The following is a 57671-nucleotide window of genomic DNA, read 5'->3' as shown; positions in this document are numbered from 1 at the left end:
TCGCAGCGATTCGGCGCGGCGCGTATGACTTCATCGAAAAGCCGTTCAAGACTGATCGCCTGTTGCACATGGTTGAGCGCGCAATCGAGTCCGCTGCATTGAAGTATGAAAATGCATCCCTGAGAAACCGGGCAGGGGACAATGAGCAATGGATCGGCGAGAGCCAGGCCGCGGCGACGTTGCGGGCATCCATCGACAAGGTCGCCCCAACGAATTCCCGCGTCATGATCTCCGGGCCTGCCGGGTCCGGCAAGGAACTCGCGGCGCGTCTGATCCACCGGAATTCCCAGCGCGAGAGTGGGCCCTTCGTGGTCGTCAATGCGGCCACCATTGCGCCGGACCAGATGGAAATTGCCCTGTTCGGAGAAGAGGATTCCGAAGGCCGCACCACGCGGATTGGCCTGTTTGAAAAGGCCCACAACGGAACCTTGCTGCTGGATGAAGTGGCTGACATGCCTCTTGGCACCCAGAACAAGATCTTGCGGGTCCTGACCGAGCAGCGCTTTCAGAGGGTCGGGGGGAAATCCGATGTCAGCGTGGATGTGCGAGTCATGTCTGCGACCACCAAGGACATTCGCCATGAAATTTCTGAAGGGCGTTTCCGGGAAGATTTGTACTATCGGCTGAGTGTCGTACCCTTGCGGGTGCCGTCGCTGGCAGAGAGGCGAGACGATATTGGCGACCTCGTGACCTATTTCACCAACCGGATTGCTGATTCCTCCGGTCTGACGCCGCGGACGTTTTCCACCGAGGCCATGGCCGTGCTCCAGTCGATGGACTGGCCGGGCAATATTCGCCAGCTCCGCAACGTGGTCGAGCGGATCCTGATCCTGTCACCATCGGATTCGAGTCGGCCCGTCAGCGTGGACGAATTGCCGCGTGAACCCTCCGGGGTGCCGGGCGGGGCCGGGAAGAGCGGATCAGCCGAACTTGTCGGGCTGTCGCTCCGGGATGCTCGGGAGCAGTTCGAGCGGGAATACCTCGCTCTGCAGATCACGCGGTTCAATGGCAATATCTCCCGAACGGCAGAATTCATCGGCATGGAGCGTTCGGCCTTGCACAGAAAATTAAAGGCTTTAGGCGTAAATTCGAATCTTACTCGTCAGGACGGCTGAGGCCGTTGAGAGGCTGTAGACCATGCATGTTCTGATTTGCGGTGCGGGCCGTGTCGGGCACGGAATTGCCCGGCGTCTGGCACGCGAGAAGCATGACATCACCATCATCGACGAAAATCCGGACCTGGTCGACCAGGTTTCGACGGACCTCGATGTGCGCGGCTTCACCGGCCATGCGGCGCATCCTGACGTCCTGAAGAAGGCGGGTGCGGCCGATTGCGAGATGATCATCGCGGTGACGCATTTCGACGAAATCAATATGGTGATCTGCCAAATTGCCCACACGCTTTTTTCTGTTCCGTACAAGATCGCGCGGGTGCGGGAGCAATCTTACATCGACCCCGCCTGGAAGAACATCTTCTCCCGAGAGGGCCTGCCCATCGACATGGTGATCTCACCGGAAGTGGAGGTCGGCGAGGCCATCCTCCAACGCTTCCGGACACCCGGCGCCGTCATGAGCGCGACCTTTGGCAAGGGCAAGGTCCGGCTGCTCGGCCTTGAGATTGACGATAGCAATCCGTTGCTGGACACGCCTGTGGACCAGTTGCGGGGCTTGTTCCCGGATCTGTCGGCCCGGATCGTGGGCATTGGCCGGGGTGACTCCGTGCGCGCGCCGCGTTCCACGGACGTGCTCAAGCCGGGGGACAGGGCCTATGTCGCGGTGCTGGATGAACACGCTGACCGGCTGACCTCGATCTTCAATCGGGATTCTGAACAATCCGGCCATGTTGTGATCGTTGGCGGGGGCAATGTCGGCCTCTATGTCGCCACCACGCTTGAGCGGGAAGGCAAGAACCGGATCCGCCTGATCGAGCACAATACCGAGCGCGCCAATGAGGTCGTGTCCGAGGTCAAGCGGACCATCGTCATTCAGGGCGACGGGCTCAATCCCGATATTCTGGCTGAGGCCGGTGCGCCGAAAGCCGATTTCGTCGTCGCCATTACAAATGACGACAAGGCGAATCTTCTGATCTCCAATCTGGCCAAACGGGCCGGCGCCAAGCGGACGCTCGCCCTGGTCAACGCGACCGAACTTGCCGGGCTTGCGCGCGACCTGCGCGTTGATGCCGTGCTGGACCCGCGCGCGCTGACCGTATCGCAGATTCTGCTCCGCATGCGCCGGGGCCGCATCCTTGGTCTGCAATCCATCGAGGACGGCAAGGCCGAGGTCGCCGAAGGGATCACGCTGGAATCTTCTTCCCTGATCGGAAAGCCGCTCGGCTATGATGATTTGCCCGAAGGCATGACGGCTGCAGCCGTGATCCGGGGCAAGGAGGTGTTCATCGCCGGCCCGGATGTCGTGGTCCAGGCTGAAGATCATCTGATCATCTTCTATCAGGAAGAAATGGTCCGGAAGGTCGAGAAATACTTCCGGGTCAGTCCGGACTTCTTCTAGAGCCATGAATTACGCGTCTGTCGTCCGGGTTCTCGCTTTCCTGCTGCTCATTGTCGTGGTTGCGACCATTCCTTCGGTCTTCATGGCGATCGCGGCAGGCGAGACCAGCCAGACATTTGCATTTGGCGCGATGATCCTGTGCATCATCGTCGTCTCCAGCAGCGTGTTGCTGCTCACCCCAAAACCAACGCGCAAGGCCCGGCCGTCTGACGCGCTTGGAACGGTTATCCTGTGGTGGTTCATCACGCCGGTGGCGACCAGCCTGCCTTTCATCCTTGGGGTCGAAAATCAAAGCGTGCTCAGCGCCATTCATGAGGCCACTGCATGCCTGACGACGACCGGGCAATCCGTCATTGCCGTCCAGAATAATGAATGGCCCATCAGTCTCGTGGTGTGGCGCGGCATGCTGCACCTGTTGGGGGGGCTCGCCACAATCACTGCGGCGGCCAGTGTCCTTGCGGCGCTGAACCTCGGGGGGCCCGGTATTCACCGGACGGTGCTGTTCACCGTGCCGGAAACCAGCTTTTTCGACGCCGTTCCGCGCGTGGCCCGCGTGGTCAGCATGTTGATGGCAATTTCCATTCTCGTCCTGTTTGCTGCTTTGGTCTTCATGGGCGTCCCGGCAGAACGCGCGCTGGGGGATTCCGTGAGTGCTTTGACGACGGGACTGGTGCATCCACAGGGCATCATGCGGGCACCCCTCGATACGCTGCCGTCCATCGTGCTCGGGATCGGCCTGTTGGTGGGCGCCATGGGACTGGCCATCTGGCTGCCCCTCAAGGACCGCAAGCCTTTGAAAGCCATCACGGATCCGGAAGTGACCTTGTTCGTCGCCTTGCTCGGCGTGTTCGTCGCATTTGCCGTGGCCTCAGACCTGAACATGACCGAGGGATTGTCGTGGGCCCTGTCCGCCTTGTCGACGTCCGGCCTCTCTCTGTCCGATCCTGCCGACTATAATCGCATCCCGTTGCCCGTACTGGTCTTGCCAGCCCTGATCGGGGGATCGGCGCTGTCAGCCGCAGGCGGCGTCAAGATCGCGCGCTTCATCGTGCTCGCCCGGCGGGCGGGTCAGGAGTTTCGTCAACTCGGATATCGGCGCTCCATCCTCGGATTTCGCTTCCGGGACCGCGAATTGAACGAACGCAGTGTGATCGGGGTCTGGGTCTATCTGATTGGCTACGTGCTCTCCATTTTCCTGATCATGGCGGGGTTTGCCTTTCTGGGAGAGGATTTCGTGTCGGCCATACGCCTTGCGATTGGGAGCCTCACAAATTCGGCAGCGGTTCTGGGCAGTTATCCGATGGATTTGTCGGGCCCTGCGCAAGCATTGACCATTTTCTCAATGATTCTCGGGCGATTGGAGGTTCTGGCGCTGATTCCAGCCCTTTCCCTCAGCTTTTGGAGGGGTTAACCGCTGTTCCCACTTGCACTAGCGCTGTAATCCCGTTAGCGCGACACATAACAAGAACAGGCCAGATTGGATTTCCGTCATGTCCGCCGACAAAAAACAGAATTTGCAAGATACCTTCCTGAACGCCGTCCGGAAATCCCGGACTCCGTTGACCGTCTTCCTGGTTAACGGCGTTAAACTGCAGGGTGTGGTGACTTGGTTCGACAATTTCTGTGTTCTGCTTCGCGGCGACGGACGCCCGCCACAGCTTGTCTACAAGCACGCGATCTCTACAATTGCTCCAAGCGCCCCGGTGCAATTGTTTGATGAGGAAATGGATGCGGACTAGGCCCCTTTGACTGACAGGATGATTGATCGCACGCCGGTGCCCGAGGTGGCTGGCGTGATTATTCCTTGGTTCACACCCGCCAACAGACCAACTGAAGACCGGCTGCAGGAAACGGCAGGCCTCGTGGAAGCGCTTGGCTGCGATCTCGCTTTCCTGCGCGCCGAGCACGTTCGCAAAGTGAACTCATCTGTTCTGCTGTCGGGCGGTATCCTTGACCGGCTTGCGGAGGACCTTCGGGAAAACGACTGTACCATCGCCGTCATTGATGGCGACCTTACGCCCGTACAACAGCGCAACCTTGAGCGAAAGCTTGAGGTGAAGGTCATCGACCGGACAGGCCTGATCCTCGAAATCTTCGGCCTGCGTGCACGGACCAAGGAAGGCCGTCTTCAGGTCGAGCTGGCCCGGCTCCTCTATGAGCGCTCACGATTGGTGCGGACCTGGACCCATCTTGAGCGCCAGAGGGGCGGTGGCGGCTTCCTGTCCGGCCCCGGCGAAAGCCAACTCGAAGCAGACCGGCGGATGCTGGATGACAAGATTCTGCGCCTGCGCCGTGATCTGGACGATGTGAAGCGCACGCGCGCCGTGCAAAGGGCAGGGCGCAAGCGGAGTGGAAAGCCCGTGATTGCACTGGTGGGCTACACCAATGCCGGCAAATCGACCCTGTTCAACCAGATGTCTGGCGCTGACGTATTCGCGCGGGACATGCCGTTCGCGACGCTCGACCCAACGATCCGCAGGTTTGACCTGCCCACTCTCGGCGAAGCGGCCCTGATCGATACGGTTGGGTTCATCACAGATTTGCCGACCCATCTGATCGACAGCTTTCAGGCGACATTGGAAGAGGCGATGCAGGCAGACCTCCTGGTCCATGTGCGCGACCGGTCGAGCCGGGCAGACCTGGAACAGGCCGAAGATGTGATGATCGTGCTGGAGCAATTGGAGGCCGAGACCGGCCTGCCATTACCGCCCATGATCGAGGTCTGGAATAAAGCCGACCTTTTGCCAGAGGATCGTGCCGAGGCGCTTGCGTTCTCTGCACGTGGACCACTCGATACACCAGCCGTGCTCGTCTCTGCGTTGACAGGGACGGGGATCGACGAGCTGCTGGATCTCATCGAGGCCGTCCTGCTAAAGGGCGCGACCGAGATTGAATTGGAACTGGGCGCACAAGACGGGCGGGCGCGGGCCTGGTTGCACCGAAATGGGGAAGTCCTCTCGGAAACGACACTGGACAGCGGGAACGTCGTGATGACAACGCGCCTGCCCAATGACAGGCTGGGTCAATTCTATTCCGAATTTCCAGACCTTAATCCTGCCTGACGCGCTCCTGGTGTTTCACACGCTGCCATAGAGCCTCCTGCGCGTCGATATCGAGTGTCGCGAAGTCCTGACCAGCCTCATCAGCAAGCGCTTCCATTGCGCGGAAGCGGCGTTCGAACTTTGCATTGGCACGTCGCAAGGCCTGTTCGGGGTCCACATTGAGGCGGCGGCTGAGATTGGCCGCAACGAACAGCAAATCACCCAGCTCATCTTCTATCTTGTCCGGGTCGCCAGTTTCGATTGCCTCCCGGACCTCGTCGGTTTCCTCGGTGAGCTTGTCGAAGATGGGATCGGCTTCGGTCCAGTCGAAACCGACTCGCGCCGCCCGCTTCTGGAGCTTCTCTGCGCGAAGCAGTGACGGCAAGGCCAGGGCGACGCCGTCCAGCGCGCTGGAGGGGCCGTTGCTCTTGTCCTTGCCAGCACGCTCCTGAGCCTTGATCACTTCCCACGCGGCGACCTGTTGGTCGGCCGTTCGCGTGTCCTCATTTCCGAACACATGCGGATGACGGCGGATCATCTTGGCATTGATTGCATCGACGACGTCGGCGATTTCAAACGCACCCACCTCCTTCGCCATCTGGCTATGGAACACGACCTGAAAGAGCAGGTCGCCAAGCTCTTCCTTCAACTCGTTCATCTCTTCGCGCTGGATGGCGTCGGCGACTTCATACGCCTCCTCGATCGTGTAGGGCGCGATGGTGGAAAAGTCCTGCGCGACATCCCAGGCACATCCTGTTTCCGGGTCCCTTAGCTTCGCCATGATTTCGATCAGGCGGGACATGGCATGAGCGGCGGACGGGTGGGAATGGGCATCATCAGTCATTCCGTCTGACTAGCCCGACTCCCCACAGAAAGCGACCGGCTTGATTGACAAGACTTCCAACTCACGCGACGGGATTGGATGCGCAAATCGCACCCCTTCCTACAGGATAGATGACGAGATGACGCTCACACCTTCCCTCATTGGCGTATCGATCACCGGGAACCGCTTTCGGGCTTGGGCCTATGATGCTGACGGGGACGTGCTGCACACATGCCAGTCAGCCAATCTGCGGTCAGGCCCGGTGGGACCAGGGGCCGATCAGATCCGGGCTGTCCTTGACAGCTGGCGGCGCGATTTCACCGGCGCCTGCCCAATCCTGGTAAGTGGAGCCAGGGATTCTCAACAGGGCGGAATGGAGAACCATCATCCCCGCGTGCCGTTCCGGCTGGAGGATATTGGCGCAAGTCTCCACAGGGATCAGGACGTCTTGTTCATTCCCAGCCTGGTTCAGACTGCGCCCCCGGATATCACCTATGGCGCCGAGACCAGCCTGTTCGGGATCGAGCAGCCGAACGGCCTTGTCTGCATGCCAGACGATTTGACAGTACATTTCAGCCTCGAGACCGGCCGGGTGACCGGGTTCACAACCGAACTCACCCGGGAAATTCACGGGGCCATACTGGCGCGGGAGCGCGCGGTTTCAGCCGGGCTCCCTGAACAGGTATTTTCCGAGAGCGTTTTCGTGGAATGGGTGGAGCGGTCGCTCGACACGGAAAACGCTGTATCCGCCTATGCCGTTCACGCGGCGGTATGGACTCGGCAGCTGGCTCCGCAGCACTATGAGTGCGCCTTGTCAGGCTTGTTGATTGGCGCCGATGTCGCTGCTCATTATGATCCCGGTGACGATGTGATTCTCATTGCCGACGATATTAACCTGACCCGGTACGGTTTGGCGCTGGATGCCCTCGACGCGGACGTCTTGGAGTATTCGGCGGAAGACTGCCTGACGGACGGCTTGTGGGAGATTGCAGAGCTTGCTGGTCTGTTGGCAGACTAGCCGATACGATTGACCTATCGGCGCCAACAGCCGGGATGAGGATATTCGATGTTCATGACGCCGGAATGTGTCGCACCGACAGGGTGCACGCTTGGCGAGGGTCCGCTCTGGAGCCCGTCGGAAGGTTTCCTTTGGTGGGTGGATATCAAGCGGGCAAAGCTCCATCGGTTCAATCCGCGAACAGGCAATACACGCCGTTACGACCTTCCGATCCGGGCCAGCACGATTGCCCTGCATGACGGTAGCATCCTGATGGCGGGCGATCAGGAAATCGGCGTCTATGACCCTTCAACCGAAGCCTATGAACGACTGGCGGTCCTGCAGGGCGAGCCGGAAACCAATCGCACCAATGATGGCGGCATCGCACCGGACGGCTCGCTCTGGTTCGGCACAATGGACGACGCGGGAAAAGCCGCGCAGGGCAATTACTACAAATTCAGTCCTGGCGGGACGGTCGAAGCGCTACGCCTTCCCTCCGTTCTGATGACCAACACGTTCCAGTTTTCGCCCGATGGAACGAAATTCTACACTTGCGATTCCGCCGAACAGGAAATCCTGTCGTTTGATCATGAACAGGAGACAGGCAAGCTGACAGGACGAAAGGTCCTGGCCGACACGTTTGAACTCGCTGGGTACCCGGATGGGTCGGCGATCGATTCGGAAGGGTGCCTCTGGACTTGCCTGTGGGACGCATCCCGGGTGATCCGATTGACGCCTGAGGGAGAGATTGACCGGATCATTGTTCTGGCGGCAACACGTCCGACCAGCGTGGCATTTGGTGACGAAGACCTGAAGACTCTGTTCATTACGACAGCGCGGGCAGGACTGTCCTTTCCCCAGCTGGATGCGCGGCCCCTGTCGGGAAGTTTGTTTGCGATTCGCGTCGAGGTTCCGGGGTTGCCGCCGCGTGAATTTGGAAAATCACTTTGATGGGAGCGTTTCCCTTGCAGGCCGTACACAAGACCCCACCTAGTCTTGATAATGCTGCCGGTGTACTTAACCGTGGACGTGGCGGCTCAAAACCGCTAACTCCCCGCTTTTCAAGAGAGAGTCGGAATGGCCGATAAGGTGAAAAAGAAGCGCGTAGGTCCAATTACCTTCTTTCGGCAGGTTCGTGCCGAAGGGAACAAGGTGACGTGGACGTCCCGTCAGGAAACGATCCAGGCAACGATTTTCGTCGTTATCATGTCGATCCTGATCGCCCTTTTTCTGTTCTTGGCCGATTTCATCATCAATTTGGCCGTTAAGGCGATAACGGGCCTCTGAGACCAGAACGGCCCGTCAACATTTCACTAGGGAGCGCGTAGGCCTCATGGCTGAAGCCAAATGGTACATTGTCCATGCTTATTCCAACTTCGAGAAAAAGGTCGCTTCGACCATTCTCGAACAGGCGGAACGCAAAGGACTGGCAGACCTGATCGAAGACATGCAGGTGCCGACTGAGGAAGTCGTCGAAGTCGCACGCGGCAAGAAAAAGACCGTCGAGCGCCGCTACTTCCCGGGGTATGTCCTGATGAAGGCCGTCATGACCGACGACGTGTATCACCTGGTCAAGGACACACCAAAAGTATCCGGCTTCCTCGGAGCTGAAGGGGGCAAGAAGCCTCTGCCGGTTCGCCAGCGTGAAGTCGATCGCATCCTTGGCACGTCGACTGATTCGGCCGCGGAGCGTCCACGTCCGCAGATTTCGTTCGAAATCGGTGAGCAGGTCCAGGTCAATGATGGTCCGTTCCAGGGTTTCGAAGGATCTGTGGAGGAAATCGACGAGGAGAACGGCCGTCTGAAAGTGACCGTCTCCATCTTTGGCCGCGGAACTCCGGTCGATCTCGAATTCGAACAAGTCGCAAAAGTCTGATCAGCCATGTGAATCGGCTGGAGTGCAGTTGCGCCTCAGAGTTTTGCTTGAATCCAAACGAATTGAGCGGTATTTGCCGCTCATCGTGCCGCCTTAGCTCAGTTGGTTAGAGCACTAGATTGTGGATCTAGGGGTCCCCCGTTCGAGCCGGGGAGGCGGTACCATTTTCCTAATTTCAGGCCGTCCTGCCGTTGAAATCATTGACGATTCGAAGCTTTCCAATATTTGACGAGTTGGCAACAATCTGTTGCAATTGGGTCGCGGTATTCAAAAATGCCGTCATTCAACTGATACGCGAGTCTAATAAGGGTCGCAGTATCTGGTAAATGCGTTTATTCAGGAACCATTCGGGATTCTACCCGTATGAACCTGCGGCCGAGGACAATCCCGTCATTCGGCACACAAAAGGGGATTGAGTATGAAGAAAACTCTTATGTGCGCGACAGCCGCGGCCGCATTCGCGTCTGCCGGCTTTGTCGCACATGCAGAGGACGGGTGGTATGCCCGTGCCGATGCGACCTACGGATTTGATGGCAAGCTCGACCACGATCCTGCTGAGCAGGACGTCAACGCCACGATGGGCGGCATGTCCGACGCTGACGAATCTCTCGGCTTTGGTCTTGGTCTTGGCTACGGTTTCGATAACGGTTTCCGCCTTGAAGGCGCTGCTGGTTACAGCGATGACGATCTGACCGTTCCTGCCACGTTCAATGGCACCGCCCCAGTCGGCGCGGTTTCCCAGACTGCAGGCAACCTGCAAGTCATGGAACTGATGCTGAATGGTATCTACGACTTCAATCCTGAAGGCGTGATCCAGCCATATGTTGGTCTCGGTATCGGCGTTCTGCGCGCGAATGCGAAAGCGAACAATCTGGTTTACACCGACGGCACGGACACTTCCGGAGCCAACGGTTTCTCTGACAGCGACACCGGCTTCGGTTACCAGGGTCTTCTGGGCCTCGGCTACAAGGTTTCTGACCAGCTGACGCTGGACCTCGGCTATCGTTACAAGGTTGCCGAAGATCTTGAATTCGCTGGCTACAATGGCGGCGCTAACTATGACGCCGACTACACGTCGCATGTGGCGACGGTCGGCCTGCGTTATGCATTCGGTGCGACGCCTCCGCCACCACCGCCTCCTCCGCCACCACCCCCGCCTCCGCCACCACCACCTCCGCCACCACCGCCTCCGCCACCGCCGCCACCTCCGACGACGACAACGGATGCCCCTGAAGTTGTGTGCTCCAGCCTCAACCAGGAATTCGTGGTGTACTTCGAGTGGGATCGTGCGGATCTGACGAGCCAGGCGGCTGCTGTTATCGACCAGGCCGTCGCTAACATTAATGGCGAAGCCGGTTGTACGCCGAACTCGGTGTCGATCGCCGGTCACACGGATACCTCCGGTGCCAGCGCTTATAACCAGCGTCTGTCCCAGCGTCGCGCTGATGTCGTGGCAAACGCTCTCGCTGCTCGCGGTATCGACTCGTCGATCATCGAAGAAGAAGCGAAGGGTGAGACGGATCTGGCTAAAGCGACCCGCGATGGTGTTCGCGAGCCTCTGAACCGCCGTTCGGAAGTCGTGATCACTGTTCAGTAATCGCTGACTCTCAAATATGAAGACGGCCCGGCAGGAGACTGCCGGGCCGTTTTTGTTTGGGCCCGTGTTGATCGCACTTGCCCACCCTAGTTTCCTGTGAAACCAAGAGACCATGGATACATTGCAATCACTCAGCCCGGACGATGAGGCCGCGCGTGAGCGTCTCTTCAGCGCCAGCCACGACATGGTGCAACGCACCTGTAGCTGGTCTGATATCAACACCGGCAGCTGGAACACGGCGGGCCTGGAGGCCTTTGCTCCAATGCTCGCGGATGCATTTTCTGAATTGCAGGCAGATGTCGATGTGATCGAGACCGAAGGCTTCGAAGCCGTCGGTGCATCCGGCAAAGCCGAGATGCAAATGACGGGACCGGTTATCGAGGTGACAGGCCGTCCGGATGCCGACGTTCAGATCATCATGTCCGGGCATTATGACACGGTATTTCCGGCGGGCACGTTCCAGGGTGTCACTGATCTCGGAGACGGGCGCCTGAACGGACCTGGTATGGCAGACATGAAGGGTGGGCTATGCGTCATGCTTGAGGCCCTGAAGGCCTTCGAAGCCGGACCGCTCAAAGATCGCTTGGGTTACCGGATTGTCCTGACCCCAGATGAAGAAATCGGGAATTTTGCAAGTGCCCAATACCTGACCCGTGCGGCAAAGTCCGGCGCCATGATCGGCATGACCTATGAGCCAGCCATGGAAACAGGGGCCATGTCAGGCGGGCGCAAAGGCTCCGCAGTGTTTGATATCGTCCTGCACGGGAAGGCCGCACATGCTGGCCGGGCCAAGGAAGAAGGACGTAGCGCCATTGAGGCCGCTGCAGAGCTCGTCCTCGGTCTGGAAGCGCTGAATGGGCAACGTGAGGGCGTCACCTTCAATGTGGGATCGATCGATGGTGGATCTGCCGTCAATATCGTGCCGGATCTTGCCATCGTCCGTTTTGGCGCGCGCGCGCCGGATGCAGACAGCGCAGAATGGGCCACAACGGAAACCCGAAAGCTGTTTGAGCGGGCGATTGCGCGCAACGGTATCAGCGGACATTTGCATGGCGGCTTCTACCGTCCGCCCAAACCCAGAAATGCCGCTCAGCAGGCGCTGTTTGATGCGGTTCATGCGACCGGGCAGGCCATTGGGCTGGATCTGGAATTTGTCGACACAGGCGGCGTGTGCGAAGGCAACAATATCTTTGCGGCGGGCGTGCCCAATGTGGATACGCTCGGTGTGCGCGGGGGCCGGATCCATTCGAATGAAGAATATGTCGTGACTGACAGCTTTGCTGAGCGGGCGACACTCTCTGCTCTATTGCTGAACCGCCTTGCGGATGGCCGACTCGATGCGCGGCGGATCAAGTCACTCATGGGGCAATAGATGACACCCTATGTAATGCGCCCGTCGAGACTGGATGACCTGTCTGCCCTTATGGAACTAGCGGAATTGTCCGGACCGGGGTTCACGAGCCTGCCCGTGGACGAAGCCATCTTGAAGGACCGACTTGAGAAGTCTGACAAGGCATTTCACGGCCGTCTCGAAAAGATCGAGTACGGAAAATATCTTCTGATGATGGAAGATGCCGGCACCGGCGAAGTAGTCGGCTGTTCCGCCGTGAAGGCGGGTACAGGTATTGACCAGCCCTTCTTCAACTACCGGATCATCACCCTGTCGCAGGCGAGCCAAGCCGCTGGCAATATGCGCTTCGACATGGATGCGCTCGTCCTGACAAATGAATATGTCGGGTTCACCGAAGTCGGCACATTGTTCCTCAAAGCCAACCATCGTGGTGGCGGCGCCGGGCGGCTCGCGGCTCAGTCGCGTTATCTCCTGATGGCAACCGACCCTGCTCGCTTCGGGGACAAGGTCCTCGCTGAACTGCGCGGGGTCATCGATGCGAATGGGGTGTCCTCCTTTTGGGAATGCCTCGGCCGGCATTTTTTCCGCATGGATTTTGACGAAGCCGACAGGCTGTCCGCGACGACGGACAATCAGTTCATTTGCGACCTGATGCCGAAATATCCGATCTATGTCGATCTGTTGCCGCCTGAAGCTCGGGAAGTGATCGGACGGTGTCATTCCGAGGGCGTAGGGGCTTACAAGCTGTTGCAGTGGGAAGGCTTCGAATTCGACAGGACCGTAGACATCTTCGATGGTGGACCGCTGGTTGCGACGCAAAAGCGGCACCTGCGAACCATCCAGGAAAGCCGGGAGGTAAATCTTGAGCTTGCCGCGAATGTGGACGACGAAACCTTTCGTCAGGGCCTTGTCTCGACGGACCAACTTCCAGATTTTCGCGTGAGCCAGGCCATGCTCGCGCTGCAAGGCGACGACACTGCGGTCACGACTGCGGACGTGTTTGAAAAGCTCCGGATCAAACCTGGAGCGAAGACCCGTATCTGGGTGAGGAGCTGAAGATGAGCGATGCCGTCTGGATCGACGGGGAATGGCGCAGCGGCAATGGACCGAAGTTCCAGAACTACTGTCCGGCCACGGGCGACATGGTATGGGAAAGCGCATCCGCGAATGCGGGCGATGTAACTGCCGCCGTCGAGAGCGCGCGACGCGCCTTTCATGAATGGTCGCGCACGCCGCAAAGTGAACGCACCGCCATTCTCGAGGCGTATGCGGATGAAATCGGCAAGCGCACGGACGCAATAGCTGAAGTGATTAGCCGGGATATGGGTAAGGCGCTTTGGGAGTCTCGGGGCGAAGCCGCCACAATGAAAGCCAAGGTCGCCGTCTCGATTGCGGCGCAGGTGGAACGTGCCGGCGGAAAGGTGCAGGAGGCTGCATTCGGCTCCATGCATCTGACGCATCGCGCACACGGCGTCATGGCGGTCTATGGTCCGTTCAATTTTCCCGGCCACTTGCCGAACGGGCATATCGTGCCGGCGCTACTGGCCGGGAACACGTGCGTATTCAAACCCTCCGAACTGGCGCCGGGTGTAGCGGCCATTATGGCGGAAGCATTTGCCGCAGCGGGCCTGCCCGCGGGCGTGCTGAACATCGTGCATGGGGGCAGGGAGACAGGTGGCGCCCTGCTCAATGCAGACATCAATGGCCTGTTGTTCACAGGATCGGCGGATACAGGCGTATTCTTCCACAAGCACTTCGCTGGGCGTCCGGAAGTCATCTTGGCCTTGGAGATGGGTGGCAATAACCCGCTGATTATCTGGGACCCCGCTGATGTGGAGGCCGCTGCTGACATCGCGGCGCAATCGGCCTTTCTCACGACAGGACAGCGTTGTTCCTGCGCGCGCCGGGTGATCCTGCCAGAAGGCGCTTTTGGCGACTCGGTGATTGAGGCCATCGTCGCGCGGGCGAAAGGGCTCAAGATCGGCGCCTGGAATGAAGACGATATCTTCATGGGGCCGCTCGTATCCGAGCAGGCCGCCACCAATGCGATCGAGTTCCAGACCATGATCTCCAAGAAGGGCGGCAAGAGCCTGCGCCGGCTGAAGCGCATGGACCGGGGAGGCGGGTTCGTGACGGCTGGCGTGATCGATGTGACCAACGCCTCGGATATTCCGGATGAGGAATTGTTTGGCCCTCTGATGCAGATCATTCGTGTTCCGGATTTCGACACCGCCCTGCAACGCGCAAATGCCACTCGCTATGGCCTTTCCGGGGGACTCATCAGTGATGACGACGCGCTATGGGTCAAGGCACACACGGAAATGCGGGCGGGCATTCTGAACCGAAATCGCCCGACAGCTGGCGCAAGCGGCGCGATGCCCTTCGGCGGGCCGGGCCTGTCCGGGAATTTCCGTCCGGGCGCATACTATGCTGCAGACTATTGCGCATGGCCCCAGGCCAGCCAGGTATCTCACACGGCGACACGCCTGAGCGCACAGGGCTTTCCCAAATAACTTTGACGAGAGGATTATGAGCGTGGCGCACGAGGTGAACTTTGATGGCCTGATCGGGCCCAGCCATAATTATGGCGGCCTCTCCGACGGCAATCTTGCAAGCGCCGCAAACTCCGGAGATATCGCCAATCCCCGCGAGGCGGCGCTGCAAGGCCTCGAAAAGATGCGGATGCTGATGGGCCATGGGCTCGTTCAGGGTGTGTTGCCGCCATTGCCGCGTCCGAACTTTGATCTCCTCGTGTCTGCCGGCTTTCGCGGCAGTGACGCCCAGATCATTGAAGCCGCAGCGAAGACTGCGCCACGCCTTCTTAAGGCAGCGTATTCAGCTTCCAGCATGTGGACCGCCAATGCGGCCACCGTATCCCCCTCAGCGGACACTGAGGATGGCAGGCTTCACCTGACAACTGCAAATCTGTCGACCATGCTACACCGCGCGCAGGAACATCCGGACACGACGGCAAGCCTTGTATCGATCTTTGCGGACGATGAGAAATTTGCAATTCATGGCGCACTCCCCATGCATCCGGATTTCTCGGATGAGGGTGCTGCCAACCATGTCAGGCTCTGCGGCTCTCATGGAGAAGAGGGGGTCGAACTGTTTGTGTTCGGCCGTGAGGCTGGCGAAAGCACAACAGGTTTTCCGGCGCGGCAGACGCGGCTGGCAAGCGAATCCGTGGCACGCGCGCATGGGCTGGAATCCGACCGAAGCGTCTTTATCCGTCAGTCCCGCGCGGCGATTGATGCCGGGGCCTTTCACAATGATGTTGTCTCGGTAGGCGCGCTTGATACGCTCTTCTTCCATGAACTCGCGTTCGAGGACACGAACGCCGCCATGGAATCAATCCGCAGGGCTTCCGCCGGGCTGTTTGAGTTCCAGCCGGTGATGGTGCCGCTCGCAGAAGTACCGATCGAAGATGCCATCCGCGCCTATCTGTTCAATTCCCAGCTCCTGAAGATACCCGGCGAGGACCGCCTCGTCCTCGTTGCGCCAACGGAGACCGAGGAAACCGAGTCCACGCGCGCCTATTGCGAGCGACTGGTCGACAGCAATGGCCCTATTGGAAAAGTCATCTACGCGGACGTGCGCCAGTCCATGCGGAACGGGGGAGGGCCTGCCTGCCTGAGACTGCGGGTGGTGATGACCGAAGACGAGATCGACGCCTGTCATCAAGGCGTGTTGATGGATGATGAAACCATCGACGAATTGCAGGACGTGATCCGGAAGACGTATCGCGACCGGGTGGCGCCGTCAGACCTCGGCGATCCAGCGTTTGCCGACGAATGCCGTGAAGCGCGGGAAGCCTTGTTGAACGTGCTCGATCTCGAAGGGCTTTGCTGATGATCCGCATCTACGATTACTGGCGATCCTCGGCGTCGTACCGCGTACGCATTGCGCTCCATCTGAAAGGCGCAGAATTCGAGACGGTCCAGGTAAACATCGCGCCCGGCGCGGATGAGCAGTTTGGAGAGCCATACCGCACGGCAAATCCACAAATGCGGGTGCCGTCGGTGGAGATCGATGGTGAGGCGGTCGGCCAATCCATGGCAATCCTGGAGTGGATCGAGGAGACTTTGCCTGGCCCTTCCATCCTGCCGTCAGATCCGGTGAAGCGTCTGCAGGCGCGTGCCTTTGCCGATACCATCGCCTGTGACATTCACCCCTTGAACAATCTGTCCGTGCTCAAGGAATTGCGGACCAGCTTTGGCGCCGACGAGGCTGCGATCAAGCGCTGGTATCATGAATGGATCCGGCGTGGGTTTGACGCGCTGGAGCAACAGGTTGCGACTTGGAGCGCCGAGCGTTTCCTGTTTGATGACGTGCCCAGCATCGCAGAGATCGCGCTTGTCCCACAGGTTTATAATGCCCAGCGGTACGACATGGATTTGTCTGCCTACCCCACTTTGATGGCCGTGACAGAGAAATGCCTGACACTACCAGCTTTCAGGAAAGCAGCGCCGACAAAGCCTGAGGCTTAGTTTCCGTCGCCCTCGAGTTTTTCGTCTGTCTCTCCAGGACGGCGGATATCAACAATCTCGACCTCCTCGAAATCCCCGAGCGGTTCGGCCATCTTGCCGACATTGGCCTCTAGCCATTCCGGGAAGCTGGCGACCATTTCGCCGCCGGGCGTGCTCTCGCTTGTCAGGGTCCAGAGACCTTTTTCGCGATGTGCCGGGACGACCATCTGGCAGCTTGCCGCCTCGTTGAGGCGGTCATTGCAGTAGGGAAGTGGCTCTTCCACTGGTGCCTGCTGCTCGTTCGAATCGAGCGGGGGGATGCCATCTTTCGTATCCGAAATGGACAGGAAGCCCCCGAAACGCTCCCGCAGGGAAGCGTCCTGTTCAAGACGAGCCAGAATGGAAACGGGAATGGGCCGGTCATGCGCGATGATCAGGGCGCGGCCCTTATTGTCTCGGCGCAGGTAGCTCTCGAAAGCGCGGGTCAAATCGTCATTGGTCGCGTTGTCGCGATAGAGCGGCGAATACACTTCGCCAATCGATTCGAGCGAGGCTTTCAGGGATTGGGCCTGCCGGCGGCCGCGGAGTTCGCGCTTCTGCAAGCCGGATTGCGTGGTTCCGCGCAGCGCGGAATCTTCGCTGATCAGGAAAACGTCTACACCCCATCCATCGACCCAGACCGGGTTGGGTTCTTCCACAGGAAGCGCAGACCAGCTTGAATCTTCAGCATATTTCAGCGGATCGAGTTCCAGTTGCGGCCGGGGGGAGATGAATGTGTTCCAGACCCATGGACCCGCGCCAATCGCGAGCACTGCCGCAATCGCGATCAATACAGTGAAACGTTTCATCTGGGGTTCCTGATTTCAGTGTCGGTCTGCGCGAGACAGATCAGTCGGACGGCAGGCCAGAATAGGCCGGTTGGTCGACAGACAACTGGTCAATTGTGGTGGTTTTGAGGTGTGCAAGCAATCCGGGTGTGTTCAGATCCATGTCACCCTGTTTCAGCCTATTGCAGAGCTGTTCATTCACCGTCGCGACGGGCGCAGAGGCGTCCGCGCCGAGGAGTGCTACCAGTCTTTGCTGTTCGGCCGATTCGGCGACAGGGCGGATTTCGAGCTCCCGCAGAACTGTCGCGAGCACATTGGACGCGACGCGCGCATGGAAGGCGGCATGGCCCTTCAGGGCCGGCATGGCGGTGTCGTCGATGAAGGCTTTTACGGCGGTGAGCATCTCTTTCTGGGATGGCGCGTCATGCATGGGTCAGGCCCTCTGTTCGAGCAAATTGAGCAGGTCGATTTCGGTTTCAGAGACACGCCGCCCGATCGCGGCCCGCTCCACGCTAGGATCCGCGCCAGACCGGAAGGATTCGTACATGATCATGCACATGATGCCCCATTTCAGGCTGCCGAGAATTTCCCACCAGTCAATTTCGTCCGACGAAAACTTACGGCCGCCTGAGGCCTCGTAAGTCGTCAGCAGGTTATCGAGGTGTCCAAAGCCGCCGACGCGGTTTTGCGAGTGTCCAAACCGCCAGGAATTCACGCAGAGCCAGGCGATATCCTCTCGCGGATCACCCAAGTGGGCGAGTTCCCAGTCCAGAACGGCGGCAAGTCCGTCGGAATCCACGATCAGATTTCCGAGACGAAAATCCCCATGAACGAGGACTGGCGGTACCGCACTGGGGACGTTGGATTTGAGCCATGCAATGGCAAGTTCGAACACCGGCCGGGGCAGGTTGAACGCACGATAGATGGTTTCGTACTTTTCGAGTTGGTCCAGCCCCCCGCTTGTCGGAAGGTCCGGCAGGTCTGCGGTCGGAATGGCGTGAATGGCGGCCAATGCCGCTCCGCACTGGTGTGTCAGCTTTTCGCGGGCGATCCTGTAATCGTCATCGCGGAGGATTTTCCGCGCGATTGTCTGGCCCGGTATACGGTTCATCAGGAAGGCTTCGCCGATGTCACTGCCGGGCTCGAAAACCTGGATGACTTTCGGAGCCGGGACCGTCCCGTCCGCGCAGGACAACAGCTTCGCTTCGGTGCCCAGTCCGATGGCTTCGGAATTTCTCGCGACGCTGACGCCGCCTGGCACACGCCTCAGGATCAGTTCCTCTACGCACCCCGGACGCTCCACATCGAGGCTCCACGTCTCTTGACTGGCACCTCCTGACAGGCGAACCAGCCGTTCAACGGTCGCGTCAGCGCCGTAAAATTGCCCGGCCCATGCCTGTAAACCCTTTAGAATCTCGTCATGTCTACCCATCTTGTCACAATTGCGCGGAACCCTCATCAGGCCAAGGCGTAACGCCAAGTCACCCGGCGCACCCGCCGAAGGAAATTGTTGATGTCGAAATCAAATAAGAAAGACTACGGCCTGCTTCCCACGGAGAAGCCGCACCGGCTTAGTCTGTTCGGCTGGTTGAGAGGGCGTTTCTTCGCAGGCATGTTCATTGCCCTGCCGGTCGTGGTGACATTCCTCATCCTGCAAGTCCTGATCAGCGAGATCGACAAACGCGTCGTTCCGCTGCTCCCGGCTGCGTTGAAGCCGGAAACCTACCTCAATTATGCGGTGCCTGGTTTCGGCCTGATCGTGCTCGTCCTGTTTCTCACCATTCTGGGGGGGATCGCCACGAACCTCATTGGCCGCTCGGTCATCAGTCTCGCAGACCGCATTCTGAGCCGGGTGCCCTTTGTCCGCTCCGTCTATTCCGCGTTCAAGCAGCTCGTTGAGGTCTTCGCGAGCAACAATACCGACCAGTTCAGTGAATGCGTCCTGATCGAATATCCCAAGAAGGGGACCTGGTGCCTGGGTTTCGTGTCGAGCCCGGCAAAGGGGGAGCTGAAGACAGTTCTCGGACCAGCCTTCATCGGCGTGTTTGTGCCCACCACGCCAAACCCGACCTCCGGCTTTCTGATGTATGTCGAGGCCGCTGAAGTCGTCCGGCTCGATATGACCGTTGAAGAGGGGGCCAAGATGATCCTGTCGGCAGGTCTCGTTGTGCCGGAGCATTTGCCAATCAAGGAAGTCGATGGAGCTGCCGCCGTTGACACAGATAATACGTCTGAGGTGCCTACTCCGACGCCGGTGCCTGAATCCGAGGCGTAAGCAATTCGCGGACAAGGCGCAGCGCCTGACCGCGTTCGCCGCCGAGTTCCGGATCCCGGGTGACGATTGCCTCCGCATCTTTTTTTGCGATTTCCAGCAAGGGCGCGTGGCGGGCGAGGTCTAGAATTCGGTAATCTGTTGCACCAGCCTGTTTCAGGCCGAGCATGTCGCCAGGCCCGCGCAGTTTGAAATCGGCTTCGGCAATCTCAAAGCCGTCCTCCGTGCGACGGAGCGTATCAAGACGCTCATGCGCGGTTTCACCGAGCGGCGGGCGGTACAGCAATATGCAGAAAGAGGGGCGATCGCCACGCCCGACCCGGCCGCGCAATTGGTGCAGCTGGGCAAGTCCAAATCCTTCGGCCCGTTCAATCACCATGATCGTCGCTTCGGGGACGTCCACCCCGACTTCGATGACGGTGGTCGCAACCAGCAGTTTTGTCCGCCCGGCGCGGAAGTCCTCCAGTGCGGCATCCTTTTCCGCCGGTTTCAGGCGGCCATGCACAAGGCCAACCGGCACCTTAAGCTGTTCACTCAGGGCCGCATGGCGGCCCACCGCCGTTGAGTCGTCATCATCCACATCCACTTTCGGGCAGACCCAGAAGGCGCGTTCGCCCCGGCGGATTGCGCGGCCGACCGCGCCAACCACTTCCTCGACCCGGGTGTCCGGCACGGCGCGTGTCTCAACCGGGACCCGCCCGGCAGGCTTTTCATCCAGAATGGAGACGTCGAGGTCGCCATGAACGGCTTGCGCCAATGTGCGCGGGATGGGCGTGGCGCTCATGACCAGCATGTGCGGGCTGAGCGCCTTGCCCGCGAGGCGCATTCGGTCGGCTACGCCAAAGCGGTGCTGTTCATCGACAATGACCAGGCCGAGATTGCGGAAGGCGACCGATTGCTGGAAGAGGGCTTGCGTGCCCGACACGACGTCAATTGTCCCGTCCGCCAATCCCATCAGGATGCTTTCGCGGGTGGTGGCCTTGTCCCGGCCCGTCAGTGCCGCCACCGTATAACCCAGCGGCGACAGGAGCCGGTCCATCGTCTCGTATTGCTGCCGGGCGAGCACTTCGGTGGGCGACATGAAGGCTGTCTGGAATCCCGCACTGGCAGCTTGCACGGCAGCCATCGCGCTGACCAGCGTCTTGCCGGCGCCAACATCGCCCTGGAGCATACGTCGCATCGGGGAAGTGGACGACATGTCTGCCGCGATCTGATCGAAGGCGCGGGTCTGGGCCCCGGTGGGCTTGTAGGGCAGGGCGCGCAGCAGGGCCTGATGGGCCTCGGCATTGATTGGTACAGACGGAGCGGCGCGCTTCGCCCGGCTCGCCCGTGCAAGCGCAAAGGCCGATTCGCGCGCCAACGCCTCATCATAGGCAAGGCGCTCGCGAGACCGCTCGAACAATTCCGGATCATATTCGACGGGAGCATGTAGACTGCTCAGCGCGGCCTTGAAGCCAAGCCAGCCTTTCGCCTCGATCAGGGCCGGATCGGCCCATTCGGGGAGGTCATCATCAATATGGTCCAGAGCCTGGACCGCAAATCCATGCACACGCTTGTTGGTCAGCCCGGCGGTAAGACCATAGATCGGTTCGACGGCGGGCGGCATGGGCCCCTTGGCGGGATCAACGATATGGTCCGGATGCGTCATCTGGCGCTCGCCATTGAATTCCTCGACCATGCCGGAGACAACCCGCTCCTTGCCAATCGGGAATTGGCCTTGGAGCCACCGTCCATCCGCCCGGAAGAAAGCGAGCGTCAGGAATCCTGTTCCGTCATAGAGAACGATCTTGTGCGGAGATCTTTCGGAATAGGGAGCGTGATAGGCATGCACCTCACCGCGCAAGGTCGCGACTTCGCCGATCACCGCGTCATCAATGTATTCCTTGACCCGCCGATCTACCCAGCGTTCCGGCAAGTGGAGCAACAGATCCCATATGCTGTCCCCCCCCGTCAGGCGTTCCAGCACCGGCTTCAGCTTCGGGCCGACACCGGACAAGCTGTCCAGGCCCTCAAATAATGGAAAGAGTCGCTCGTCCCGCATCGGTGACAGACTATGCGGCTGCGGTGCGCTGCACAATCGCCGCTGTTTATTCCAGCTGTGCGTTCTATATGGTTTGGCAGACACAGGAGGCCCGCATGGAAACACGTCGCCGAAAACTCAAATTCAGAGCATGGCGGCGCGGATTCCGGGAAATGGACCTGTTGATGGGGTCTTTCGCGGATGCGCATATAGGTTCGTTCGGCGAAGCGCAGCTGGACGAGTTCGAAGGTCTGCTCGGTGTTCCCGATTGGGAAGTCTATGCGTGGCTGATCGGCCAGAAACCTGTGCCTGAGCCTCATCGCGGCCCGGTGCTGGACCAACTCATCGCATTCCGATACGCCGCGCAGGGCGGTTAAGTCCGCCACCCTTTCCACATCATGCCGATTATCCAGTGCCCATGACCCCTGTCGAGCTTTTGAAATCCCTCAGCGGTCCTGCCGCACTGTCCGGCGCGCCGTTCGGCGCCGACCTGATCGCCATGTGCACGGCATTGGAAGCGCGGGGCGGGGCGGGCGTGTATGTGGCGCGGGACGACAAGACCGCCGCCACAGCACGGCGCGTTGCCCAATTCGCGGCGCCGCGTCTGGAGCAGGTCGACCTGCCGAGCTGGGACACGCTGCCTTATGACCGGGTGAGCCCGACGGCGGGTGTGGCGGCTCGACGGTGTGCTGCACTGGCGAGACTCTCGCGATATGAGCCGGAACAGGGTCCGATCCTCATCGTCACCACAGCGTCGTCTCTGGTCCAACGGGTTCCGCCTGTCAGCGTGTTGCGACGGTCTTCCTTCGCGGTGACGCTTGGCCAGTCCGTGAACCAGAAGGAACTCACAGAGTACCTCGCTGTGAACGGCTATATGCGGTCCAGCACGGTGCGGGAGCAGGGGGAATTTGCGATCCGGGGCGGGATCATCGACATCTTCCCGCCCACCTCGCCCGAGCCGTATCGTCTCGACTTCTTCGGAGACACGCTGGAAACCCTGCGCACCTTCGACACTGAAACCCAGCGCTCGACGGGGGACGCCAAGAGCGTGGCCTTTGCCCCGGTCAGCGAAATCCTGTTCGATGATGATGTGCTGGCCCGTTTCCGGGAGAAATACCTTTCTGAATTCGGCCCGCCCTCTGGTGATCCGGCCTATGAAGCGGCGCGGGCCTCCATTCGCCGTCAGGGCGTGGAGGGCTGGCTGCCGCTGTTCCATGATCATCTGGAGACGCTGTTTGACTATGTCGGCCCTGATGCGCTGATCGGCATGGGCCATCTCGCCGGCGAAGCGGCGGCAGAGCGTCTGTCACAGGCGGAAGACTATCACGCTGCCCGGCTTGAGGCCGGGGAAGGCGATGTGCGCCAGGCCAAGGTGTTGCCGCCGGACGCGCTTTACCTGACACCGAGGGAACTGGAAGCGGGGCTTGCATCGCGCGCGACCGCGCGGTTCTACCCGGCTGAGCCCAGTGCCGAAGCGTTTGACCTGAAAGGACGTGCAGGGCGGGATTTTGCGCCGGAACGCCTGCACGCCGACATCAACATATTTGAAGCCGCCATCGCACACGCCAAACGGCTCCAGTCCGATGGCCGCCCGGTTGTCTTCGCGGCCTGGTCCGTGGGCTCGGCCGATCGCCTCATCAATGTCATGGCCGATCACGGCCTGACCGATCTGGCGCTGGTGCATTCGATGGAAGCGGCGAAGAAGACCGATTTCACTGTGGTCGAAATTCCGCTGGAGTCGGGATTCGAGACGCCCGAAATCGCGGTGATCTCCGAAGCCGATATTCTTGGGGACCGTCTGGCCGGGCCGCGGCGCAAGCGGAAGACCGCGAACTTCATCTCCGACGCGGCTGCGCTCAATCCCGGCGATTTGATCGTGCATATCGATCATGGGGTCGGGCGTTATGTTGGCCTGAAGACGCTGGACCTGACCGGCGCGCCGCATGACTGCCTGCATCTGGAATATGCTGGCGGGGATACGATCTTTCTCCCCGTCGAGAACATCGACCTGATCAGCCGCTATGGCGCTGAAGATTCCGAGAACCAGCTGGATCGCCTCGGGGGCGCCGGATGGCAAACCCGCAAAGCGAAAGCCAAGAAGCGCATTCTCGAAATGGCGGCAGAGCTGATGCACATTGCGGCAGCACGCGAGCTGAAACGGGCCGACGCGGTGAATGCCGGGCAGGGGCTTTATGAGGAATTCGCAGCGCGGTTCCCCTATGAAGAAACCGATGACCAGATGAATGCGATTGAGGACGTCATCGGCGATCTTGCCTCGGGCAAGCCGATGGACCGGCTCGTCTGCGGTGATGTGGGCTTCGGCAAGACGGAAGTGGCGCTGCGAGGCGCCTTCGTCGCGGCGATGAGCGGTAAACAGGTTGCCGTGATCGCGCCCACCACTTTGCTCGCGCGTCAGCACTACAAGACGTTTGCGGAGCGCTTTGCAGGCTGGCCGCTGAAAGTGCGGCAATTGTCTCGCCTCGTCGGCGCAAAGGAAGCCGCCGAAACACGCGACGGCCTCGCCGATGGCAGCGTCGACGTCGTTGTCGGTACGCATGCCCTGTTGACCAAGACAATCGAGTTCAAGCGCCTTGGCCTGTTGGTCGTGGACGAAGAGCAGCGTTTTGGTGTGAAGCACAAGGAACGCCTGAAAGAGCTGAAGGCGGATGTACACGTGCTGACCCTGTCGGCCACACCTATTCCGCGTACGTTGCAAATGGCGCTGACGGGAATTCGCGATCTCTCGATCATCGCGACGCCGCCAGTCGACCGGCTGTCCGTGCGGACCTATATCACCGAAGAAGACACCGTCACGCTTCGCGAAGCCTTGCTGCGAGAGAAGTACCGGGGCGGGCAGGCTTTCTTTGTCGCGCCACGCATCCAGGATCTCGACAAGCTGGAGCGTTTCCTGCGCGATAATGTGCCGGAAGTGTCCTTCATTGTCGCCCACGGACAGATGGCTGCAGGTGAGCTCGAAGACATCATGACTGCGTTCTACGAGGGCAAGTATGATGTCTTGTTGTCCACCACGATTGTGGAAAGCGGCCTGGACATTCCACGGGCAAATACGCTGATTATTCACCGCGCTGACATGTTCGGCCTGGCGCAGCTTTACCAGCTGCGCGGCCGGGTGGGCCGATCGAAGCTGCGTGCCTATGCCTATTTTACCACCCCGCGGGACAAGGTCATTACCGAGACGGCTGACCGCCGCCTGAAGATTCTCCAGTCGCTCGACTCCCTCGGGGCTGGCTTCCAGCTTGCCAGCCATGACCTTGATATGCGCGGATCAGGTAATCTTCTCGGAGACCAGCAATCAGGTCATGTGAAGGAAGTCGGCGTGGAACTCTACCAGTCGATGCTGGAGGACGCCGTCAACGCACTGAAGGCCGGCGCCAGCGACAATGAAGAATTCGCGGATGACTGGTCACCCCAGATCAATACTGGCGCCGCCGTGCTGATCCCGGAAACCTATGTCGAGGATTTGAACATCCGGCTGTCACTCTATCGCCGCCTGTCGGAAATCTCGACGGCAGCCGAACGGGAATCCTTCGCCGCTGAACTCATCGACCGGTTCGGTCCGTTGCCGGAGGAAACGAAACAATTGCTGGAAGTCACTGCTATCAAGGTCCAGTGCAAGACCTTGGGCATTTCCAAACTGGATGCTGGTCAGAAGGGGGCCGTGTTTGCCTTCCGCGAAGACACGGTGCTCGATCCGGCGCGTCTGCTGGACGTGGTGCGTAGTCGGCCCTCACAATTGCGGATCCGGCCGGACTCCAAACTGGTCCATTCCGGCCTCGGCGGAACCCCGGAGCAGCGCTTGTCGGGTATCCGGAATTTCCTCAAGGAACTCGAATCTGCTGCCGGACTTGTGCCAGCCTAGCCCATCCGGGATTTCTGGTAGACGCCCGACCTTGCTTCCGACAAGAGCCTCTCGGAATCATGATAGGCTCGCTTTTCGGTGATCCGCCAGCCGAGCCGGCTCGCGAGGTGCGGTGTTGTCCGGTCCAGTCCTCTAAACAGGCGTTCGCAGATATGGACTGCGCCTTTGTAGCTGGTCGCCGGCAGGCTGATGGCAAAGGTGTCCGGATCAATGGTCGCGGGCAGATCGGTCTCCCTGACACCAGAGAGAATGGTGTCGGCCACCAGACTACGTTCCCTGGGCGTGAGGCGGTCATGCTGGGGGTCGCATACGACCAGAAGGGTCAGGGGATCTCCGCGCTCTGTCGACAAAGTGATCTGGTTTTGCAGATGCACCTCAAAAAACCGTTGGGAATAGAGGCCCGTATCGGGATGACATATCGCTGACAGCGCCGCGTCACCAAGTGTAACGACTGAACGCTGGGCATGCCGCCGGCCATGAGCTTCCACATGTGCCGCGAGGTCCCGAGCGGCTGTGCCGTGATCGAATACATCCGACATATGGCTGGCTAGTGACTCAAAAGCGGGGGTCGGCACGACACTCGGATCGAGCAGGCCCAGGAGGGGCGTATCTTCAAAGCTCTGGACTGCGGCGGATACCCAGTTGGCGAGCTTGTCCAGGCTTTTGGTTTCCGGCGTAATATCGACGAGGATGGCCGCGAAGACTCTTTGTTTCACATAGTCTGCAGCGGTATGCGCACTGAAGGCGGCCGTTACCGTAATCCCTCGTTCGCCCAGCGCAGCCTGCAAGGCAAGGAAGCGCGAGGATCCGTCCCCGAGATACAGAAGGTCTGGAACGGTTTCGACAATCGGAGCAGGCAAATTCACTCCGAAAGCGGCGGCCGTTTTGCTGCGCAGCTGCAGTTCGGACATTCGGGCACTTCGCCTGGTCACGGCATCCAGCCGTCCTCTCAGGACAGACAGGTCGCGATCGCGCGGGACGACAACAGCGTTTGAAAAGTGTGTGGCAATGGCGGGATCGCCCAGAACCAGGATAGGCCGAACGGTCTCCCCGGCATTCTGGATGAAGTGATCCAATGTCTCTCTATCCAGACTCTTCGTGTCCACGAGGAGGGCTTCAGAAGACGCACGCGAAATAGGGAAGTCGGCGCGGAACGGGCGCATGCGCCCGGAACGCAGGCGCGAAAGGATCATGTTCAGGCGCGGGCTGGCGGCCAGAACTTCTATGGGAGGATCAAGGTAAGCCAGGTCGTTCATAAAGCTCGGATGGATTGAGTCGGGCGACGTTGCGGAACCCCTTCCTTTTGAAGCGCGTCGGCTTAATGATCCGCTAAATTGACCCGGTGAGACAAAAATAAAAGGTAGGATACATCATGGCTCAGGGACCGCTGAACGGCGTTCGGATTGTTGAATTTGCAGGCATTGGCCCGGGGCCCTTCTGCGGCATGCTTCTGTCAGACCTTGGGGCCGATGTGGTCCGGATTGACCGCAAGGGGGATGGACGTCCGGGTCGCCCTGCTGACGTGATGAGTCGGGGCCGCCGGTCCATCGGGCTCAATCTCAAGGATCCTGCCGATGTCGAGACCGCACTGAAGCTGCTCGAAAAGGCCGACGGCCTGATTGAAGGCTTCCGCCCGGGCGTTATGGAACGCAATGGGCTTGGACCGGATGTCGTCCTCGGGCGCAATCCGAAGCTTGTCTATGGACGTATGACAGGCTGGGGCCAGACGGGCGCACTGTCGCATGCCGCAGGTCATGATTTGAACTACATCGCCATTACCGGGGCGCTTCATGCGATGGGCGACGGCGATGGCCGCCCCCGCCCGCCTTTGAACCTGGTCGGCGATTATGGCGGTGGCGCACTCTACTTGGCCATGGGCCTGCTGGCGGGCATCGTGAACGTGAAAAATGGCGGCGAAGGGCAGGTCGTAGACGTGGCCATGTCCGATGGTGCGGCATCTCTTGCAACCATGTTCTACGGCATGAAAGCCATGGGTCTGTGGACGGATGAGCGCGAAGCCAATTTGCTTGATGGCGGAGCCCATTTCTACGACACGTATGAATGTAGTGACGGCAAATGGGTGTCGATCGGATCGATCGAGCCGCAATTCTACGCCTTGCTGCTCGAGAAGGCGGACCTCACCGATCCGGACTTCCAGGCCCAGATGGACCGGTCAAAATGGCCGAGCCTGAAGCAGAAGATCATGACCGTCTTCAAGACCAAGACCCGCGATGAATGGTGCGAGATCATGGAGGGCACGGACATCTGTTTCGCGCCTGTCCTGTCGATGTCGGAAGCGCCGACACACAAGCACAATGTCGACCGCAAGACCTTTGTTGAAATCGAAGGCGTGGTTCAGCCCGCTCCCGCGCCGCGCTTCTCGGCGACACCGGGCGCCATTCAGGGTCGGCCAGCCGGGCTGGGCGAGCATTCCGACGAGATTCTCAAGGAGTGGGGAATTCAGTAGATCGAATTCTCTTCCCAGATGAACGGAAGACAACCGGACGAATATCCGTTCGTTCAGCTTGATCCTGCTATTAACCCTCTTGTTGGGCACATGTCTTGGGCATTTTGCCTGGGCGGATGCCCAGCGTCCTTCTTGCTGAACTTGGTCGTCCCTTGGGGCGACCATTTTTCTTGCGTCAGGCCGCTTAGTCCTTACGCTCGCCTGACACGCTTCAGCAAAATCGAGACGCCATGAAACATTTCCTTCCCATCCTGCCCGCCCTGATTCTCGTCGCCTGTGGGGCCGAGTCCGACCAGATTGACCCGGTTGATCCCGTCGAGACGGCCACGCCGAGGGAGATTCACGAACGGATCCTCGTCATGGATTCGCATCTCGATACGCCGGCCAATCTCTCGAAGGCGGACTTCGACATAGTTGCGGATAATCCGACACGGATGGGACAGGTTCAGGTCGACCTTCCCAAGATGCAACGCGGCGGGCTTGATGGGGGCTTCTGGGTAATCTTCACGCCTCAAGGCCCATTGGATGAAGCCTCATACGCAGCGGCGAAACAGGCAGCGCTGACGCGGTCAGACGAAATAATTGCGATGGTCGAGGCGCATCCGGACGAGTTCGAACTTGCCTACACAGCGGATGATGCCGAGCGCATCGTTGCGGATGGCAAGCGGATCGTCTTCCAGTCCATTGAGAACAGCTACCCGCTCGGCACGGATCTGACCGTACTTGAGGATTTCTATGAGCGCGGTGTGCGGCTCGTTGGGCCGGTGCATTTCCGCGACAACCAGTTTGCGGACAGTGCAACAGATTTGTCGGCGACGGACCTTGGTGGGCTGACTCCGCTTGGCGAAGAACTGGTCCGGGAGGCCAATCGGCTCGGCATGATGGTTGATGGCTCGCATGCCGCCGACTCGACCGTTGAGGACATCATGGAAATCTCCACGACTCCGATCGTGCTGTCACATTCCGGCGTGAAAGCCCTGTACGACCATCCCCGGAACATTTCGGATGATCTGTTGCGGCGTGTCGCGGAAAATGGCGGCGTTATCCAGATGAATGCTCTTGGATCGTATATCGAGAATCTCGAGCCCCCTGCAGAACGCACGGCCGCGCTGGAAGAACTGGCTGCCTCGTTTGAGGGACGTTCGCCATTCGACCTGAGTAACGAAGAGCGCGAGCAGTACATGGCGCGCCGTGGCGAAATCGATTCGGCCTATCCGATGCCACTTTCTTCGTTTGAAGTGTTCATGGAGCAAATGCTCTATGCGCTGGAGATTGTCGGCCCGGAGCATGTTGGCATGGGCGCCGACTGGGATGGCGGCGGCGGTGTGGCCGGCATGGAGGATGTCTCCTTCCTGCCCAAAGTGACAGAACGCCTGATGGAAGAGGGTTATACGGAAGCTGACCTCGAAAAGATCTGGGGCGGAAACCTGCTTCGGATCATGCGTCAGGTCGAGGCGGCAAAGGCTCAATAGGCCTGCCAGGCCGGACTGAAGAAATTCGTTCGGCGATGACGTTGGAGCCTTGCAAAGAGACGGGCCTCTATGTATGAGGCCCCTTTCCAATTCACGCGCATTTGCGCCAAACTACCGGATACCTGTTATGGCAGTTCCAAAGAGCAAGATCTCCAAGTCGCGCCGCGGCATGCGTCGTTCGCACGACCGCCTCGACATGAACACGTATATCGAAGATGCGGAATCCGGTGAACTGCGCCGCCCGCACCACATCGACCTGAAAACCGGCATGTACCGGGGCCGTCAGGTTCTCGAGCCGCGTGACGATATCTAAACGACCTGCTGTTGCGCTTTTGAGCGCGCAGCCTTAAGGGTGCGAGCGCTTCCTGCCACAGCAGGGGGCGCTTTTTTCATTTCTAGGCCGCAAAGGTACAGCCACTTATGAGCGAGATCATCGACATCCATGCCCGGGAAATTCTGGATAGCCGGGGTAATCCAACGGTCGAAGTTGATGTCACGCTGGAAGACGGCTCCCTGGGTCGCGCAGCCGTGCCATCGGGCGCCTCGACAGGTGCCTATGAAGCCCACGAACAGCGCGATGGCGACAAGGCGCGCTATCTCGGCAAGGGCGTCCTGAAAGCGGTCGATGCCGTGAATGGCGAGATCTTCAATGAACTGGCCGGGCTCGACGCCACGGAACAGCGTATGATCGACATGCTGATGATCGATCTGGACGGCACTGAAAACAAATCCCGCCTTGGGGCGAATGCCATTCTGGGCGTCTCCATGGCACTCGCAAAAGCCGCCGCTGAAAGCTCGGCCATGCCGCTCTACCGGTATGTCGGCGGCCCGAACGCCCGCGTTCTGCCGACCCCGATGATGAATATCATCAATGGCGGCGCACATGCCGACAATCCGATCGACATCCAGGAATTCATGATCATGCCGGTCAGCGCCGAGAGCCTGGCGGATTCCGTACGCATGGGCGCCGAGGTCTTCCACGCACTGAAGAAGACGCTGAGCGAAGCAGGCCACAACACGAATGTCGGGGACGAGGGCGGCTTTGCGCCGAATCTCGCTTCTACTGACGATGCCATCGGCTTCATCATGAAGGCTATCGAGAAAGCCGGTTACAAGCCAGGCGAAGACATGGCGCTGGCGCTGGATGCTGCTTCGACTGAATTCTACAAGAACGGAAGATACGAACTGGCAGGCGAGGGCAAATCCCTCGGTTCCGACGAGTTCGCCGCCTATCTCGCCGATCTCTGCGCTCGCTATCCCATCATCTCCATCGAAGACGGCATGGCCGAAGACGACTGGGATGGCTGGGTCGCCCTGACGGAATCGATTGGTGACAGCGTACAACTGGTCGGTGACGATCTGTTCGTGACCAATCCGGATCGCTTGTCGGTTGGCCTGCAGAAAGGCGCCGCAAACTCCATCCTGGTGAAAGTTAATCAGATCGGCACCTTGTCCGAGACGCTCGATGCCGTAGAATTGGCTCATCTTCACGGCTATACGGCCGTCATGTCCCACCGTTCGGGTGAGACGGAAGATACAACAATTGCAGACTTGGCCGTCGCCACCAATTGCGGTCAGATCAAGACAGGGTCGCTCTCCCGGTCCGACCGGATTGCAAAATACAACCAGCTGATTCGTATCGAGGAAGAGCTGGGACCTGTTGGCATCTTTGCCGGCCGCTCGCGCATCAACGCTGCCTAGCGGTCTGGGCCTGTCTCCCGGGCCGGCGACGATCACGCTCTCTTAACCATACCGGGATTAGGTGAGGTTATGAAATCGCGACTCGAGGCCGCCGGCCTGTCACTTCTGGTGCTCTATTTCGCCTACCACGCCTTTGCGGGGGAGAAGGGGCTCGGCCGGTGGTCAGACGCCCAGATGGAGCTTGAAGACCGCAAGACCGAGCTTTCCCAGCTGGAAACCGATATCGGGCGTTTGCGAACCGACATCCGGCGCCTGACACCGGGATCGGTGGATCCGGATTTCGTGGAAGCCATGGCGCGCGATAAGCTCGCTTTTGTCTATCCGAATGAAATTGTTCTCATTACCTCGGAACCAAGCTCTGCAAATTGACATAGTTGTTCTGACTTGTCGCTGCGTAATTGCGCATACATAAGTCTGGAAAAGGGTTGGAGCGTATTTATGGCGACGAAAGCAAGAAGTTCAAAAAAGGCACCTTCCAAAACCGGCAAGGCAGAGATGCTGAAATACTATCGGGACATGCTCCTGATCCGCCGGTTTGAAGAGAAGGCGGGGCAACTCTACGGCATGGGCAAGATTGCCGGCTTCTGCCACCTCTATATCGGTCAGGAAGCCGTTGTGACCGGCATGCAGGCCTGCCTGAAGGAAGGCGACCAGATCATCACCGGTTACCGCGATCACGGCCATATGCTGGCCTGCGACATGGACCCCAAAGGCGTCATGGCGGAACTGACCGGACGCACCGGCGGCTATTCCAAGGGGAAGGGCGGCTCGATGCACATGTTCTCCAAGGAAAAGAATTTCTATGGTGGCCACGGCATCGTCGGGGCCCAGGTCCCGATCGGGACGGGCCTTGGCTTTGCCAACAAGTATCGCGGCACAGACAACGTTGCCGTCGCCTATTTCGGAGACGGCGCAGCCAATCAGGGCCAAGTCTATGAGGCCTTCAACATGGCGTCACTCTGGGACCTACCGGTCGTATACGTAATCGAGAACAATATGTACGCCATGGGCACCAGTGTCGCCCGCCACGCGTCTGAAACCGAACTCTACAAGCGCGGCATATCTTTCGAGATCGAAGGTGAAGAAGTGGACGGCATGGACGTGACGGCTGTACGCGAAGCCGGCGAGAAAGCCGTCAAATATGCTCGCTCCGGCAAGGGGCCTTACATTCTGGAAATGAAGACCTACCGGTATCGCGGTCACTCAATGTCCGACCCGGCCAAGTACCGGAAACGGGAAGAGGTCGATGATATCCGGTCGCACCATGACCCGATCGAGGGCCTGAAGAACCAGCTCCTGGAGCTTGGTCATGCGAGCGAAGAAGAACTCAAGAACATCGACAAGGAGATCAAGGGCATCGTCAAGGAAGCCGCCGACTTCTCGCTCGAGAGCCCTGAACCTGATCCATCCGAACTCTGGACTGACGTCCTGAAAGACGTTGAGGTCGCCTGATGACAGGCACGCAATCCCCTCGACTGTCCGCCATCCTGTTTTCCGGAGCACACTAATGTCCGTAGATATTCTCATGCCCGCCCTGTCTCCGACCATGGAAGAGGGCACCCTGTCGAAATGGCTGAAGCAGGAAGGCGACACCGTCTCTTCCGGTGACATCATTGCCGAGATCGAAACCGACAAGGCCACGATGGAAGTCGAAGCCGTCGACGAGGGCGTTTTGGCAAAGATCCTGATTCCAGAGGGTACAGAAGGCGTGAAGGTCAATGCCGTCATTGCCGTACTGGCTGAGGAAGGTGAAGACGCCTCCAAGGTGGAAGCCAAAGACGATGCCGGCGGTCAGGCCACCGAAGAGCCCGCCGAGTCTGGTGAAGACACGAACACGGAGGAGGCAAGCGACGAAGTCGAGGCTCCAAAGGCCGCCGTGCTGTCAGACCCGAGCATTCCCGAAGGGACGTCCTTTACCGATACAACGGTGCGGGATGCGCTGCGCGATGCCATGGCCGAGGAGATGCGCCGCGACGAATCTGTTTTCGTCATGGGTGAGGAAGTGGCGGAGTATCAAGGGGCCTACAAGGTCACACGGGAATTGCTTCAGGAATTCGGCGCACGCCGTGTGGTGGATACACCTATCACGGAGCATGGCTTTGCCGGGCTTGGGGTAGGGGCCGCCTTTGCGGGTCTCAAACCCATTGTCGAATTCATGACCTTCAACTTCGCCATGCAGGCCATTGACCAGATCATCAACTCTGCGGCCAAGACCCTTTACATGTCCGGCGGACAGATGGGCTGTCCGATCGTGTTCCGGGGTCCCAATGGTGCGGCCTCGCGTGTGGGCGCCCAGCATAGCCAGGACTATTCGGCCTGGTATGGCCAGATCCCCGGTCTGAAAGTGGTCGCGCCTTATGACGCCGCCGACGCCAAGGGCCTGCTTAAGGCCGCCATCCGCGATCCGAACCCTGTTGTCTTCCTTGAGCATGAATTGCTCTATGGAAACAGCTTCCCCGTGCCGGATTTGGATGACCATGTCCTGCCCATCGGCAAGGCAGCGATCAAGCGAGAGGGTGCCGACGTCACGCTGGTTGCGCATTCGAGAATGGTTGGGTTCGCTCTTCAGGCGGCCGAGACACTGGCGGAGCAGGGGATCGAGGCGGAAGTTATCGATCTGCGTACGATCCGTCCTCTGGATACGGACACAATCATTGAGAGTGTGAAGAAGACCAACCGGATCGTCTGCTGCGAGGAGGGGTGGCGCTTCTTCGGCGTTGGCGCCGAGATCGCAGCAACGGTCACGGCCGAAGCGTTCGACTATCTGGATGCGCCTCCGGCCCGCGTCCATCAGAAGGACGTGCCCCTGCCTTATGCGGCAAACCTGGAAGCCATGAGCCTTCCGAATGCCGATGACATTGTCGAAGCCGCGCGGAGAGTTTGCTATGTCGACTGAAAAACGAGAACTCAAATCGCCGCCTTCGATTGAGGGTGCCCAGAGTGCGCAGGAAATGATCCGCTTCTGGATTGCCGACAATACCGAGCATGTCAGCCTGCGTGTCGGTGAAGCTGCCGAGCCCGCCAAGGAGCCGACCATGTGGGGCTTCATGCTGGCGGACATTGCCAAGCATGTGACCGATGCGTTCAAGGATATTCATCCAGACGGCCCGGAAAAGGAAGAAATCATCAAGGAAATCGTCACCGGCTTCCTGAACCGGATCCAGTTCGGCCCGAAATCTCCGGGCGATGTCCAGAAGATGGGGGACTGATATGGCTATCAATATCACCATGCCCGCCCTGTCGCCGACCATGGAAGAGGGCACGCTCGCCAAATGGCTCGTCAAGGAAGGCGATACCGTCTCTTCGGGTGACATTATTGCCGAGATTGAAACCGACAAGGCGACGATGGAAGTCGAAGCCGTTGATGAAGGTACGATTGCGAAAATCCTCGTCGAGGCCGGCGCCGAAGGCGTGAAGGTCAATGAGGTGATCGCGATCCTCGCTGAGGAAGGCGAAGACACATCATCGGTCAAGGCACCTGCCAAGCAGGACGCACCCAAGGACAACAAGGCGGAAGCTGCACCGAAATCGGAAGAGACAAAGCCTGCGCCCAAGACAGAAGCTTCTGCCCCGGCAAAGCAGGCAGACAGCGCTATCACGCCCTCTAAATCACCCCTTCCGTCTGCGAATGCTTCCGATGGCCGCATCAAGGCGAGCCCCTTGGCGCGCCGGATCGCGGAGATGAAAGGTCTCGACCTTTCGGGACTTAAGGGCACCGGCCCGCGCGGTCGGATTATCAAACGCGATGTCGAGAACGCCAAAGCTGCACCGGCTGGCGCCAGCATGGGCGCTGCAGCTCAGCCCGATGGCCTGATCCTGCCGCAAATTCTGGACGACCGGGTCTATGCGCCGGACAGCTATGAGCTCGTGCCGCTGGACGGCATGCGCAAGACCGTTGCGAAGCGTCTGACGACCAGCTTCATGCAGGTGCCACACTTCCCGCTGAACATTGATCTTGAACTCGATCACCTGCTGGCGAGCCGCGCTGCAATCAACGCGGCTGCGCGCGAAGGTGTGAAAGTGTCGGTCAATGACATGCTCATCAAGGCGGCCGCCATGGCGCTGATGGACGAGCCGGACTGCAACGCCTCCTATACCGACAAGGGCATCGCCTATCACAAGCATGCGAATGTCTCGGTTGCCGTGGCCATCGATGGCGGACTGATCACGCCGGTCATCTTTGATGCCGAAACCAAGGGCCTCGCGGAGATTTCCGAAGAGATGAAGGATCTCGCCGGCCGGGCCCGGGAACGAAAGCTGAAGCCGCAGGAATACAGCGGGGGCACGTTCAGCATTTCCAATCTGGGCATGTTTGGCATCAAGAGTTTTGCGTCCATCATCAATCCGCCTGAAGGCATGATCCTGTCGGTGGGTGCAGGCGAGAAGCGCGCTGTCGTCGATGCGAAGGGTAATATTGCTGCCCGCACCGTGATGACCGCTACGCTTACCTGCGACCATCGTGTCGTCGGCGGGGCGGAAGGCGCCAAATGGCTGCAGGCCTTCAAGCGATATGTTGAAACCCCCGAAGCCATGCTGCTCTGATGACGCGGCTCGGGATGATGCTTGTCAGCCTGACCCTTCTCGCCGGATGCTCCGGGGAAAGCGTTTCCACGGACAATTCATCGGGCATGGATGAGGCGGACATTAGGAGGATCGCTGGCGAGCTTGCGATCCAGAAAGGCATCAGCCTTTTGTGCGACAGGGAGACTACAGACCAGCTTTCGGAGTTCATGGAAGATCTGCGCTACGAAGGAGTAGCTCGGGAGCTTCGCGAAGATATTGCCGCCGATAGTGTCATTCTGATGAACAAGATTTCTGCGGAAGAACCGGAATACATTTGCACGCCTGAAATGTTCGAGAGCGCGGATTTGCGCGTATCCCAGGCGCTTCTGGCATGGGATGAAATGAGAGGAATTACCCAATGAGCACGCAGTACGACCTCATCGTGATCGGATCCGGACCCGGCGGGTATGTTGCGGCCATTCGCGCCTCGCAACTGGGCATGAAGACGGCCATCGTCGAGCGCGAAAGCCTCGGCGGCATCTGTCTGAACTGGGGCTGTATTCCGACCAAGGCGCTGCTGCGTTCGGCTGAAGTCCTGCATCTGGCCAAGAACGCAAAGGAATTCGGCCTTAAGATCGACAAGGCTGATTTCGACCTGGATGCTGTCGTGAAGCGCTCACGCGGGGTGGCGAACCAGCTATCGACCGGCGTGAAATTCCTGATGAAGAAGAACAAGATCGACGTACTTGAAGGCACCGCCCGCCTCGAAAAAGGTACACCGGCACCGAAGGTCGTCGTCAAAGACAAGGACGGCAAGGGCACGTCCTATCAGGCCAAGCATGTCATGCTTGCCACCGGCGCGCGGGCGCGAGATATCCCGCAAGCGGGCCTTATCGCAGACAAGAAACTGATCTGGACGTACCGCGAGGCCATGACACCGGACATCATGCCGAAACGCTTGCTCGTCATCGGCTCAGGCGCTATCGGGATCGAATTCGCCAGTTTCTATCATGAGCTCGGCGCGGATGTGACCGTGGCTGAAGTGATGGACCGAATCCTGCCAGTGGAAGACGAGGAGATTTCCAAGCTCGCCGAGAAGGATTTCAAGAAGCAGGGCCTGAACATCGTAACCGGTGCGAAGGTCGAAAACCTCAAATCTGGCCAGTCCACCGTTACAGCTGAAATCACGGACAAGTCCGGCAAGAAAGAGAAAAAAGAATTCGACCGCGCTATCCTTGCGGTGGGTATCGTTGGCAATGTTGAAGACCTTGGCCTTGAAGAGCTAGGCGTGAAGGTCGAGAAGACCCACGTCAAAGTCGACAATTTCGGGCGCACAGGCGTCAAGGGACTCTATGCCATCGGCGATCTGACCGGCCCGCCCTGGCTGGCCCACAAGGCGTCTCATGAAGGCGTTGTGTGTGTCGAAGGCATTGCGGGCGCCGATCATGCCGAACCATTCGATCCGTGGAATGTGCCGGGCTGTACATACGCCCACCCGCAGGTCGCCAGCGTTGGGCTGACCGAGAAGGCCGCAAAGGAAAAAGGCTACGACATCAAGGTCGGTCGCTTCCCCTTCATCGGCAATGGCAAGGCCATCGCGATGGGGGCCTCTGAAGGCCTCGTCAAAACCATCTTCGACAAGAAGACCGGCGAATTGCTGGGCGCACACATGATCGGCGCGGAAGTGACTGAACTGATCCAGGGCTATGTCATTGCCCGTCAGGGTGAGTTGACCGAACAGGATCTGGCGCACACCATCTTCCCACACCCGACCATTTCCGAAAGCATGCATGAATCCGTGCTGGATGCCGAAGGCCGCGTGATACACATCTAGTAAGGGTCGCCCCGCGCGACAGACTACGGGGGCGCCATGAAACTCAGCATCGGACCGGGAGCCCTCGTCGCCGCCGGATTCATTGGACCGGGTACGGTTACGGCCTGCACGCTGGCAGGCGCCGATTTCGGTTACGCCCTGATCTGGGCACTCGTCTTCGCAACCTTCGCAACCATCATCCTGCAGGAAATGGCGGCGCGGTTGGGGATCGTGTCCGGCAAGGGATTGGCAGCTGCCATGACGGCGCCGGAGAATGGGCCGATCGTCAAATGGTCGATCATCCTGCTCGGTGTGTCCGCCCTGGCGGTCGGAAATTCGGCTTATGAAGCAGGTAATCTCGCCGGTGGGGCGTTGGGGCTGGAAGCCCTGTTCCATTCGACCGGCGTGTCTCACAGGCTGATCGTTTTGGTGTTAAGCGCGACGGCGGCCGGGTTTCTCTTGTTTGGCCACTACAAGCATATTGAGAAACTTCTGATCGGCCTCGTCCTGATGATGAGTGTCGCCTTTGCCGGCAGCGTGCTCCTTACGCGTCCTGACCTCTCCGGCTGGATAAGCGGCCTGAAACCTGTAATCCCGGACGGTGGATTGCTGACGGCCATTGCTCTCATCGGCACCACGATCGTGCCATACAATCTGTTTCTCCATGCCTCCACGGTTCGTGACAAATGGCCCAACGGATCTGCCGAGGCATTGCGAGCCGCAAGAACCGACACTGCGATATCCATCGGTCTTGGCGGTTTCGTGTCCATCCTGATCCTGTCGACGGCAGCCGCCAGCCTGTTCGGTTCAGGGATAACAGTCTCATCCGCTGCAGACATGGCGATATCTATCGAACCCGCCTACGGGCCGCTCGCGAAATACCTGGTGGGGATTGGTCTGTTCGGTGCGGGCCTGTCATCCTCCATTACAGCCCCACTGGCCACGGCGTATGCGCTATCAGAATTTGGAGGGTTCCAGCGCACCGGCCTGTTGTTCCGGGGGATCGCGCTGGGTGTCCTGGCGATTGGAACACTTATTGCTCTACTGGGCGTGCAGCCCGTCAAAGTGATTCTCTTTGCCCAAATTGCAAATGGGCTCATCCTGCCTGTCATCGCAGCCTTCCTGTTAATCGCCATGAATCGCAAGCGCCTGTTGGGCAGTCACGTGAATTCATGGCTGGCGAACATGCTCGGCATTGGTGTCGTCGCAATAAGCTTCGGCCTCGGCTTGCGCCTGATCCTCAGAGCCCTAAATGTCTGGGCATGAACCGCACAATTTGCCTGAACGCTGATATCGGGGAACTACCGGGTGAAGCCGGTCGCGCCATGGACCGCGCTATTCTCGATGTGGTCAGCCGCTGCAGTATCGCGTGCGGCGGTCATGCGGGCGATGAGGAGAGCATGCGGGTGACATTGAAAGCGGCAAGAGCCCGCAATGTCGTGGTTGGCGCGCACCCTTCATATCCGGACAGGCAAAATTTTGGCCGCAAGACCGTAGCCATGTCCCATGAAGAGCTCGAGATGTCGCTTCGGCAGCAGGTGCGTACGCTCGCCAGCCTCGCACGGCTCCAGGGCGTGACCCTCGACCATCTCAAACCTCATGGCGCCCTTTATAATGATGCGGCGCGCGACTCCAATCTTGCCGAGATTGTTGTCCGCATTGCGCGCGACGCTCGAATCCGGGCGATTATCGGCCCACCCGATTCACGCCTGAGCAAGATCGCTCATGGAACGGGCATGGACTTTCTCGCTGAGGGGTTTGCGGACCGCAGATATGCCGGTGATGGCTCGCTGGTTGCGCGAAGCGAGGCTGGCGCTGTGATCGACGCCACGCAGGCGCAAGTCGCGCAAGTCATTGGGATTGTCGAAAACGGCACCGTGTCCGCTCAGGGCTCCCATGCCATTGCGCTCAATGTGGATACGATCTGCCTGCACGGCGATACGGCTGGCGCTGTCCACTCGGCCTTGGCGCTGCGGGAAGCCCTCCATGCGCGCGGCATAGAGATAAAGGCGCAGCTCGCTTTATGAGCGGGCCGAGGATCGTTCCCTGTGGTGACGATGCGCTGCGGCTGGTCACACGTGCCTCTGATGATCGCCATCTAATCGCAGGTGTACTGCGCAGCAGTGGAAGCTGGCGCGAAGTCGTTGTCGGCCGCGAGAGCGTCACGGTGCAATTTGATCCGGTGGCCCTACAGCCATCTGCGGCGAGAGACCTGTTGAAGAAGACGGTTTCCATGAATTTGTGCGACCAACAATCGGTTCAGCCGGAAGTAACCCTCACTGTCAGCACGGATGAAGCCTCTGCACCGGACCTGTCTACGTGCGCTGAAGCGAATCGCTGCACCATAGAGGAATTTCTTTCTAAGATTCATGACTCCAGCTTGATGGTCGACATGTTGGGCTTTGCGCCGGGCTTTGCCTATGTGTCGGGCGTCGATCAGTCCTTGAGCGGTGGGAGATTGGAAAATCCGCGCCAGCGTGTCCCGGCAGGCTCAATCGGGTTCATCAAGGGCTCTCTCGGTATCTATGCGCTGGAGGGTCCGGGAGGCTGGCCGATCATCGGACGGACAGATGCAATCTTGTTCGACAAGTCATCCCCAGATCCATTTCTCTTGTCGGCCGGTACACCACTGCAGATCGAATGGGCCTGAGATGACGGTCCGTATTATCGAAGCTGGACCGCAGGCGACCTTGCAAGGCGCGCCAAGAGACACATACCGCCACTTTGGCATTCCAGCGTCAGGGCCGGCAGATCCCTTGTCTCATGCCATTGCGAACCGTTTGGTAGGCAACGCGTCTGACAAGGCGTGTATCGAAATCACTTATGGGCCATTCTCGGCAGAATTCACGAGTGCGGCGACAGTCGCGCTCGCTGGCGCAATCGCGCCCATCTCCTTGAACGATCAGGTAAAACCCTTCCATCACACCCTGTTTGTGGAAGCAGGCGACGTCTTGAATGTCGGGCGAGCATACGCGGGGTTGCGGACCTATCTGAGTATTGCAGGTGGCTTTCAGGGGGAGGATTTCCTGAGCAGCCAATCGACCTATCTTCCTGCCGGATTGGGAGGTCTGGACGGAAGCGCGCTCAAATCGGGCGACATGGTCAGCGCGCATGATGATGTCTCATGTCCTCAACACGTTGAATCTACGCCTGAGCACCTATGCTTTCCGTTGACCCACAGTTTTGCCTTGCGAGCGTCGGAAGGACCAGATTACCAGCCATCATGTGAAAGTCTCTGGACGGAACACTTCACGGCAACCCGGCGGGCAAACCGGATTGGGATAGAAATCGACGGAAATTTCCCCGATTTGGGTGTGGCTGCAAATTTTCCGAGCGCCGGCGTCTTTCCTGGCGCGCTGCAATTGCCACCCAGGGGAAGGGGGTTCCTCTTGTTGCCAGACTGCCAGACCACGGGCGGCTATCCCCACATTCTCCAAGTGAACCGTTCCGACCGGCATTTGCTGGGTCAACTGCGACCAGGAAATTCTCTTATCTTCCTTCACAGGACGCCGGACCAAGCTGCGGAGGATCTGGCGAAGAAGCAGGAACTGATCGGTTCCTGGCTAACCGATTTTCGGCTCTGAGAGGGGAAGGGGGCAGCCGCGCGAAAAGTAAACAGAACGTTGTTCTGCCAAGTTCTAGCTTGGTCAGAGCCAGCAGGAGAACAATACCGTGCATCATGTAACCTGCGAGCCAGGCCGCGTGATCAGATGGCCAAGCCATACTGGTAGGTCGATCTTAATCCGTGAGTCGCATAATCATCATTATGGGAAATTATATTTGTGGATTATACAATGAAATCAAGTCTCAAGCCGTCATATCCGGGCACGACTCCAGCCGGGAGTTCTTGGCACAGAGTGTGGTAATCCATATCGACATGCATATTCGTCAGTACCGCTTGGCTGGGCGCGACATGCTCAATCCATTCAAGCGCCTGGTCGAGGTTCGCATGCGATGGATGAGGTGTATATCGCAAGGCATCAATGACCAATGTCTCGACCCCCCGCAACGCATCAAGCGTCTCCGCGGGAAGTCCGTTAACGTCATTGCAGTAGGCGAGATTGCCCATCCGGAACCCCAGACAGCGAATACGTCCATGCTCCATGTCGAGTGGTATGAAGTCGAGAGCTCCGCCGGCGCCTTTGATTTCCACAGGCTTAAGCGGCACAAGCTCGTCCTGGAGGTCCAGAATGGACGGATAGCCGCCCTTCCCCTCGAAACAATACGCAAACCTTTTCGTCAGCGTGCTGCGGGTCTCCGCGCTCAGATAGGTGGGTATTGGCTTGCGCTGGCGAATGAAAATCGGCCGGACATCATCAATTCCGTGGCTCTGGTCGGCATGGTCGTGCGAATACAGGATCGCATCAAGATGACCGACTTCCGCAGCCAGCAATTGCTCTCTCAGATCCGGAGACGTGTCGATCAGAACGTTCGTCGCCTCGCCCTCGTCCCCGAAGGCCTGAACCAGCGCCGAGCAGCGCAATCTGCGGTTCCGCGGCTCTGCCGGGTCACAGACGCCCCAATCTCCGCCGACACGAGGTACGCCGCCAGAGGAGCCGCTACCGAGCAAGGTTAAGACGCCCTTCGCCATCAGTTTGGGATTCTCGAAAACAGCCGGAGGGCATTCTGAGTCGTGACGCGCAGGACCTCATCCAGCGGCACATCTTTCAATGTCGCCAGGGCTTCCGCTACGTGGACAAGATAAGACGGCTCGTTGCGCCGACCGCGCATGGGCACTGGCGCGAGATATGGGCAATCAGTCTCCAGAATAAGCCGGTCCATCGGAACGTCCGCGATCACTTCCCGCACGTCTCGCGCGCTCTTGAAGGACAGGATGCCGGAGACAGAGACAAAGCCGCCCAGATCCAGACCGCGCTGCGCAAGCCGTGCTCCGCCCGTATAGCAATGCAGCAGAGGCACGAATGCTCCTTTCCGGAATTCCTCTTCCAGAATGTCGCCCATCATGTCATCGGCTTCGCGTGTATGCAGGATGAGTGGCAGGCCCGTTTGGCGAGCCGCTTCTATGTGAGTTTTCAGGCTGCGGACCTGCGCATCTTCCGCGCTGTAGCCGTAGTGAAAATCCAGGCCCGTTTCACCAATGGCGACCACGTTCGGATCCTTCGCCCTGGAAACCAGGTCCTCAACGGAGAGGTCCGGGAAATCCTTGCTGTGGTGCGGATGCACCCCGACAGAACACCATATGTTCGGATGATCGCGGGCGATGGACAGGACTGCGTCGAAATTGTCGAGCCGGTCACAGATGGCCAGCATCTGTTCCACGCCCTTTTCCTCGGCCCGAGCCAGAACTTCGCTCAGATCTTCGGCATAGGTCTCACCGTGCAGGTTTACATGCGTATCAAACATGCTTGCGGACTTAGTGCGTCCGGGCAGCGCTATAAAGCCCTGCGATCAGCTTGGACGCGGTTTGCGCCGGATCCATCTTCAGCGCACGCGCTTCCCCTGCAAGCCGCGAGATATCCAGCCACACCTTGGCGGCGGCCGGCTGCTGTTCTGCGCGGTGAGCCAGCCAGGAGAGAATCTCTTCCTGAAATGCCTGCATGGCCGTGTCGTCAGCGCTGGCGGTTTGCAGCGCATCGGTCACGAGCCCGTCATTCGGCCTCGGCAGGCTGCGTAGCAAAACCTTGGCGGCATGAGACGCGGCGAGGCCCGAGGGCGTGGACAGTTGAATGCCCAGACCCGGTCGTCCCTTCGACAAGGACACGGCCTCGTCCGGCGCGTCAGCGATTTCCAGCGCACGTTTCGTGTCCTCGTCACTCAGCGCGGATACACGCAGGACCCGGCAGCGCGACCGGATGGTCGGCAGGATCGGTGTCGTTCCATGGTTCACGAGGAACAGGATGCTGTGGCCGGGCGGCTCTTCCAGCGTTTTGAGCAAGGCGTTTGCGCCATTTCGATTAAGCTCATCCAATGAGTCGATGATGCCGACACGCCAGCCGCCTTGTGCGGGCTTCAATGAAAAGAAATGCGTCAGCTCCCGGATCTGGTCGACCGTGATGTCCTGGCGCAGCTTGCCCTTGTCATTCAACTCGCGATGCACAACGCGCAAATCGGGATGGCCGCCCGCAAGGCATGTGCGTGCGACAGGGTCAGACGGATCGGCGTCAAGCGGCGAGGTTTCCGGTCCGCGCGCACCGAGCATGTAGGCGGCAAGCCGTTTGGCCATTGTCGCCTTGCCAATCCCTGACGGCCCCTCGATTAGCCAGCCATGATGCAGCTTGCCCGTCGTCGCCGACGCAAGGAATGAGGCTTCCGCCGCATCGTGTCCGTACAAGGGCCAGGCACTGGTCATCCGGCCATCTCACCCAGCGAATAGGTTGCAGCAAGTACTGCCCAGGCTGCCTCGAAGACGTCTTGCTCAGAGCGTGAGGCATCAATCAGCCGGCACCGGTCAGGCTCTGACTGCGACAAAGATATAAAGCCTTGACGGACAGCATGATGAAAATCCGCCGCGCGTTTTTCGAAGACGTCGTCAGGCCCGTTCCGGGAAGTTCTGCGGCTTGCAGTGGTTTCGAGTGGCGCATCAAGTATGAGCGTGAGGCCCGGAACGGTTTCTCCCAGGACGGACGCCTCCATGGATTTCAGGACGTTTGGCGACACGCCACCTTTAACACTCTGATATACGCGCGTGGAATCAGCGAACCGGTCACAGATGACCCATTTGCCCTCCGCAAGTGCAGGTCGGATCAGATTCTCCAGATGGTCACGGCGCGCGGCATTCATCAACAAAGCTTCACTCATCGGTGACCAGTTACCACCCGCAGGCGGATGCAGCGCGAGTTGTCTGACGGCTTCAGCCAAGGGTGTGCCACCCGGCTCGCGCGTCGTGACCACCTCAAACCCCTCACTTTCAAGACGCTTCGCGAGCGCGCGTTGCAGCGTGGATTTCCCCGTGCCTTCGCCGCCCTCCAGTGTGATGAATTTGAGTGTCGGCGTCTCAGCCATTGTTGCCGCCAATCATCTGGCTGAGCCCTTCGACCGCGCGACCAAAGAAACCAAGCTTCTTGACGGTTGCCTCCGCCACGATAGGAGCCTCCGTCGGCGCCTGACCTTCCACGGTGACAACCAGTTTCCCGACCGTATCACCGGCCTTGATGGGGGCCTGAAGCGCTTGGTCGAGGACGATTTCGGATTTTGCTTTCTCAAGAGCTGCCTTGTGGCCGGCAATTGTCACCTTGCTGGCCAGCGAGACTGGAACTGTCTGTTGCTGACCGAGCCAGACTTTCACTTCAGGGAGTTCAACGCTTTCTGGCGTGATGACTTTCAGATCATAGCTCTGGAAGGCCATCCGCATCATGCGTTCGCCTTCCTGGGCCCGCGCGGCCATACTCTCCAAGCCGTTGATGACGATCGTACGCCGTACGCCGTCACGAACTGCCGAGGCCGTAAGACCATATCCTGAAACTTCGAGGTGGCCGGTCTTCAGGCCATCGGTACCTTCAATACTGAGCAATGGATTGCGATTGGCCTGCGTATATTCGCGCCATGTATATGACGGCATGTCGTACCAGTCATAATATTGCGGGTACTTGTCGATGGTGAGTTTCGCCATCTTGGCGAGGTCTTCTGCCGAGATGACGTGGCCAACAGCCTCAAGGCCCGTCGTATTCTTGAAGTTCGCCGAACTCATTCCGAGTTCATGGGCGAGGGAGGTCATACGTCGCGCAAAGGCTTCTTCAGATCCCGAAATACCCTGGGCCAGCACGATGCAGGCGTCATTGCCAGACATGATGATTACGCCGTGCAGCAGCTCTTCAACCGTCGGCGTGTCGCCGGGGGCGAGACCCATGGTCGATGTGCCTGACGGGAAGCCGCCGCGGCGCCAGGCGTCTTCGCTGACAGTGAACTTGTCAGTCAGGGAAATTTCGCCACGCTCGATCAGTTCGAAGACGAGAAAGGCCGTCATCATCTTGGTCATGGAGGCGGGGATCATAGGCTCTTGACCATCCTTGGAAAACAGAATGGTGCCGGTCTCATGATCCATGATCACGGCATGACTGGCTGGCGTGTCCACGATCTGAGCCTGGGCCGCACCCATCGCAACGATCGCCGAAAATATGGCAGTCAGGATCTGGGTTTTGCGCAGCATAGTGAGCCTCCGGAATTTGCTGTTCGGATGGCCGATACACATACGGCCCTTTTTCCCGTCTATACAGGAAAAAGGGCCGGTTTGTGGTCAGCGTCAATGGTAGCTGTGCTGTGTCGGTAGTCAGTTTTGAGCGACAACACGCCCATTGGAGATACCGTAACGGTTCAGGTCGTCCTTCATGCGGTCTGCAGCATCGCGGCTCATGAATGGGCCAACGCGGACGCGGAAGAAATCAGCCCCGTTCACGCGTGCTGGATCAATCTGGGCGCTTAGATTGCCGGGCATGGATTGAATAAGGCTCTCGGCATTCGAAATCTGCGAGAATGCACCGACTTGAACGAAATAGTTTCCGACGGATACGGGCTGGTAACTTTGTGCGCTAGCGCGGCTTGACGTGTATGTCGGAGCTGGCGCGGAAACTGTGCTGATGCTGGCGACACGTGGCGGGTCTTGCTTGGCTACTTGCAGAGCAGGGTGCGATTTGGGCGCGGCAACAGGAGCAGGGCCCAGATAGCGGACCCGCACATTGGCGCGCCCTGCCCCGGTCATGCCGAGTTCGGTGGCGGCGCGTTGCGAAACCTGCAGCATGGCGCCATCCTCGAACGGGCCACGATCATTCACGCGAACGATCACTTCCGTATTCGTGTCAATGTTCACGACTTGAACAAGGCTTGGCAATGGCAGGTTCGGATGCGCGGCCATGAGGTCAGCCTGGTTGAAAATTTCGCCATTCGCAGTCGGCAGGCCCTGAAACTCATCGCCATACACGATGGCTGCGCCGGTTTCATCAAACACAGGAACCGTTTCAGGCGTGACCGAATGTGTCGTAGCTGGTGTCAGATTTGTTGCCCCCGGTTGCGCAGCCCCCTGCTCCGGTTTCGGCTGAGCGGCGCCTGCAAGTGCTGGAAGAGATTCCGCTTCCACGGCGGCCTGCTCGCGCTCAACGGCGATACGTTGCGCGGTGGCACGAGGGTCAAAAGCTTGTGTCGCAGGTGTCTGTGTGGCCATCGGCGCTGGCGCGGCACTGATCGGCGCGCTGATGCTGGCATATTCTCTTGGCTCAGCCCCCGGATTTGCGAACTGCGGAACAGGATTCGATGATTTCGCGGTTTGGACCGGTTTCGGAGCCCCCGGATAATTGAACTGGACGCGTGCCTTGGCTTTCTCAGCGTCAGGCCGGGCCTGGCTCGGAGTAATGAACACGTTTTGACGTTCGGCGGAAATCCTGGCGCTTTGCCCCTGCGTCTTGAAAATGATCGGTGCGGGGTCAGCCAATGCCGGCGCGGTAACGAACGCGGCAGCGAGCGTGGCTGCAAGAAGAGCGGGAAGACGGTCGGTGATCTTGGTCGATGGCGCGCGCATTCGCGATTTAACCTCGTTCTGAGTTTGTATTCGGCGCTTTGCGCCTGAATGTCCGGCTTTTCTGCCGTACTTTTCTTGTTTACCACGCCAAGGTGGATGCAGGATGAACCTACTCTACCAAAACGGAAAGTCAGCTTAGCGTTCTGTTTACACCTTGCCCAGCCTCGGCATTCGCAGAAGGGGGCTTGCAAAAGCAGGTGCCGTGTTGGAAACACCGGGGCGCCGGAGGAATGGCAGAGTGGTTGAATGCGGCGGTCTTGAAAACCGTTGAGCCTTCGCGGGCTCCGGGGGTTCGAATCCCTCTTCCTCCGCCACGCGCCCCGATCTATTGCTTGAGTTTCAAGGCCTGACCTTTGGTCAGGGTGGTCATTCTCGAGCGCATCCTGCAAAAACTTTGGCAAAACCAAAACAACAGGAGGATGCATGCTCGAAGGTATCAAGGTTGTGGAATATGCGACCTATATGGCGGCGCCAGGCGCAGGATCGATCCTGAGTGACTGGGGCGCCGATGTCGTGAAAATCGAGCCGCCCGGAGGCGATCCGATCCGTCTGTTCTTCAAGACGATCGGGACAGACATTGCCGACAATCCCGTGTTCGATTTCGACAATCGCGGCAAGAAGTCCATCGTGGTCGATACATCCAAGCCAGAAGGGCAGGAACTCGTGCGCAAGCTGGTCGCTGATGCCGATGTTTTCCTGACGAATGTCCGACCGGGCGGGCTTGAGCGGTCCGGTCTCGACTATGACAGCCTGAAAGTCATCAATCCAAAGCTCGTCTACTGCTCCCTGACAGGATACGGCCTGCAAGGTCCGGATGCGAACCGGCCCGGTTTTGATATTGCAAGCTTCTGGAGTCGCACGGGCGTCGCGCGTCTGACCGTGCCCAAGGGCGATGACCTGTTTGCCAATCGCACCGCTTTTGGTGACCATACGACTTCCATGTCAGCGGCAGCGGGAATTTGCGCGGCATTGGTGGAAGCGAGCCGAACAGGCAAGGGGCGTCTGGTCGAGGCCTCCCTCTTCCGCGCCGGCCTGTACGCACTTGGATCCGACTTTGCCATTCAGCTTTTCTTCGACCGGGTCGCGTCCACAAAATCTCGACACGAGCAAAATGTTCCGATCACGAATTTCTTCGAAACCAGGGATGGGAGCTGGTTCTGTCTTGTCTCGCGCCAAGGCGAAGTTGACTGGGGGCCGATCTGCCGCGCCATTGGCCGGGAAGAACTCATCGCGGACGAACGATTCACTTCTGCCAAGGCGCGCCGAAAGAACAATGCCGAAGTGGTCGATATCCTCGATGCAGGCTTCGCCAAATTCGACAAGGCAGAAATGGCGAAGCGACTGGATGCGGAATCCCTTGCCTGGGCACCGGTTCAGACCCTGGCGGAAGTCGCCAAGGATCCACAGGCCCTCGCGGCCGGCGCCATTGTCCAAACGCCGAGCGCGAAAGGCGATGGCTCGACCTATGCATCGCCTGCTTCACCCGTCCGGTTTCCTGGCGCGGACGACGGACCGAAAGGCCCCTCGCCCGCCCTGGGCCAACACACACGAGACGTGCTTGATAGCCTCGGCCTGTCAGTCGATGCCATCGAGAGTCTTTATACAGATGGTGTCGTGTCCTAGCGGCCTTTGAAGTCCGGCGTTCGCTTTTCAAGAATGGCGTTGACGCCTTCCATATGATCCTCGGTCTTGTGCATGAGGGCCTGGGAGGCGGCGGACATTTCCATAATGGTTTCGTAGGATGCGTTCGCACCGTGCCGCATCAGGGTCTTCGCCAGGCGCAGGGCTTGCGGGGGCTGGGCAGCGATCTGTTCTGCGAGCGCCATGGCTTCGTCCATGAGCGCGTCACCCGGCACGACCTTGGATACGAGACCCCATTCCTCAGCGGTGGCCGCGTCGATGACCTTGCCGGTGAACAGGAGCTCGGCTGCGCGGGATGACCCGATCAGGCGCGGCAGCAACCATGCCCCGCCATCACCGGGGATCAGGCCCAGCTTTAGGAAGGTCACGCCCATCTTCGCCTTGTCCGAGGCAATCCGTATGTCGGCCATACAGGCCACATCACAGCCAAGGCCAATCGCAGCCCCATTGACGGCGGCGATCATAGGCACTTCCAGATTATAGAGTGACTTGACGATCATGTGGATGTTGCGGCGATAGCCTTCGCGGATATCGTGCGGCGCGCCACCGAATGCCCCGGTACCTTCCTTCATGGCCTTCACATCGCCGCCAGCTGAGAATGCCCGACCCGCGCCGGTCAGGATCACGCAACGGATGCTGGGATCGGCCACGATTTCGTTACAGGCTGCTGCTATGGCGATGCCATCGCCCTCAGCGCCCAGCGCGTTCAAGCTGTCAGGTCGGTTTAGCGTCAGGATCATGATGGATCCGCGCTTCTCTGTGGTCACGATCGACATGTCTGGAAATCCTCCGTTTCTTCTTCCCGCCTTGCTGGCAGGTGAAACCGGGAATGTCCATCGGCTAAACGGCCGTTTGCCGCGAGGTTAGAGACGAATTTCGAGGTGAGTGGTGGGGAGGGGAGGACATCGACAGGTTTTGCTAAATTGTCAGCTTATGCGGTATCCTCTTTTTTCATGCGCGCACGAATTCCGCCGTCAATGCCCCGGCCCTCTTCCATGGGTTCGAAAAGTGTGCCTTGCGTATGGGGCGCGCTTACGGCTTTGTTGCTCTCTCTTTTCGCCAGGCTCGCAGACATGCGCTCCGTGAGGTCTGGGAATATCTGATGAAAAATGTTCGAAGCATGTGCCTTTATGCCCACCGGCATTTCTTCTCTCGGGTTTGTGCAAGCCTTCACGATGGCGTCGACCACCAGGTCCGGATCATCCATCGCCGCCATGCGCGGCGCATGGCCCGTATAGTTGGCGGCATGCGTCCACCAAGGTGTATCGACCGCCCACGGCATGATCGTCGCGACATGTATGTGTTCATCGTTCCCGCTCAGGCGAAGCTCTTCATTCAGCGAGCGGCTTAGGCTTAACACCGCGGCTTTGGTGGCGGCATAAGTGTTTTGCAAAGCGAGGGGGACTTCACTGTCTATAGACCCCACATTCACGAGCGTCCCGCCCTTCTGTTTGATGAACTGATTGAGGGCGGTATGGGCACCGTAGATAAGGCCGCTCAGGTTCACGTCGACGACTCGTTCGTGAACATCCAGCGGTATTTCCCAGAAATAGCCTAGTGCGCCGACCCCGACATTGTTGATCCACACATCGATCCGGCCAAACGCGTCCACCGATTTTTGCGCGAGATTACGAATGCCTTCCTGTTCGCTCACATCCGTCTGAACGGCGAGTGCATTACCGCCTTCGGCCTTGATGTCCCGGACCAGTTCGTCAAGCAAGTCGATACGTCGGGCGGCGACAACCACATTCGCACCCTCTTTGGCGAGCTTAAATGCCACGCCTTTGCCGAAGCCGCTTGAGGCGCCCAGGATGACGATTGTTGCGTTTTGTAAATTCTCCGGGATATTAGTCATGGCACGCCTTAATTTTTTGAGTGACTCCAATACTCAAACCAGCTCAGGCGGGCTTAGTTCCTTCCCGCTCAATTGCGTGCTGTGTCGGTCGGGTACATATTCGGCGGGTCTATCCCTGTTTCGTTGATGAGAGGCCCTGTAACGCATCATCGCAAATGCCATGGCTCCACCTGCAGCGGCACGCATGAAATATCAAAAGCGATTATAGCCGGAGTGAATTTCGTCCCTCAGACGATCTTCGGTTTCCTTGGCTTCATTGCGATCTTGTGTGCATGCTTGCTCACTAGAACCGTAAGGTTGGTGCGGATGAGAGGACTCGAACCTCCACGCTTTGCAGCGCTGGAACCTAAATCCAGTGCGTCTACCAATTCCGCCACATCCGCATGACGGGTGTTCCTACGCGAGCATTGGGGAGGCTTCAACACCAAACGGGCGCGGAGGCTGCGAATTTAGCGGTGCTCGCCGTGCAATGCGCTGAGGATGTCAGGCAACTGGGCTTCGAGGTCTTCCGAGATGAGCCCCGCGCCGACGCGCCTGCCCGCTTCGCCATGAAGCCAGCTTGCCATGGCGGCGGCAGTAAACGTGTCCACACCCTGGGCCATCAGTCCCCCGGCAATGCCAGCCAGGACGTCGCCGGAGCCAGCTGTGGCGAGCCACCGCGTGGCATGTGTGTTCACGATCGCCATGCCATCCGGTTTCGCGATGACGGTGTCGGGGCCCTTGAGCAGGACCACGCATCCGGCCATCTGGGCTGCCTGGCGCGTCGCTTCCACCTTGTTCACTTCGGTCTCGAGCAGGTCGCCGAAAATACGCTTGAACTCGCCGATATGCGGAGTGATCAGATCGTCGGCCCGCAATTGCTTGTATAAGGCATCATGGTCATCGGCGAAGACGGTAAGGGCGTCGGCGTCCAATACGGCTTTTGCGTCAGTGGACAGAAGGCATTCCACATTCTTGCGCGTGCCTGTGTTGATCCCGGCGGCCGGTCCGAGGATTACAGTGCTCGCCGATTCTATGGTTTCGCGAAGCTGTTCGGCATTCGCCACTTCCTTCAGCATGATCGCGGTCAGATGGCTCGCATTGATTGCAACAGCGTCCGGCGGTGACAACAGGGTCACAAGGCCTGCTCCGGCTCGCAAACCGGCGCGGCCGGCCAATCGCGCGGCGCCCGTCGAAGCCGCGTTTCCGCTTACGACGGCCAGATGGCCTCGGGCATGCTTGTGGCTGCCCTGTCCGGGTTGCGGCAGGTTGCGTCCCCACAGGAGTGGGCTGTTTTCCAGAAGTTGGGTTTGAACCGGGACACCGATATCTGCCACGAACACGCCGCCGCAATAGACCGCGCCGGGCAACAGGACGTGCGCCGGGCGCAAGGCGGCGAAAGTGATCGTTCCTTCGGCCCGGAAGCATGGCCCCAGCGGCTTGGCCGACTCGCCATCAATACCGGAGGGTACATCAATCGACACGACGCGCCCGCCACGCTCGGCCAGTTTTGCTGCTATGCCGTCGAGGGGTCGGGACAGGCCGCCTCCAAACAATGCATCCAGTACAATGTCGTGCGGCGCCTCAAGCGCAGTCTCTAGCAGCTTGATCTCGCCGTCCCACTCGGCTGCCGCCTTGGCCGCATCGCCGGTCAGGGCTTCCTTGCCCACAAGACAGAAAACCTCCACCTCACGCCAGAGCTTTGCGAGCTTGGCCGCAGCGATGAAGCCGTCCCCGCCATTCCCTCCGGGCCCGCACAGGACCTGGATCCGGCCTTCCGGCCATTTGGCATGAACGAATTCAGCAACCGCGTTTCCGGCACGCTGCATGAGGTCGAAACTGTCAGTGCCTTTGGAAAAAAGGTCTTCTTCCGCGGCCCGCATTTCCTGCGGAGTAAGAATAGGTCTGCCCATGAATGAAACTCATAGCACGCGGGTTTCGGATTCGCTGCCCAGTCGCTGAACTTTCAGGCCATCGGTGCTGCGTTCCAACGACGTTATAGAACAATAGGTCGGCCGGAAGACGAGCGTTTCCGCCCGCTGCTGCAGCTTGCTGACAATTGCGTTGATCGCCACGAAATGCGTGAATACGACCGTATTATCGGGCAGGCTTTCCAAGCTGGCAATCATGGCATCTCGCCAGGCGGTGTGGGTGCTGGCCTCATTTTCCCAGGTGCCCGACATGAAGCCCTGAAGCCACGCCACCCTGTCAGTGATTCCCTCTGGTGTCGCGATTTCGGAAACGTCTTCCATAATTGTGGCGGAAAGACCCAGCTTCGCTTCCAGCGGCCGCGCTGTTTCACGGCATCGCTGCATGGGACTGCTGATGATGCGGTCGATGCCCAGACCTTCAAGATCGGCGGCGACCGACTCAGCCTGGTGCTGGCCCAAATCACTCAGGCCTGGGTTCGGATGGCTGCCCCAACTGGCGGCAGCTTCCCCGTGACGAACAAGATATAGCATGAAATCTCCCGAGCCGGGCTCGGTGCCGGCCTCATTGAGTGAATTCGGAACCCTGAGTTCGATCCTGGGTCCGCGACAATAAATATGCGTGCCTGCTTTGCGCAAATATGCAGAAGATTCAATCGCTCCCGCCGCGTCGTTCAGACTGGCTGCACAGAAAGGCGCGCAATGAGGGCATACTCTGGGAGGCTTAAACCCGTAATGAAGACAGGGTCCGAACGGGCCAAACGCACAAACGATAGGCAGCAAAGTCCAAATTTCGATCACGCCCACTTAACCTGATGCTAAGTCTGATGCTGGGTCTCGCTTCCACCGCAGAAGGCGCATACCCGTTGCTTTACACGAACCAAACGGCTGGGAGACACGGGCCATGAAAAAAATTGAGGCGATCATCAAACCCTTCAAACTGGATGACGTTAAGGAAGCGCTGCAAGAGATCGGTCTGCAAGGCATGACCGTCGTCGAAGCCAAGGGCTTCGGACGTCAGCGCGGTCATACCGAACTCTACCGAGGCGCAGAGTATGTGGTCGACTTCCTGCCCAAACTGAAAATCGAAATTGTTCTCGCCGACAGTGCGGTAGAAGGCGCAGTCGACGCCATCAAGAAAGCCGCCCATACTGACAAGATCGGTGACGGCAAGATCTTCATCTCTGACATCACTGATGCGGTAAGAATCCGTACGGGCGAAACAGGCGACGCCGCCCTTTAAGCGGCAAGTCACAGAATACAAAAAACCTTAGAAGCTGTTTACTGGAGGGCAAATTCCAATGGCCGATAACCTGCTGAAACTTATGAAGGATGAGGACGTCCAATACGTCGACCTTCGCTTCACCGACCCTCGCGGGAAGATGCAGCATGTTTCTTTCCACAAGAACATGGTCGAAGACGATTTCTTCACCGAAGGTCAGATGTTTGACGGCTCATCCGTTGCGGGCTGGAAGGCGATCAACGAGTCCGACATGGTGCTGATGCCTGACACCAGCACGGCCATGATTGACCCATTCTTTCAGCAGACCACGCTGGCCGTGATGTGTGACATCCTGGACCCGATCACGGGCCAGGCTTACAACCGCGACCCACGTACAACGGCCAAGAAGGCCGAAGCCTATGTGAAGTCGAGCGGCGTGGGTGACACCGTATTCTTCGGACCTGAAGCCGAGTTCTTCGTGTTCGATGACGTGCGCTGGTCCACCGAGCCGCACAAGACCGGATACAGTTTCGATTCCACTGAACTGCCGATCAATACCGGCAAGGAATACCCGATGGGCAATATGGGCCACCGCCCTGGCCCGAAGGGCGGTTATTTCCCGGTGCCTCCGGTGGATTCCGAACAGGATATGCGCTCCGAGATGCTTTCCGTCATGGCTGATATCGGCCTTGATCCGGAAAAACATCACCACGAAGTGGCGCCGGCCCAGCACGAACTCGGGCTGAAATTCTCGACGCTGACCACGATGGCGGACCGCCTGCAGCTCTACAAATATGTGATCCACAATGTGGCCGCATCGTATGGCAAGACGGCGACCTTCATGCCGAAGCCGATGTTTGCAGACAATGGTTCCGGTATGCACGTGCACCAGTCCATCTGGTCGAACGGCAGCCCGCTCTTCGCAGGCGACCAGTATGCAGGCCTGTCCGAGACATGCCTCTATTACATCGGCGGCGTCATCAAGCACGCTCGCGCGCTGAACGCTCTGACCAACCCGTCGACGAACAGCTACAAGCGCCTCGTCCCCGGCTATGAGGCACCCGTCATGCTCGCCTATTCTGCGCGCAACCGGTCCGCTTCGATCCGGATTCCGTTCGGTTCCAACCCGAAGACCAAGCGCATCGAGACGCGCTTCCCGGATCCGACGGCCAACCCATACCTTGCCTTCGCAGCCCTGCTCATGGCTGGCCTCGACGGCATCGAAAACAAGATCCATCCGGGCGATGCCATGGACAAGGACCTCTACGATCTGCCGCCTGAAGAGGCTAAATCGATCCCGCAAGTGTGCGGCTCACTGCGAGAAGCGCTTGCAGCGCTCGACGCAGACCGTAAGTTCCTTACCAAGGGCGGCGTGTTCGATGACGATCAGATCGATGCTTATATCGAGCTGAAAATGGAAGAGAACATGCGCTATGAACTCCACCCCCATCCGGTGGAATTCGACATGTACTACAAGGTGTAGGGGCCTGTTCTCTCTCTCCTCTAATCCTTGTAGAGGCCGGTATCGCAAGGTACCGGCCTCTTCTTTATCCAGCTTTAGAACCTCACAGAAAACCGAACTACACTCGGCAGAAAAGCCTCGAGCGGCTCTGAGCGTCCGGGACTGGGCCTCTAACTGCTTTTTCTGTTGTGCCAATATTCCGACCTGAAACCAAAAACGCCCCGACCATTTGGGCGGGGCGCTTGAATATTGGATCTGTATTTGAATCAGCCAGCTTCCGGCTGACTCTTCTTGGCGTGGACGTAGAGTGGCTCGGCATTGCCCTCCACCACTTCGCCATTGATCACGACCTCTTCCACACCGCGCAGGTTTGGCAGCTCAAACATCGTGTCGAGCAGAATGCCTTCCATGATCGACCGCAGGCCCCGCGCGCCGGTCTTCCGGGCAATGGCGCGTCGTGCAACAGCCGTCAGGGCCTCTGGCGTGAAGTTCAATTCGACACTCTCCATGTCGAAGAGCTTCTGGTACTGTTTCAGCAGAGCGTTCTTCGGCTCGGTGAGGATCTTGATCAGGGCTTCCTCGTCGAGGTCTTCGAGCGTCGCAATAACAGGCAGGCGCCCGATGAATTCCGGGATGAGGCCGAAGCGCTGAAGGTCTTCCGGCTCTGTGTTGCGCAGAATTTCGCCCACACCGCGCTCTTCCGATTCCTTGAGCGAAGCACCGAAGCCGATCGAAGCCCCCTCGCCCCGTGAGGCGATGATCTTGTCGAGACCGGCAAAGGCTCCGCCACAGATGAACAGGATGTTGGTCGTATCCACTTGCAGGAATTCCTGCTGTGGGTGCTTGCGCCCACCCTGAGGCGGCACAGCAGCGACCGTGCCTTCCATGATCTTGAGAAGTGCCTGCTGGACGCCCTCACCAGAGACATCACGCGTGATGGAAGGATTGTCGGACTTTCGGGAAATCTTGTCGATTTCGTCGATATAGACGATGCCGCGCTGCGCGCGTTCTACATTGTAATCGGCCGACTGAAGCAGCTTCAGGACAATATTTTCGACATCCTCACCAACATAACCAGCTTCGGTGAGCGTGGTCGCATCCGCCATGGTGAACGGCACGTCGAGAATGCGGGCCAATGTCTGCGCAAGAAGTGTCTTGCCGCAGCCTGTTGGGCCGACGAGCAAGATGTTCGACTTGGAAAGCTCCACACCATCCGTTTTCCCGGCATGGGAGAGGCGTTTGTAATGGTTGTGAACGGCAACAGAGAGAATTCGTTTGGCGTGAACCTGGCCGATAACATAATCATCCAGGACATCACAGATTTCCTGCGGTGTCGGGACGCCTTCACGAGAGCGGACCATGGAGGTCTTGTTCTCTTCGCGAATGATATCCATGCAAAGTTCAACGCATTCATCACAGATGAACACGGTCGGGCCGGCAATCAGCTTCTTCACTTCATGCTGGCTTTTTCCACAGAACGAACAATAGAGTGTGTTCTTGGAATCGCCTGAGCCATTTTGTTTAGTCATGCCGTCCTCAATGCCGGGTAAGGCTTAATTTCGTCTTTAAGACGCCGTGCTCGGTCTACTATTAAGACAATAGGGTTATCAACCTGCCCTGCAAGAGGCAGGCCGCACTGACAAGGGAGAGGGTCCCTATTTATCATCCTCGGCCGTCCGGCGCTCAAAGACCTTGTCAACAATGCCAAATTCCTTGGCTTCTTCCGCTGTCAGGAACGTGTCCCGATCCAGCTTGCGTTCAATCACATCATATTCCTGTCCCGTATGGCGGACATAGATGTTGTTCAGTCGGCGCTTCAGCTCGATGATTTCCTCGGCATGGCGCTCAATGTCCGTTGCAACGCCTGAGTATCCGCCCGAGGGCTGGTGGAGCATGACGCGTGCATTTGGCAGCGCAATTCGCATACCCTTTTCACCGGCAGCCAGAAGCAGCGACCCCATGGAGGCAGCCTGACCGATGCATACGGTGGAAATTGGGCAGCGAATGTACTGCATCGTGTCGTAGATCGCGAGGCCGGACGAAACATAGCCGCCTGGGCTGTTGATATACATCGCAATGTCTTTCTTCGGGTTTTCCGACTCGAGGAAAAGAAGCTGGGATGTGATCAGCGCCGCCATGCTGTCATCGATGCCGCCGGTCACGAAGATGATCCGCTCTTTCAGCAGGCGCGAGAAAATATCGAAAGCTCGCTCGCCGCGGCTCGTCTGCTCCACGACCATGGGAACAAGGTTGAGCGCTGTCTGGAAAGAAGTCGTCATGAATCGGGCCTTGATGGTTTCTCGAAGGAATCTTTACTGCACAGGAGTGGCAGAGAGACGTATATTTGTCCACGTATCCCTCACTGCAAGAGGTATTCCGCTGTGGAAACAGTTAGCGAAATGACCACTCAGGGGAACCACTTGGGAATTCGCCATCAGGATCGCGCATGAAAGCGAGATAATCGGCATGCACGTTTGCAGCCTGAAGGTCGCGCA

General features: G+C 58.9%; 55 protein-coding genes and 3 tRNA genes (2 of these 58 cut by a window edge). 38 read left to right on the top strand and 20 right to left on the bottom strand.

The annotated features are described in order from the left end of the window. The 5 genes from ntrX to hflX form a co-directional block, all read left to right on the top strand. Positions 1-1115, top strand: partial view of a nitrogen assimilation response regulator NtrX gene (gene ntrX / locus V7660_RS05645; RefSeq protein ID WP_335602149.1) — the 3' portion only. The gene continues 274 nt to the left of window position 1, outside the view; the window shows 1115 of its 1389 coding nt (coding positions 275-1389); the start codon falls outside the window, past its left edge; it ends in the stop codon at positions 1113-1115. Positions 1116-1137: 22 nt separating this feature from the next. Beyond that, positions 1138-2511 (top strand): Trk system potassium transporter TrkA, encoded by a 1374-nt coding sequence (trkA, locus tag V7660_RS05640; protein ID WP_335602148.1) that lies wholly within the window; start codon positions 1138-1140, stop codon positions 2509-2511. A gap of 4 nt (positions 2512-2515) precedes the next feature. Next, entirely contained in the window at positions 2516-3922 is a 1407-nt protein-coding gene (locus V7660_RS05635; RefSeq protein ID WP_335602147.1) for a potassium transporter TrkG, read from the top strand. Between the two features lie 79 nt (positions 3923-4001). Next, entirely contained in the window at positions 4002-4250 is a 249-nt protein-coding gene (gene hfq / locus V7660_RS05630) for an RNA chaperone Hfq (protein ID WP_034812840.1), read from the top strand. Between the two features lie 6 nt (positions 4251-4256). After that, positions 4257-5573 (top strand): GTPase HflX, encoded by a 1317-nt coding sequence (hflX, locus tag V7660_RS05625; RefSeq protein WP_335602146.1) that lies wholly within the window; start codon positions 4257-4259, stop codon positions 5571-5573. Here the strand turns inward: hflX and mazG are convergent. Continuing rightward, the gene (gene mazG, locus V7660_RS05620) at positions 5560-6396 is read right to left on the bottom strand and encodes a nucleoside triphosphate pyrophosphohydrolase (protein ID WP_335602145.1); all 837 of its coding nucleotides are present in this window, start codon (positions 6394-6396) and stop codon (positions 5560-5562) included. The genes hflX and mazG overlap by 14 nt on opposite strands. Positions 6397-6514: 118 nt before the next feature. Between mazG and V7660_RS05615 the strand changes: the two genes are divergently transcribed. The 11 genes from V7660_RS05615 (at position 6515) to maiA (ending at position 16686) form a co-directional block, all read left to right on the top strand. After that, positions 6515-7393 carry a 2-dehydro-3-deoxygalactonokinase gene (locus tag V7660_RS05615; protein ID WP_335602144.1) on the top strand — a complete coding sequence of 293 codons (879 nt, stop codon included), beginning with the start codon at positions 6515-6517 and terminating at the stop codon, positions 7391-7393. 54 nt (positions 7394-7447) lie between these two features. Next, positions 7448-8323 (top strand): SMP-30/gluconolactonase/LRE family protein, encoded by an 876-nt coding sequence (locus tag V7660_RS05610; RefSeq protein WP_335602143.1) that lies wholly within the window; start codon positions 7448-7450, stop codon positions 8321-8323. A 126-nt stretch (positions 8324-8449) separates the two neighbouring features. Next, positions 8450-8659, top strand: a complete 210-nt coding sequence (secE, locus tag V7660_RS05605; RefSeq protein ID WP_335602142.1) for a preprotein translocase subunit SecE — start codon at positions 8450-8452, stop codon at positions 8657-8659. 46 nt (positions 8660-8705) lie between these two features. Then, the gene (gene nusG / locus V7660_RS05600; protein WP_335602141.1) at positions 8706-9248 is read left to right on the top strand and encodes a transcription termination/antitermination protein NusG; all 543 of its coding nucleotides are present in this window, start codon (positions 8706-8708) and stop codon (positions 9246-9248) included. Between the two features lie 87 nt (positions 9249-9335). Then, a tRNA-His gene (locus V7660_RS05595) sits at positions 9336-9412 on the top strand. Positions 9413-9666: 254 nt separating this feature from the next. After that, on the top strand, positions 9667-10845 hold the full coding sequence (locus V7660_RS05590; RefSeq protein ID WP_335602140.1) for an OmpA family protein: 1179 nt from the start codon (positions 9667-9669) through the stop codon (positions 10843-10845). Between the two features lie 112 nt (positions 10846-10957). Then, positions 10958-12217: a hydrolase gene (locus tag V7660_RS05585; protein ID WP_335602139.1), complete on the top strand. Its 1260-nt coding sequence runs from the start codon at positions 10958-10960 to the stop codon at positions 12215-12217. Further along, the gene (locus V7660_RS05580) at positions 12218-13252 is read left to right on the top strand and encodes an arginine N-succinyltransferase (RefSeq protein WP_335602138.1); all 1035 of its coding nucleotides are present in this window, start codon (positions 12218-12220) and stop codon (positions 13250-13252) included. It begins immediately after the preceding gene. Between the two features lie 2 nt (positions 13253-13254). Then, positions 13255-14709: a succinylglutamate-semialdehyde dehydrogenase gene (gene astD, locus V7660_RS05575; RefSeq protein ID WP_335602137.1), complete on the top strand. Its 1455-nt coding sequence runs from the start codon at positions 13255-13257 to the stop codon at positions 14707-14709. A gap of 16 nt (positions 14710-14725) precedes the next feature. Next, positions 14726-16048, top strand: coding sequence for an N-succinylarginine dihydrolase (locus tag V7660_RS05570; protein ID WP_335602136.1), 1323 nt, complete (start codon positions 14726-14728; stop codon positions 16046-16048). Further along, on the top strand, positions 16048-16686 hold the full coding sequence (gene maiA, locus V7660_RS05565) for a maleylacetoacetate isomerase (RefSeq protein WP_335602135.1): 639 nt from the start codon (positions 16048-16050) through the stop codon (positions 16684-16686). The genes V7660_RS05570 and maiA overlap by 1 nt, the downstream gene beginning before the upstream one ends. Here maiA and V7660_RS05560 read toward each other — a convergent pair. From V7660_RS05560 to V7660_RS05550, 3 genes are read right to left on the bottom strand one after another with little or no spacing between them, the layout of a single operon-like run. After that, positions 16683-17513, bottom strand: coding sequence for a hypothetical protein (locus V7660_RS05560; RefSeq protein WP_335602134.1), 831 nt, complete (start codon positions 17511-17513; stop codon positions 16683-16685). The two genes, maiA and V7660_RS05560, sit on opposite strands and share 4 nt — an antisense overlap. 40 nt (positions 17514-17553) lie before the next feature. After that, positions 17554-17922 carry a DUF6285 domain-containing protein gene (locus V7660_RS05555; RefSeq protein ID WP_335602133.1) on the bottom strand — a complete coding sequence of 123 codons (369 nt, stop codon included), beginning with the start codon at positions 17920-17922 and terminating at the stop codon, positions 17554-17556. Positions 17923-17925: 3 nt separating this feature from the next. After that, positions 17926-18924, bottom strand: a complete 999-nt coding sequence (locus tag V7660_RS05550; RefSeq protein ID WP_335602132.1) for a phosphotransferase family protein — start codon at positions 18922-18924, stop codon at positions 17926-17928. Between the two features lie 81 nt (positions 18925-19005). Here V7660_RS05550 and V7660_RS05545 point away from each other — a divergent pair, with 81 nt between their 5' ends. Further along, complete coding sequence (locus V7660_RS05545; RefSeq protein ID WP_335602131.1) at positions 19006-19767, top strand: DUF502 domain-containing protein; 762 nt, start codon at positions 19006-19008, stop codon at positions 19765-19767. On the opposite strand, the gene recG is transcribed toward V7660_RS05545, so the two are convergent. Next, on the bottom strand, positions 19733-21805 hold the full coding sequence (gene recG, locus V7660_RS05540) for an ATP-dependent DNA helicase RecG (RefSeq protein ID WP_335602130.1): 2073 nt from the start codon (positions 21803-21805) through the stop codon (positions 19733-19735). The genes V7660_RS05545 and recG overlap by 35 nt on opposite strands. Positions 21806-21900: 95 nt before the next feature. On the opposite strand from recG, the gene V7660_RS05535 reads away from it, so the two are divergent. Together V7660_RS05535 and mfd are read left to right on the top strand one after the other, a co-directional pair. Next, complete coding sequence (locus V7660_RS05535) at positions 21901-22161, top strand: FAD assembly factor SdhE (RefSeq protein ID WP_335602129.1); 261 nt, start codon at positions 21901-21903, stop codon at positions 22159-22161. 41 nt (positions 22162-22202) lie between these two features. Next, positions 22203-25664 (top strand): transcription-repair coupling factor, encoded by a 3462-nt coding sequence (gene mfd / locus V7660_RS05530; protein WP_335602128.1) that lies wholly within the window; start codon positions 22203-22205, stop codon positions 25662-25664. Here the strand turns inward: mfd and V7660_RS05525 are convergent. After that, positions 25661-26920, bottom strand: a complete 1260-nt coding sequence (locus V7660_RS05525) for a hypothetical protein (protein ID WP_335602127.1) — start codon at positions 26918-26920, stop codon at positions 25661-25663. The two genes, mfd and V7660_RS05525, sit on opposite strands and share 4 nt — an antisense overlap. 116 nt (positions 26921-27036) lie before the next feature. On the opposite strand from V7660_RS05525, the gene V7660_RS05520 reads away from it, so the two are divergent. The 15 genes from V7660_RS05520 (at position 27037) to V7660_RS05450 (ending at position 41204) form a co-directional block, all read left to right on the top strand. After that, positions 27037-28131, top strand: coding sequence for a CaiB/BaiF CoA transferase family protein (locus V7660_RS05520; RefSeq protein ID WP_335602126.1), 1095 nt, complete (start codon positions 27037-27039; stop codon positions 28129-28131). A 230-nt stretch (positions 28132-28361) separates the two neighbouring features. Further along, a complete protein-coding gene (locus tag V7660_RS05515; protein ID WP_335602125.1) occupies positions 28362-29603 on the top strand; it encodes a dipeptidase in 1242 nt (413 codons plus the stop codon). A 127-nt stretch (positions 29604-29730) separates the two neighbouring features. Next, positions 29731-29916, top strand: a complete 186-nt coding sequence (gene rpmF, locus V7660_RS05510; RefSeq protein ID WP_034812412.1) for a 50S ribosomal protein L32 — start codon at positions 29731-29733, stop codon at positions 29914-29916. A gap of 107 nt (positions 29917-30023) precedes the next feature. After that, the gene (gene eno / locus V7660_RS05505; protein WP_335602124.1) at positions 30024-31304 is read left to right on the top strand and encodes a phosphopyruvate hydratase; all 1281 of its coding nucleotides are present in this window, start codon (positions 30024-30026) and stop codon (positions 31302-31304) included. A 69-nt stretch (positions 31305-31373) separates the two neighbouring features. Beyond that, a complete protein-coding gene (locus V7660_RS05500) occupies positions 31374-31673 on the top strand; it encodes an FtsB family cell division protein (protein WP_335602123.1) in 300 nt (99 codons plus the stop codon). Between the two features lie 69 nt (positions 31674-31742). Beyond that, positions 31743-32756 (top strand): pyruvate dehydrogenase (acetyl-transferring) E1 component subunit alpha, encoded by a 1014-nt coding sequence (gene pdhA / locus V7660_RS05495; RefSeq protein ID WP_335602122.1) that lies wholly within the window; start codon positions 31743-31745, stop codon positions 32754-32756. Between the two features lie 55 nt (positions 32757-32811). Beyond that, positions 32812-34200 (top strand): pyruvate dehydrogenase complex E1 component subunit beta, encoded by a 1389-nt coding sequence (locus V7660_RS05490; RefSeq protein ID WP_335602121.1) that lies wholly within the window; start codon positions 32812-32814, stop codon positions 34198-34200. Further along, a complete protein-coding gene (locus tag V7660_RS05485; protein ID WP_335602120.1) occupies positions 34190-34513 on the top strand; it encodes a DUF5076 domain-containing protein in 324 nt (107 codons plus the stop codon). Before V7660_RS05490 ends, V7660_RS05485 begins: the two co-directional genes overlap by 11 nt. Position 34514: 1 nt before the next feature. Beyond that, positions 34515-35846 (top strand): pyruvate dehydrogenase complex dihydrolipoamide acetyltransferase, encoded by a 1332-nt coding sequence (locus V7660_RS05480; protein WP_335602119.1) that lies wholly within the window; start codon positions 34515-34517, stop codon positions 35844-35846. A 14-nt stretch (positions 35847-35860) separates the two neighbouring features. Further along, positions 35861-36229, top strand: coding sequence for a hypothetical protein (locus V7660_RS05475; protein WP_335602118.1), 369 nt, complete (start codon positions 35861-35863; stop codon positions 36227-36229). Then, a complete protein-coding gene (lpdA, locus tag V7660_RS05470) occupies positions 36226-37641 on the top strand; it encodes a dihydrolipoyl dehydrogenase (RefSeq protein WP_335602117.1) in 1416 nt (471 codons plus the stop codon). The genes V7660_RS05475 and lpdA overlap by 4 nt, the downstream gene beginning before the upstream one ends. Positions 37642-37677: 36 nt before the next feature. Continuing rightward, complete coding sequence (locus V7660_RS05465; RefSeq protein WP_335602116.1) at positions 37678-38886, top strand: Nramp family divalent metal transporter; 1209 nt, start codon at positions 37678-37680, stop codon at positions 38884-38886. Beyond that, positions 38883-39647, top strand: a complete 765-nt coding sequence (gene pxpA / locus V7660_RS05460; RefSeq protein WP_335602115.1) for a 5-oxoprolinase subunit PxpA — start codon at positions 38883-38885, stop codon at positions 39645-39647. Before V7660_RS05465 ends, pxpA begins: the two co-directional genes overlap by 4 nt. After that, entirely contained in the window at positions 39644-40270 is a 627-nt protein-coding gene (locus tag V7660_RS05455; RefSeq protein ID WP_335602114.1) for a 5-oxoprolinase subunit B family protein, read from the top strand. Before pxpA ends, V7660_RS05455 begins: the two co-directional genes overlap by 4 nt. Then, positions 40191-41204: a biotin-dependent carboxyltransferase family protein gene (locus tag V7660_RS05450; protein ID WP_335602113.1), complete on the top strand. Its 1014-nt coding sequence runs from the start codon at positions 40191-40193 to the stop codon at positions 41202-41204. Before V7660_RS05455 ends, V7660_RS05450 begins: the two co-directional genes overlap by 80 nt. Before the next feature lie 203 nt (positions 41205-41407). On the opposite strand, the gene V7660_RS05445 is transcribed toward V7660_RS05450, so the two are convergent. From V7660_RS05445 to V7660_RS05420, 6 genes are all read right to left on the bottom strand, one after another. Beyond that, entirely contained in the window at positions 41408-42211 is an 804-nt protein-coding gene (locus V7660_RS05445; RefSeq protein ID WP_335602112.1) for an MBL fold metallo-hydrolase, read from the bottom strand. Then, positions 42211-42984, bottom strand: coding sequence for a TatD family hydrolase (locus V7660_RS05440; RefSeq protein WP_335602111.1), 774 nt, complete (start codon positions 42982-42984; stop codon positions 42211-42213). Before V7660_RS05440 ends, V7660_RS05445 begins: the two co-directional genes overlap by 1 nt. A 10-nt stretch (positions 42985-42994) precedes the next feature. Then, on the bottom strand, positions 42995-43930 hold the full coding sequence (locus V7660_RS05435) for a DNA polymerase III subunit delta' (protein WP_335602110.1): 936 nt from the start codon (positions 43928-43930) through the stop codon (positions 42995-42997). Next, the gene (tmk, locus tag V7660_RS05430) at positions 43927-44583 is read right to left on the bottom strand and encodes a dTMP kinase (protein WP_335602109.1); all 657 of its coding nucleotides are present in this window, start codon (positions 44581-44583) and stop codon (positions 43927-43929) included. The genes V7660_RS05435 and tmk overlap by 4 nt, the downstream gene beginning before the upstream one ends. Continuing rightward, entirely contained in the window at positions 44576-45727 is a 1152-nt protein-coding gene (locus tag V7660_RS05425) for a D-alanyl-D-alanine carboxypeptidase family protein (protein ID WP_335602108.1), read from the bottom strand. Before V7660_RS05425 ends, tmk begins: the two co-directional genes overlap by 8 nt. A 120-nt stretch (positions 45728-45847) precedes the next feature. Continuing rightward, positions 45848-47089, bottom strand: coding sequence for a septal ring lytic transglycosylase RlpA family protein (locus V7660_RS05420; RefSeq protein WP_335602107.1), 1242 nt, complete (start codon positions 47087-47089; stop codon positions 45848-45850). A gap of 224 nt (positions 47090-47313) precedes the next feature. Here V7660_RS05420 and V7660_RS05415 point away from each other — a divergent pair. Next, positions 47314-47403, top strand: a tRNA-Ser gene (locus V7660_RS05415). A gap of 109 nt (positions 47404-47512) precedes the next feature. Next, positions 47513-48712, top strand: a complete 1200-nt coding sequence (locus V7660_RS05410) for a CaiB/BaiF CoA transferase family protein (RefSeq protein WP_335602106.1) — start codon at positions 47513-47515, stop codon at positions 48710-48712. Here V7660_RS05410 and V7660_RS05405 read toward each other — a convergent pair. The 5 genes from V7660_RS05405 to V7660_RS05385 form a co-directional block, all read right to left on the bottom strand. After that, entirely contained in the window at positions 48709-49506 is a 798-nt protein-coding gene (locus tag V7660_RS05405; protein WP_335602105.1) for a crotonase/enoyl-CoA hydratase family protein, read from the bottom strand. The two genes, V7660_RS05410 and V7660_RS05405, sit on opposite strands and share 4 nt — an antisense overlap. 155 nt (positions 49507-49661) lie before the next feature. Continuing rightward, positions 49662-50585 carry an SDR family NAD(P)-dependent oxidoreductase gene (locus V7660_RS05400; RefSeq protein ID WP_335602104.1) on the bottom strand — a complete coding sequence of 308 codons (924 nt, stop codon included), beginning with the start codon at positions 50583-50585 and terminating at the stop codon, positions 49662-49664. A gap of 298 nt (positions 50586-50883) precedes the next feature. Beyond that, positions 50884-50968: transfer RNA gene (locus V7660_RS05395), tRNA-Leu, on the bottom strand. 66 nt (positions 50969-51034) lie between these two features. Beyond that, a complete protein-coding gene (locus V7660_RS05390) occupies positions 51035-52477 on the bottom strand; it encodes an NAD(P)H-hydrate dehydratase (RefSeq protein ID WP_335602103.1) in 1443 nt (480 codons plus the stop codon). 9 nt (positions 52478-52486) lie between these two features. After that, positions 52487-53026: a histidine phosphatase family protein gene (locus V7660_RS05385; RefSeq protein ID WP_335602102.1), complete on the bottom strand. Its 540-nt coding sequence runs from the start codon at positions 53024-53026 to the stop codon at positions 52487-52489. 370 nt (positions 53027-53396) lie between these two features. On the opposite strand from V7660_RS05385, the gene V7660_RS05380 reads away from it, so the two are divergent. Both V7660_RS05380 and glnA read left to right on the top strand, forming a co-directional pair. Then, positions 53397-53735, top strand: a complete 339-nt coding sequence (locus tag V7660_RS05380) for a P-II family nitrogen regulator (protein ID WP_027837435.1) — start codon at positions 53397-53399, stop codon at positions 53733-53735. A 58-nt stretch (positions 53736-53793) separates the two neighbouring features. Beyond that, positions 53794-55197, top strand: coding sequence for a type I glutamate--ammonia ligase (gene glnA / locus V7660_RS05375; protein WP_335602101.1), 1404 nt, complete (start codon positions 53794-53796; stop codon positions 55195-55197). Between the two features lie 245 nt (positions 55198-55442). Here the strand turns inward: glnA and clpX are convergent, their stop codons facing one another. The 3 genes from clpX to V7660_RS05360 all read right to left on the bottom strand — a co-directional run. Then, positions 55443-56705, bottom strand: coding sequence for an ATP-dependent Clp protease ATP-binding subunit ClpX (clpX, locus tag V7660_RS05370; protein WP_335602100.1), 1263 nt, complete (start codon positions 56703-56705; stop codon positions 55443-55445). 126 nt (positions 56706-56831) lie between these two features. Next, positions 56832-57455, bottom strand: a complete 624-nt coding sequence (locus V7660_RS05365; RefSeq protein WP_335602099.1) for an ATP-dependent Clp protease proteolytic subunit — start codon at positions 57453-57455, stop codon at positions 56832-56834. Positions 57456-57567: 112 nt separating this feature from the next. Beyond that, positions 57568-57671, bottom strand: partial view of an alpha/beta fold hydrolase gene (locus V7660_RS05360; protein ID WP_335602098.1) — the 3' end only. The gene runs 955 nt beyond the window's last position; the window shows 104 of its 1059 coding nt (coding positions 956-1059); the start codon falls outside the window, past its right edge; its stop codon occupies positions 57568-57570.

Origin of the sequence: Hyphomonas sp. (genome assembly GCF_036964145.1) — a bacterium.
GTDB lineage: Bacteria > Pseudomonadota > Alphaproteobacteria > Caulobacterales > Hyphomonadaceae > Hyphomonas.
The sequence above is the reverse complement of the archived record's forward strand: the minus strand, read 5'-3'. Positions and strand labels throughout refer to the sequence as shown.

Coding starts and splice junctions, on each gene's coding strand:
- trkA (WP_335602148.1), top strand. CDS start 1,138: ATGCATGTTCTGATTTGCGGTGCGGGCCGTGTCGGGCACGGAATTGCC.
- V7660_RS05635 (WP_335602147.1), top strand. CDS start 2,516: ATGAATTACGCGTCTGTCGTCCGGGTTCTCGCTTTCCTGCTGCTCATT.
- hfq (WP_034812840.1), top strand. CDS start 4,002: ATGTCCGCCGACAAAAAACAGAATTTGCAAGATACCTTCCTGAACGCC.
- mazG (WP_335602145.1), bottom strand. CDS start 6,396: ATGACTGATGATGCCCATTCCCACCCGTCCGCCGCTCATGCCATGTCC.
- V7660_RS05615 (WP_335602144.1), top strand. CDS start 6,515: ATGACGCTCACACCTTCCCTCATTGGCGTATCGATCACCGGGAACCGC.
- V7660_RS05610 (WP_335602143.1), top strand. CDS start 7,448: ATGACGCCGGAATGTGTCGCACCGACAGGGTGCACGCTTGGCGAGGGT.
- secE (WP_335602142.1), top strand. CDS start 8,450: ATGGCCGATAAGGTGAAAAAGAAGCGCGTAGGTCCAATTACCTTCTTT.
- nusG (WP_335602141.1), top strand. CDS start 8,706: ATGGCTGAAGCCAAATGGTACATTGTCCATGCTTATTCCAACTTCGAG.
- V7660_RS05590 (WP_335602140.1), top strand. CDS start 9,667: ATGAAGAAAACTCTTATGTGCGCGACAGCCGCGGCCGCATTCGCGTCT.
- V7660_RS05585 (WP_335602139.1), top strand. CDS start 10,958: ATGGATACATTGCAATCACTCAGCCCGGACGATGAGGCCGCGCGTGAG.
- V7660_RS05580 (WP_335602138.1), top strand. CDS start 12,218: ATGACACCCTATGTAATGCGCCCGTCGAGACTGGATGACCTGTCTGCC.
- astD (WP_335602137.1), top strand. CDS start 13,255: ATGAGCGATGCCGTCTGGATCGACGGGGAATGGCGCAGCGGCAATGGA.
- V7660_RS05570 (WP_335602136.1), top strand. CDS start 14,726: ATGAGCGTGGCGCACGAGGTGAACTTTGATGGCCTGATCGGGCCCAGC.
- maiA (WP_335602135.1), top strand. CDS start 16,048: ATGATCCGCATCTACGATTACTGGCGATCCTCGGCGTCGTACCGCGTA.
- V7660_RS05560 (WP_335602134.1), bottom strand. CDS start 17,513: ATGAAACGTTTCACTGTATTGATCGCGATTGCGGCAGTGCTCGCGATT.
- V7660_RS05555 (WP_335602133.1), bottom strand. CDS start 17,922: ATGCATGACGCGCCATCCCAGAAAGAGATGCTCACCGCCGTAAAAGCC.
- V7660_RS05550 (WP_335602132.1), bottom strand. CDS start 18,924: ATGGGTAGACATGACGAGATTCTAAAGGGTTTACAGGCATGGGCCGGG.
- V7660_RS05545 (WP_335602131.1), top strand. CDS start 19,006: ATGTCGAAATCAAATAAGAAAGACTACGGCCTGCTTCCCACGGAGAAG.
- recG (WP_335602130.1), bottom strand. CDS start 21,805: ATGCGGGACGAGCGACTCTTTCCATTATTTGAGGGCCTGGACAGCTTG.
- V7660_RS05535 (WP_335602129.1), top strand. CDS start 21,901: ATGGAAACACGTCGCCGAAAACTCAAATTCAGAGCATGGCGGCGCGGA.
- mfd (WP_335602128.1), top strand. CDS start 22,203: ATGACCCCTGTCGAGCTTTTGAAATCCCTCAGCGGTCCTGCCGCACTG.
- V7660_RS05525 (WP_335602127.1), bottom strand. CDS start 26,920: ATGAACGACCTGGCTTACCTTGATCCTCCCATAGAAGTTCTGGCCGCC.
- V7660_RS05520 (WP_335602126.1), top strand. CDS start 27,037: ATGGCTCAGGGACCGCTGAACGGCGTTCGGATTGTTGAATTTGCAGGC.
- V7660_RS05515 (WP_335602125.1), top strand. CDS start 28,362: ATGAAACATTTCCTTCCCATCCTGCCCGCCCTGATTCTCGTCGCCTGT.
- rpmF (WP_034812412.1), top strand. CDS start 29,731: ATGGCAGTTCCAAAGAGCAAGATCTCCAAGTCGCGCCGCGGCATGCGT.
- eno (WP_335602124.1), top strand. CDS start 30,024: ATGAGCGAGATCATCGACATCCATGCCCGGGAAATTCTGGATAGCCGG.
- V7660_RS05500 (WP_335602123.1), top strand. CDS start 31,374: ATGAAATCGCGACTCGAGGCCGCCGGCCTGTCACTTCTGGTGCTCTAT.
- pdhA (WP_335602122.1), top strand. CDS start 31,743: ATGGCGACGAAAGCAAGAAGTTCAAAAAAGGCACCTTCCAAAACCGGC.
- V7660_RS05490 (WP_335602121.1), top strand. CDS start 32,812: ATGTCCGTAGATATTCTCATGCCCGCCCTGTCTCCGACCATGGAAGAG.
- V7660_RS05485 (WP_335602120.1), top strand. CDS start 34,190: ATGTCGACTGAAAAACGAGAACTCAAATCGCCGCCTTCGATTGAGGGT.
- V7660_RS05480 (WP_335602119.1), top strand. CDS start 34,515: ATGGCTATCAATATCACCATGCCCGCCCTGTCGCCGACCATGGAAGAG.
- V7660_RS05475 (WP_335602118.1), top strand. CDS start 35,861: ATGATGCTTGTCAGCCTGACCCTTCTCGCCGGATGCTCCGGGGAAAGC.
- lpdA (WP_335602117.1), top strand. CDS start 36,226: ATGAGCACGCAGTACGACCTCATCGTGATCGGATCCGGACCCGGCGGG.
- V7660_RS05465 (WP_335602116.1), top strand. CDS start 37,678: ATGAAACTCAGCATCGGACCGGGAGCCCTCGTCGCCGCCGGATTCATT.
- pxpA (WP_335602115.1), top strand. CDS start 38,883: ATGAACCGCACAATTTGCCTGAACGCTGATATCGGGGAACTACCGGGT.
- V7660_RS05455 (WP_335602114.1), top strand. CDS start 39,644: ATGAGCGGGCCGAGGATCGTTCCCTGTGGTGACGATGCGCTGCGGCTG.
- V7660_RS05450 (WP_335602113.1), top strand. CDS start 40,191: ATGCAATCTTGTTCGACAAGTCATCCCCAGATCCATTTCTCTTGTCGG.
- V7660_RS05445 (WP_335602112.1), bottom strand. CDS start 42,211: ATGGCGAAGGGCGTCTTAACCTTGCTCGGTAGCGGCTCCTCTGGCGGC.
- V7660_RS05440 (WP_335602111.1), bottom strand. CDS start 42,984: ATGTTTGATACGCATGTAAACCTGCACGGTGAGACCTATGCCGAAGAT.
- V7660_RS05435 (WP_335602110.1), bottom strand. CDS start 43,930: ATGACCAGTGCCTGGCCCTTGTACGGACACGATGCGGCGGAAGCCTCA.
- tmk (WP_335602109.1), bottom strand. CDS start 44,583: ATGGCTGAGACGCCGACACTCAAATTCATCACACTGGAGGGCGGCGAA.
- V7660_RS05425 (WP_335602108.1), bottom strand. CDS start 45,727: ATGCTGCGCAAAACCCAGATCCTGACTGCCATATTTTCGGCGATCGTT.
- V7660_RS05420 (WP_335602107.1), bottom strand. CDS start 47,089: ATGCGCGCGCCATCGACCAAGATCACCGACCGTCTTCCCGCTCTTCTT.
- V7660_RS05410 (WP_335602106.1), top strand. CDS start 47,513: ATGCTCGAAGGTATCAAGGTTGTGGAATATGCGACCTATATGGCGGCG.
- V7660_RS05405 (WP_335602105.1), bottom strand. CDS start 49,506: ATGTCGATCGTGACCACAGAGAAGCGCGGATCCATCATGATCCTGACG.
- V7660_RS05400 (WP_335602104.1), bottom strand. CDS start 50,585: ATGACTAATATCCCGGAGAATTTACAAAACGCAACAATCGTCATCCTG.
- V7660_RS05390 (WP_335602103.1), bottom strand. CDS start 52,477: ATGGGCAGACCTATTCTTACTCCGCAGGAAATGCGGGCCGCGGAAGAA.
- V7660_RS05385 (WP_335602102.1), bottom strand. CDS start 53,026: ATGCTATATCTTGTTCGTCACGGGGAAGCTGCCGCCAGTTGGGGCAGC.
- V7660_RS05380 (WP_027837435.1), top strand. CDS start 53,397: ATGAAAAAAATTGAGGCGATCATCAAACCCTTCAAACTGGATGACGTT.
- glnA (WP_335602101.1), top strand. CDS start 53,794: ATGGCCGATAACCTGCTGAAACTTATGAAGGATGAGGACGTCCAATAC.
- clpX (WP_335602100.1), bottom strand. CDS start 56,705: ATGACTAAACAAAATGGCTCAGGCGATTCCAAGAACACACTCTATTGT.
- V7660_RS05365 (WP_335602099.1), bottom strand. CDS start 57,455: ATGACGACTTCTTTCCAGACAGCGCTCAACCTTGTTCCCATGGTCGTG.